Below are 54,196 nucleotides of genomic sequence, written 5' to 3'. Positions count from 1 at the left end.
GCTGGGGCACCGCCGAGCAGCTGGTCGAGATGAAAAAGCTGTCGCTGAAAGTCAACGAAGTGCTGAACAAGCTGTTCGATGACGCAGGCCTCTTGCTGGTCGACTTCAAGCTGGAGTTCGGCGTATTCCACGGCCAGATCGTCCTGGGCGACGAGTTCAGCCCGGACGGCTGCCGCCTGTGGGACAAGGAAACCCGCAAGAAGATGGACAAGGACCGCTTCCGCCAGGGTCTGGGAGACGTGATCGAAGCCTACGAAGAAGTTGCCAAGCGCCTGGGCGTGCCGCTGTAAGCGGCCTGTTCACGCAAGCGCCTGATACCACGCGGTTTTTTTTGAAATAAAGGTTTGCGTTTTCAAGATTCGCTGGTATGATGCGCGGCATTGGAGAGATGCCGGAGTGGTCGAACGGGACGGATTCGAAATCCGTTGTACTGGCAACAGTACCTAGGGTTCAAATCCCTATCTCTCCGCCATACGCGAAGTAGCCGAAGCCCCCGAAAACGTTGATGTTTTCGGGGGCTTCGTCGTTTCGGGGGTATAGGTTAGGGCAGATTTAGGGCAGATTTGCGGCCCATCAGGCCGCTTTAGGGCGGTTTAGTCCGCTGTAAATCCCATCATCTTGGAGACGATATCTGCCATGCTCTTGGTGTCCTTCGAGATCCAGCGGCCGTAGTGCTTGCGCACCATGGTCGTGTCGCTGTGGCCGAGTTGGCGGGCGACCCATTCAATCGGGACGTAGCTCGACAGTGCTTGGCTCGCGAACGTGTGGCGTGCCTGGTTGGCGCCTCGATGGCGAATGCCTGCTTTCTCAAGGTGGGCGGTGAACCAGTTGCTGACGGTCTTGCCGTTCCACAGCAGGCCGCTGGTGGAACTGCGGAATAGGAAGCGGACCCGCTCATGCTTCTTCGTGATGTTGTCTCGCTGCACTACGGTGATGTGCGTGGGCTCGGCATCCTTCGCTTCAGCCACGATGATGGCCAGCAGTTCCAGGGCCGGCGCGATTAGCTCCACCGTCCGGATGCGCGAGCGCTCCTTCGGTACCTTGAATTCCCCTGCGACCAGGGCGCGTCGAATTGTCAGAGTGCCGGCTACCAGGTCGACGTCCTCTACGCCGGCCGCGATCAACTCGGACAGAGAGAGCCCGGCCCAACAGTTGAAGACGATCATCCGGCTGTCTGTCATACGCTCAGGGTCGGCAGCGGCTATCCGCTCGATTTCACTCCGGGTGAATGGGTCGGCGAATTCGCTGTCGCTGTCGGACTGGATGTTCTCGATTCGCTCCAGGGGGTTGAGTTTGATGATCTCATCGCTGAACGCGTCCCCCCACACCCCCCGTATAATCGTGAAGACGTCATTTACGGTTTTCGGTTTGAGACCATTAGTGAGTAGCTCGGCTTGGAATAATTCAAGCTCGCTCTTGGGGATGCTTGCGATCGTTCTACCGGTGAATTTCTTCCTAACGTGCTCAGACTTGCTCTTGTAGTTGATGAATGTACTGTGGGCCTTTTTGACTTTGGCAACTTCAAGCCACTGGGCTATCCCTTCGTCTACAGTCCGTTTGGCTGGCTCATTGGGAAGTTCTTGTCGAGCTTTGAGCCAAACCGAATCGGGGAAGTGTGCCGCATAGTCGAAACGGTTTTCCTTGATCTCCGCAAGTATCGTCCTGCGTTTGTTGTCCGCATAGGCAATGGCGGCCTTGTTGATCTTGGCAACGTTGCGTAGTGGCTCGCGGCGGCGTTCGCCTTCAAACATGAAGGCGATCCGCAGAAGGTTGCCATTGATGTCGACGCCTTTCGGCAAGGCGTCGAGACCTGGTGGAAGCTTCACGCTCATGGGCGGCCGGCCATCCAGTTTTCGATTTCAACACGGTTGTAAACAATGACATTGGCTGGATCAGTCCGCCATTGTTTCTCCTCCAGCCAGATTCCACGATCGCGATACTTGCGAACGGCTTCAGTGCTGAGTCCGAAAATCGGGAACAGAAGTTCTTTCCGTATCCAGGTAGACGGTGTTATCAGAAGTTGCACCGTTTCACTTTGGTTGGCAGCTTCATGGATTGGTTTGATCTGTGGCTTGGCCATAAGTGTATTCTCCAACTTACCTAATAGGGCGCAGGCGCTTGACCTGCTGGAGTTTCTTTGCGGCCACGTTGGCCATGTAGGATTCCCATTCCACGCTTTTCTGCTGTTGCCGGAGTTGGCTGCAGCGGGCATGGTTTCGGGTTGAGCGGGCTTTGCCGCAGATGTCGCACATCGCCGGAAGGTCGAGGCTATGGGAGGCAATGCGCGGCCGCGTTCTTCTCGCATCAGTCATGGCGCAGCTCCAGCTCGGCCAGCTTGGCCTTCAATTGCTGGATGGCCTGAATTGACTCGTCAGATCCGCCTTGTTGCTGTTCGGGCGCTATGCCTAGAGCTTCGGCGATGGCGCAAAGGTCTAGCGCCATGGCGATCTGGACGCGGTTAAGATGCTCACTGTGCGCTTGCATGACGTTGTGCAACTTTCGATGACGGTCGAGCTTGTCCTTTAGATGGCCAACTACACAATCGAAGTCTGATGCGATGACAACGGTCCAGGGGGCGTCGACACTGCTGATGGCTTTAACTCCGCCCTCGACCGCTTCTATTCGGGTGGTGAAGTACCGATTCACTGGCGTCGGCAGCACATCTGTGAGCCGATCAGGTGATGCGGCTCGTTGGGGATGGATGTTGTTGTCGGGCATGACGCCCTCCGCTTTTTCGAGGCTGCGGCAGGGCGCGGCGCCGGCGCAGGGCGTGCCAGAGGATTGGATGCTGCTCTCGGGCTTGCAGCCCTCGGTGTTTATAGGGCGGTGGCGCTGGCACTCGCGTTTCTCGCCGTCCACCGTGCCTGCTTTGTAGCCAGCAAGGAACACCAGGTAGTCGCCATGCGTGCGGATGTCGGCGAAGCCGGTGCTGTCCTTCGCCAGTTCGCGCTCGTCCAGGCCGAGGGGGTTGAGGCTGACGAAAAGATCTCTTGGATCGATGCTCATGATTTGCGGCCTCGCATGATGTTGAAGCCTGCAGCCTGGCGGGACTTGGAGCACTGATCGTGATTGCCCTTTACGCGAGCTTTGCCGCAGATGTCGCAAATAAACGACATAGCGGGGCGAAGCATGGGCTGCATGCCCTTGCGGGTGCGGGTGCTCGGGGTGTAGGTCGATGTGTCGATCACAGCGAATACCTCTCGTGGACACGGCGAGCGTTTGGGCTCAATGCCAGCTGCTCAAGGTTTGTGACGCTGTTTACGGTCGTTAGCGTGCCTTTCGCGGGCTGGCTGATAGTGCTGACGCGCTCCAGCTGGGCCAGTGCAGCGATCAGCGCCACGGCGAGCGTGAGGCTGATCAGCTGCCAGGTGCGTGTTGATTTACCCACGTTGGCGACCCTCGTTGATCTGGCTGAGTACCTGCTTGCTGGCCAGCTCAAACAGCTCGTCGACGGATACCGGGGTGACGGACTGCTCGAAGTTGCGCACGGCGTCAAACCGACTGCGGTACAGCCCGGCCTGGCCGAGCCAAGCGGCGGCTGTGGGTTTCGCGTCGGGTGCCTTATGGTCGTTATGGCTCATGCTGTGCGCTCCAAGCCAAGTCCTGCCCCGTGGAGCGCGGCCATGCAGGCGGGATTGAGCCACAGGCACTCCTGGCGAATCGCTCCGCCGCGGCCCGCTGATATGCGGGCATTGACGGTGTTCACGGTCCACCCGCTGAGAAGGTCTTGATAGATATCGCTCGAGTACCCAGAGAGGGCTACCATCCCCTGTGTTCTAGCGAGACATTCGATCAGCTCAACATGATCCTCATCGCTCAGCTCATGCCGGTAGTAGCGGCCCTTGCCGGCGCCGCGAACTCTGGTGCTGTGTACATATGGAGGGTCCACGAAGTGCAGAGTCTCGGGACTGTCGTGCGCGTCAATAACCTCAATGGCCGGGCGATTTTCGATGAGTACGCCGCTCAGGCGCTCGCCGATCGATCCAACCTGTTCCGGATACTTTTGCCACAGCGCCTGGGCGGTGCCGTATTTGCGTTTTGTATCGATGCGGAAACCGGTATGTCCTTTGGTTGCGCCGGCTGATCCGAAGCCCATCTGCGCACGGATTATGGTGCGCCTGGCGCGCTCGATCGGTTCGTCGCTTTCTTCCCATGCCAACTCAAACTCGGCTCTGGCATACGGCGTCATGACAAGAAGCTCGCTTAGCGACTCTCGGGTTTTGGCTCCCTGCAAGACTCGAAATAGATTGACGATGTCGCCATCCAGATCGTTGTATACCTCGGCGTAGCTGCGGTCTTTCTGCATCATTACGCTGGCTGCGCCCCCAAATGACTCGACGTAGCATGTATGTGGTGGAAAGTGCTGGATCACCCATGGGGCAAGTCGGAACTTGCCGCCGTGGTAACGGATGATTGGACCATTAACTGCGGAAGTTTTGTGTGAGGTAGGCACGGTCATGCTGCCTCTCCTTCGCCGGTGGTCTGAGTGGCGGGTTCGCGCAGCTCATTGCGGATGCGGCCGGCCAGTTCACGCAAGCTGCGCCCCTGGTGCTCGGTGCGCGCTACCCATGCCTCGGTGCCTTTCAGCTGCTTCCAAGTCCGTCCGGCTGTTTCCAGCGTCTCGGTTGCACTGATGAGTACCTGGTAATCGGCTTTGGTCACCGCAAGGCCGGTGTACGACATGATGCGTTCTTCGAGTTCGGCGATGGTTTCGCGGCGGGCTTCCATGTGGGCAGTGAAAGCTTTTCGGGCCGTGTCCAGCTCGGCCTGCTTGTCGGCCAGATCCCGTTCGAGCTGGCGGACGCGGTGGGTGTGGGCGGCTTCCTTGACTTCCTGACCTTCCATGAAGCCCAAGGCATGCGCTCGGCGGCGGGCGGTGGCAAATAGGAAGGGCAGAACCACCAGGGTGGCCAGCCAAAGGATGCCCAGGGCGAGAACTTGTTGATGCGGTTGCATGTGCTGTGCTCCGAAGTGCCCAGCACCCGGCCGGTGATGTGGTGGTGGCCTGGTGCTGGGTGCGTTGCCCCTGGTGGCCGGGGCTGCCTCTGTTACGCCGTCTTCTTCTCTTGGGTGTCGAGGTAGTCGGCAAGGTTGTTCAGATAGATCACGTACTGCGCTCGGGCTGAGTGGTGCAGCTTGGTAAGCTTCAGCCCAATCTTTCCGGCGTTAATAAGCTCCTTGAACCGGCGGTCCGTCTTGATGTGCGGGAAGTAGCGTTCCCGTACGGCAGTCAATGTTGGGCAGGGTGTGGTCCACTCATTGCGCAGCTGGCGAAGCGTGTCGGTCATGCGTGCTCCCCATGCCCCTCGGGAATTTGGCCGAGCTTGGCGCGCACCGCGGCAACGAGTGTGTGCTTGCAGCGGCCATACGCAGTCGCGCACACCTCTCCCTGGTCGTTGGTTACGACGGTACCGAATGGGTGATCTGAGTCGGTGGTGGGGGTAATGAAGGCGCGCATGCCACCTGGGAGCGCATCGCTCACCAGGTCCAAGGCTTCCATCAAGTCGATGGCGCGTCGGGTCTGCTGGCCTGACTCTGTACGACCATTGGCCACGTCCTGCAGGAAGTCGCGCAGGGACATGTATTTGGTCGAGTCTCCGCGGCGCAGAGTGATCGAGCCGGTGTATGGGCCGAAGCGCACATGTAGGTGGTGATTGTGCTTGTCGTTCTCCACCTGGATATGGGCGTCAATGGAGGTTTCTGGACGACGCAGCGGGCAGGTGGTGTTGCCGCCGTTCTCAAGCGTACGCTCAAGCAGCATCACGCGGCGTAGGTTTATGGCGAACTCGCTCATGCCGCACCCCCATTGGGCACGGCGCGGACTTGTCCGGCGGGTGAGACGATCAATTGCAGGCCGGTCGAGCGTTGAAAAGCTTCAACGATGGCGGGGCGGGTGCAGATGGATGGGTGCAAGTAGACCTTGCAGGGTGTCCTTTCGAGATGTGCCATAGCTTTTTCCTGTGGTGAGAGGCGCTACGGGCACAGAAATTAGTCTGGCTAATATTAGCTGTCAATCTTTTTTAGATGAGTAGAGCTAATCTGCGAAAAAAAAGACCGCCGAAGCGGTCTTAATTTGACTGGGAAAGCTACTTACAAAAGGACTGAGTACCAGAACACCTGGCCGATGATTCGAATGTGTTCGCTCGCGTAGCTAGCGTCGTAATGTTCGTCGGGGTACTCGGAAGCGTTGTAGCTGCGCAGCCGGAGCCCGCCGCCTGGAAGCCTGTATAAGAGTTTGACGCGTAGTAGGCCATCGTGGTCGAGGGCATACATTTTCCCGTCGATAACGGTCTTGGCGTCGGTATTCACGCCAACAGTACTGCCATCCGGCAGCACGGGCTCCATGCTGTTCCCTTTCACTGGAACGCAGCCGGCGCTATCGGGATTCACGTTCTTGCGCTGCAGAGTTCGCTTGCCAAAGCGGAGCTTCCTGCCGTTTGTTTCCAGCATCACTGCAGATCCGGTACCGGCGGAGACTTCCACCTCTTTGTAGAACGGAATTTCGACCTCGTCGGAGTCAAGAGGGGTCTCGTCGTCCCAGGTCTCAATCGGGGCAAGCATGATCGAGACTGGGCTGTCGGGCCCTGGTCGGAGGTGATCGATGCTGTAGTGGATAGCCTCCGCTAATCGGGGGCTTACCTGGTTAGGATCAAAGCCAAGTACGCCGGCGAACTTGAGCAGGGCGGACAAATTCAGTCCGATTTTCCCATTCATGTACTGGCTCACTACGCTTTGGCCTGCCCAGCCGCACAGGTCTGCAATGCGCTCCTGGTTCAAGCTGGGGTCTGCACGCTTCCGTTCTTGATAGATCGCCTTGAGACGTGCGGCTTCTTCCTTGCGCACGTTTTCATCTGCCTCGTGAGGCGAGTGGGCGTTTCCGCCATGTGGTGTGTCGTCTCTCATGGGGGAGACTGTATAAGCGCGCCTGTTACTTTCAAAACAGTGGTACGTCTTTTTTCGTTGCTCATAAAAAGAAGTCACGCTAATATCCGTTACCAGACCTCATCGAGGATTTAGGGATGGAAGACAAGATAGGAGTACCCCTTCGCGAATTCGCGGAGGGACGAACGCAGCCTCAACTGGCTGAATTACTTGGTGTTTCGCAAAGCGCAGTCTCCCAAATGCTCAACTCCCGGCGTGATATCCGGGTTCGCTCTGACGAAAAGGGCGGGTATGAGTTCATCGAGATCCGCCTGATAGGCAAGCGGCGTAACCCCGAAGAAAGGAAGGATCGCTGAGCTGGGGCCTCTCACCACAAGAATCCCCCAGCTCAACGTTGACGGTGCATAGCACCGAGTAGCCCGCCATCCAGTGCCTCTCACCACAAGATTCGCCGGATGACTAAAACCGCGTGAAATGCCCGCACAGCACGCAAAGCACAGCACATCGGTCGTATTCACAGGATAGGACGTACTCACCCCTGTGACTACACCGTTAATCGAGGTTTAACGGTTTATGAGTCGCATCGACACTCTGCCGGACGCAGGGCCGGCACTTTCCCTCAAGCAGGCGCTCTACCGCGCCGGTCGCGATTACAAGGGCGGAATCACCCGCTTGGCGTTCGAGATGGGTATGGATCTCGACGCTCTCCAGAAAAAGCTCAAGCACGACGAAGAGCGGCGCTGGCTCACCCCTGACGAACTTGAAGAGGTTCTGCAGTGGACTGCAGACCGGCGCGTTCTCGACGCCCTGGGTCGTGCGGCCGGCGTTGTTTGGTACCGTCCGGCGCCCATCCCGGCTACCAATGAGCAGTTGAAAGCGGTTGGCCTTTTGCTGAATGAAGCTGCCGAGTTTGTGAGCAGCATGCACGAAGGCGCTGCCGACAACGTGTGGGAGCTGCACGAGGTGCAGAAGCTGGAAGCATGCGGACTGGATGTGATTCGCCAAGTGCTGGCCATCACATCAGGTGCACGCCAAGCCATGGAGGACCAGGGCAATGGCTGATGCAGTCGACTTCGCTAATGATCAAGCTGAATACTTCCTCCAACTGTCGCTGCAGCGCCTTGCGCGGCTGCCTGACAGGCCTTCTGCGCAGAGCTGTGAGGACTGCGATGAACCCATTCCTGAGGCCCGTCAGCTCTCGGTCGCTGGTTGCGTGACCTGCATCGACTGCCAGGATCTGCGGGAGCGTCGTCGATGACTGAGCGCCCAGCAGCAACCACGGCCGTATGGGCGCGCCGTTACATTGAAACTTTCGGCCTCGCCCTGGTGCCCATCGAGCCGGGCGAGAAGGGGCCGAAAGGTAAGGCTTGGAATACGCCGGGTGCGTATATCACCGACGCAGACGCGGCAGAGGCGTTCTGGCTTGAGCATCCCAATCACAATCTTGGGGTAGTGCTCGGGCCAAGCCGTGTTTGTTCGCTTGACGTCGATGACGTCGAGCTTAGCCGGATCGCTTTGCGTGAATCGTTCGGGCTAGATCTCGACTCGATCGCGGCTGCTTACCCGACCACGGTAGGCAACCCGGCACGCTTCCGTGTCATGTTCCGCGTCCCGGATGGGGTTGAACTGAGCCGGCGGTCATTGGCTTGGCCCAACCAGGCCGACCCCGATGGTTCTATTTTGAAAGCGCTCACCGCTCAAGCGGTGGCGGCGAAAAAGGCTAACGACGAGATCCGTGAATCGGCGCTCAAGGTGGCTGCAGAACCGTTCAAGAAGATCACGGTATTCGAGCTGCGCGGCGGTGCTGTTCAAGATGTGCTGCCCCCTTCTATTCATCCTGGTACTGGGCAGCCGTACACCTGGCGCATTCCGCCTTCTGCAGACGGGCTGCCAGAATTGCCTGCTGAACTGCTCAAACTCTGGCAGGAATGGGATCAGGTGAAGGCTAAGGCCCTGGCTGCTTGCCCGTGGGCGCCTAAGCCCGCGGCCGTCGCTCCCGTGGCAGCAGCTCGTCCCCGTCCGGTCGGCGTGCCGTCAGGTAATGCGCTGCCTGATGTAATCCCTGAATTCAACCGGACCTGCGACATTGCCTCTTTGATCGAGTCGCATGGCTATAAGCGCATCGGGGGCAAGTGGCTGTGCCCACACAGCAGCAGCGGTGACCCAGGGGTGACGATCACCGAGGGCAAGCTGTATTCGCACCACAGCTCTGATCCGCTGGCCAACGGTCACAAGAATGATGCCTTTGATGTTTATTGCATTCTGGTGCACGACGGTAACCAGCGCGAGGCCACCAAAGCAGCGGCGCGAATGCTTGGCCTGGACGCTAAATCTAGGCCCCCGGCACCTCCACCCATTGGTGAGCTTCCCCGTACCCCTTCGGCAAATGAGCCGGTGGATGGCCCTGATGATGGGCAGGGGAGTGAGGTTGTGCATCGCCAAATGTCGGTAGGGGAAAGCGACGCTGGCACGGCCTCCTCCTCGGCCTCCGGGGGGGAGGGGGGTGATGGTCTTGTATTGAAAAGCGCGATGCGGCGCTTCGCCTTGGTCGAGGGCTCCACCAACGTGTGGGATCTCGACAAAGGCCAGTCGATGAAGCGTGCTGGGTTCGAGGCGCTGGTAGGCAAGCCACTCGCCAAGCAGTGGATGGAGCGGACAGACAAAAAGCTGATGTCGCTCGACCAGGTGAAAGAGCTGGAGCAGATCAAAAGGCTGGCGGCCAAGAAGGGCGGCGCGCTGAAACTAGACCCCATTGAGCGGTACGTCTATATCGACGGCACCAAGGATGTTTGGGATCGGGAGAAGAAGCGCCGGATCCCAGAGGGCGCGGTCAAGATGGCCTTGGGTGACGAATATAAGTGGTGGCTGAACAGCCAGGATCGGCGTGTGGTAGACGTGGATCATATTGTGTTCGACCCGACCATGACCAAAGATCCGGCCATCTATATCAACACGTTCGAGGGTTTGCCGCTCGAGCCCGTGCGCGACGACGCGGCCTGCGAGAATCTGCGTTGGCTGATCTCATTCCTATGCAACCACGACGTAGAGGCCCTGGATTGGCTGGTCAAGTGGCTGGCTTACCCCCTGCAGCACATGGGCGCGAAGATGGACACCGCTATTCTGTTCCACTCAACCATGGAAGGCTCCGGCAAAAGCCTCATGTTTGCGGATGTCATGGGTGAGCTGTACGGCCAGTACGGCGCCACAGTGGGGCAGACCCAGTTGGAAGGCAGCTTCAACGCCTGGCAGAGCCGCAAGCTCTGGGCAGTGTTTGAAGAGGTTGTCAGCCGCGACCAGCGTTACAACCAGGTGGGCAAGATCAAGCACATGATCACCGGCAAGACGGTGCGCATGGAGTCGAAGTTCATCAACGGCTGGGAAGAGGCCAACCACATGAACTCCGCGTTCCTGAGCAACGAGATCATGCCGTGGCCTATCAGTGAAGACGATCGCCGGATGTTGGTGATGTGGCCGCTTGAGACTTTGCCGCCGGAGCGTCAGAAGGCAATCAGCCGGGAACTGGCGAACGGTGGTGTTGCTGCCTTGTACGGCTGGCTGCTCGCGGTCGACCTGGGCGAATTTAACCAGCGCACGCGCCCGCCTAAAACAGAGGCACGGCAGCGCTTGGTCGAACTGAGTCGTACTGCTTGGCAGACATTCTTCTATCTCTGGCGTGCCGGTGAGCTTGGGCACGGCCTTTGGGGCTGCGCGCTGACTAGTGATGTGTACGCCATGTTCGCCGAGTGGTGTTCGCACAACCGGGAGAGCGTGATGAGCCAGACGAAGTTCTCGCTGATGCTGAGCGCGAAGGTGGAAAAGACCCGGGCGATCCCTTGGTCCGATGGCAACAACCGTCGATTCGCTGCGTTTTTCTTCCCCGATGATGGCGATCCTTCCCTGCCCCCATCCATGAAGTCGGCCGAGCTGGGCAAGAACGTCGTCGAGTGGCGCGCCCGGGCGAAGCTGGCTGGCTGGAACGTTGATGGCTGGGACCACGTGAAGAGGGTGCTTGCGGCATGACTACCTCTACTTGTGTGTTGGGTGTGTTGGGTTTGTGTCGGGTTGATTTGGTCTACCCAACACAAGCGGAGCGCCCGAAATCATTGGTCTGCAAGGGATGTGTGTTGGGTGTGTTGGGTTTGGCTTCGCGCACGCGCGTGCGCGCGATTTTTTGCCCTGCCGTCAGGCAAAGAAAAAATCTCTATGCGAGGACAAATAAACCCAACAAACCCAACACACTCAACACATATTCACCTAATCAATTGATTTCATTGGGTTTTGTTTGTGTTGGGTTTGTGTTGGGTTGCGGAAATGTGTGTTGGGTGGTGATTTCGGGGGTGTTCCGATGAGCATGGATCATGAAATGGGGCTCCTGTTGCGGGTCGCGCAGCACCAGGTCGATATGGCAGAACTTATTGATCCTGCTGAGCGCCTGCGCCTAGTGGGAGAGCTGATGTGTCACTGGGGTGAGCAGCGGCGCTTAGTTGGGCTGAAGGCGAGCCTGGGTAGCCAGATGGGAACGATCATGGAATGGAAGGGGGCCGCGCCACGCGGCGGCGTGTCGGGTCATCGTATTCTGGTGGCTGGTGCTGGCCTCGACCACTCGGCAGCAGAAGTGGACGCTGCTGTCGCCCAGCTGGGGCGGCGGGACAAGCGGGGCGAGACATTAGCTAAGCTGGCGGAGATGCGGTACTTCCTGGGCTTTACCAGACGGGAACAGATGAGGGCTGTAGGCTTGGCGGAAGATGCGGATCGCACCTACCTCAACTGGGTTAAAGCCCTGCATTCTCAAGTGTTTGCGATCCTGGCTGCCCGTTCTGGTCGGGTTCGACAGCATACCGTTCGTCGGGTTGGTATGCGCCGAGTGTGCGCCGAAGATGCGCCGAAGTAGCGCCGAAGCGGACAACCGAAAATTCCCTCTTTTCGGTTTTTCCGATCAGGGGTACAAAGTCGTCACGATATGAAAAGTGCGCTTAGGCGCTGACCCCACAAGCACTGTGCTGTGCAACCCGCCCCGCTCTGTCGGTGCATTGAGAACCCTGCCAACTGGCGGGGTTTTCTTTTTCCGGCGCCGTGCCTTTGCCAATGAGGCCTGCATGAACAGCGAGCAACAAGCATTAGTAGAGATGCCGATCTGGATGGTGATCATTCTGTCCCTGGTCGGCGGTGTGTCCGGTGAGATGTGGCGGGCAGATAAGGCAGGTGTGCGCGGGTGGGCGCTCGTTCGTCGCATTGTGCTGCGTTCCGGTGCCTGTATCGTCTGCGGGTTGTCGACCATCATGTTGCTTTATTCGATGGGCGCATCGCTGTGGTTCTCTGCTGCGTTTGGCTGCCTTACCGCGATGGCGGGTGCGGACGTGGCGATCAGCTTGTATGAGCGGTGGGCGGCCAAACGTCTCGGCGTGTGTGATGTCCCGCCGGCCAGCCATGAAGGCTGATGACCGCCGGGGCAACAGTGCCTCGCGCGGTTATGGTCACCGCTGGCGTCAGTCGCGTGATGCTTTCTTGGCGGACAACCCATTCTGCAGCATGTGCTCGACGGATCGCCGCCCGGTGGCCGCCACTGTTGTAGACCACAAGATCGCCCCGCGCTTGGGCGAAGCCAAGGCGAGCGCTGATCCCGAGCAGATCAAGGCAGCGTGGAAGTTGTTCTGGGATCAGGGCAACTGGCAGTCGCTCTGCAAGTTGTGTCACGACTCGGTGAAGCAGCGGTTGGAGCGCAGCGGACGAATCGCCGGGTGCAACGCCTCGGGCGTGCCGCTCGACCCGAACCACCATTGGAACCGCCGATAGCCCTCGCCCGCGCGGGCGACCCTCGGGCGCCCCGCAGACCGCGAAATATCGGCATTTGTCGGGGTAGGGGGGGTGAAAAACTCTCGGCGGATCCGCTTATTGACCGCTCGCCCCTCTCTCTGTGCAAAACCGGGAAAAATGAGGGAGGGGGGGTATCAGACAGGGAGGTTTCCCATGGCGGGAAACGGTAACTCGGGGCGGCCAAGTGTGCCAGCCTCGGTGCATGTTCTCAATGGCAATCGTAGCAAACTCTCGATGGCCGGCCTGATGGCTGATGTACAGGGCCCAGCGGTGCCGGTAGCGGCTCCGCCGGTGCCGGACTTCCTCACTCCTGATGCCGTTGCCGAATGGCATCGCGCCGTCGAAGCGCTGATGGCGTTGGGCTGGATCTCCAAACTGGACACCATGGCGCTCGCCACTTACTGCCAGGCCTTCGCGGACTGGCAGCGCTTCCAGCGGATGATCGCCGAGCGAAACTCCACGTCGCTCGATGGTCTGGGCGGTGAAGTCCAGACCTTCAAAACAGGTGCGCAGCAGACCAGCGTGCTGCGGCAGCTGGCCAATGACGCCGAGAAGCGTGCCAACGCTGCTGCGGCTCAATTCGGGATGTCCCCTTTGGCGCGCCGGAACATGAAAGCCGCGCCGGCGGCACAAGGAGACCTCTTCCCAAATGTCGAACGAGACGCTGCCGCAGGTTATTTCAGCTGACTGCCGAGTAAAGGCTTTCGCTGACCAGGTGATCGCCGGATCGATCGTCGCGGGGCCGGATGTCCGCAATGCAGCCCGCCGTCATCTGCTTGATTTGGAGGGCGGTCATGAGCGAGGACTGATCTGGAAGGCAGAGGCGGCGCAGCGAGCGATCGGCTTTTTCGAAGACGTGCTGTGCTTGAATGGTGGCGACTTTGAGGGGCTTCCGTTCCGCTTGGCACCCTGGCAGGCATTTGTCGTTGGCAGTCTGTTTGGCTGGTACAGCGACGATGGTTATCGTCGGTTCCGTCAGGCCTACATCGAGACGGGTAAGGGCTCTGGCAAGTCGCCCCTTGTCGGCGGTATCGGCTTGTACGGACTGGTTGCAGATGGCGAGCAGCGTGCCGAGGTGTATGCGGCCGCGACCAAAAAGGATCAAGCACAGATCCTGTTCCGCGACGCGGTGAGCATGGTCAACATGTCGCCCCACCTGATGCAGCGATTGGTGCAGTCGGGGCGGGACGAGAAGGTCTGGAACCTGTTCTACCCGCGCACTAACAGTTTCTTTCGTCCCATCAGTTCGGACGAAGGCCAGTCCGGCCCCCGGCCCCATGTGGCGCTGATCGATGAGCTGCATGAGCACAAAACCCCCAGCGCCGTGAACATGATGCGTGCCGGTACCAAGTTCCGGCGCCGGGCGTTGATCGTGATGATCACTAACAGCGGGTCTGACAAGACCTCAGTCTGCGGTCAGTACCATGATCTGGGCGTGCGGATCTGTGAAGGCAAGGAGCATAACGACGGTTTCTTTGCCTTCATCTGCTCGCTGGATGAGGGCGATGATCCCTTTGAAAGCGAGGCCTGCTGGGCAAAGGTCAACCCATCGCTGGACTTCATTCTTGAGGGGCAGACCGATGGCATCCCAGGTCGCAAGTACCTGCGTGAGCAGGTGCTGGAAGCCAAGGGCTTGCCGGCCAAAGAGGCCGTAGTCCGGCGGCTCAACTTCTGCGAGTGGACCCAGGCGGATTCGCCCTGGTTGTCGTGGGATATCTGGCGGCAGGCGGCGGAGCGCGCACCAATGCGGCTGCTCCGCGATCGGCCCTGTGTTGGTGGCCTGGACCTGTCCAGTACAACGGACCTTACGGCCTTTGTGCTGGTGTTTAGCCCTGTTGAGCATGATCCGCACTGGCGTTGCCTGTCGTACTTTTGGATACCGGATGACGACATTGCGGGTCGCGAGAAGCGGGATCGGGTGCCTTATCTGCAATGGATCAAGGAAAAGCACCTGGAGACAACGCCGGGCCGGGCTATCAGCAAGCTGCATGTCCTGCGGCGCCTGCAAACCATTTGCGCGTACTTCGATGTGCGGCGGATCGCGTATGACCGGTGGCGCGTGGAAGACCTTCTGCAGTTGATGAACGAGCACAGCATTGAGCTGCCACCGCTGGAGAAATTCGGTCAGGGTTTCCAATCCATGGGGCCTGCAGTCGATGAGTTCGAGCGCCGCTTGTTAGGCCAGCGGCCCGAACAGCAGGAGGTGATTGATCTCGACGAAGCTGACTTTGAGGTCGTTGCCGAGGTTTTTGAGGCCGACCAGTTGGTCGAAACGTTCCTGCATGACGACAACCCGGTGTTGACCTGGTGCGCAGGCAACGCGGTGACCGTCTCCGATCCAGCAAACAACCGCAAGGTCGACAAGACCAAATCCATTGGCCGCATCGACGGCATTGTCGCGGCCGTAATGGCTGTCGGCATCAGCGGCGACATTGCGTCTGTCTCGGGCAAGTCTGTCTATGACGAAGGGGTAGGAATATGAGGTTGGACATTCTGTCCTGGGTGGCTGGGCTGCTCGGGTTCGCGCTGTTGGTAGCGGGTGTTTGGCAGATCTACCAGCCGGCAGCATTCATTGTTGCCGGTGTGGGGCTGTTGGTTTGGGCCAAGCTGGCCGATCAGGCCTCGGGAGTACTTGAGCGGGGAGGTGGCTGATCATGTTCTTTTCCAGCCTGCGTGCCTCTGGTGCTGGCACGCTGACCAATCCCGACAGCGGCTTTTGGCGGGGGCTGCTCGGTGGCGGCAGTAACTCTACGGGTGTGGCCGTAACGCCAGAATCTGCGCTCGGGCTGCCCATTCTGCAGAACTGCGTCACGCTGCTCGCTGAAACGGTGGCGCAGCTGCCGCTTGAGATGTACCACCGCAAGGGTGAAGGTCAGCGGGAAGCGGCCATTCACCACCCGCTGTACGACGTACTGCGCTACCAGCCGAACCCGTTCCAGACACCGTTTGAGTATCTGGAGCGTCACCAAGGCGCTGCTGGCCTGCGTGGCAACGCCTACAGCTTCATTGATCGCCGGGAAGACGGCAACGTTACGGCGTTGTGGTCGCTCAAAAATGACCAGGTGCAGGTGCTCAAGGGCTCCGATCTGCTGCCGTGCTACCAAGTTGCGGGTGGCGAGCCGCTGCCGATGCGGATGATTCACCATGTGCGCTGGTTCGGGACCAATCCCTACGTGGGAATGTCCCCGCTTGAGCTGCACGCTGAATCAGTTGGCCTGGCCCAGGCGGTCAGGAAGTACACCGGCAAGAGCTTCGCCAACGGTGTGGCGGTGTCCGGCGTAATCGAGCGGCCCCGTGAGGCGCCGGCGATCAAGGACCAAGGCATCATCGACCGAATCGTCGGGCAGTGGGGCGAGAAGTTCGGCGGCATGGACAACGCTAAGAAGGTCGCGCTCTTGCAAGAGGGCATGACGTTCAAGCCGGTGTCCATGACCAACGTGGATGCAGAGATCGTCGGGATCATGAAGGTGACGGGAGTTGATGTCGCCCGGATCTACAAGATCCCTTTGCCCATGGTCAACGACCTGGATAAGTCCAACTACAACACGCTTGAGCAACTGATGATTCAGTTTGTGATGTTCGCGTTGTTGCCGTGGGTCAAGCGCCATGAGCAGGCGATGATGCGGGACTTCCTGCTGCCGAAGGATCGGCGGGAGTACTTCATTGAGTTCAACCTGTCTGGCCTGTTGCGCGGCGACCAGAAGAGCCGTTACGAATCGTACGCCATTGGCCGCCAGTGGGGCTGGCTGAGTGTGAACGATATCCGGCGTCTGGAGAATATGCCGCCTGTGAAGGGGGGGGACATCTACCTCCAGCCTTTGAACATGGTCGACGCCGGAAAGAAGCCCGACCTAACCAACCCGACCGTGCGTGCGCAGCTCGAAATGCAGCAGGCCGAGATCACGAGGATGCTTGCCCAATGACGCGCCAATACATGCGGGCCACCAGCCTGCTATTTAACCAGCCGCTGCTGGTAACTCCCGAAATGCTCGATCAGGGCGTGCGCTGGGCGAACCAGGCAATGAATCTTAACATCGTGAACCTCGGGCCCGGCTCGGCCCAGATGTGGCACGACGACCCAATTGATCGGGTTGCCTTGGCTGACGAGCAGCGCCGCAGTGCCATCGCGCAAAGCGGTATCGAAGTGGTTCAGGTCAGCGGGCTGCTGGTCAGCCGCGGCAGTCACGTCAACATGTGCGAGACGATGACCAGCTACGAATCGCTGCGTACCCAGCTCCAGCGTGCTGTGGCCGACCCCATGGTCGAACGCATCGTTCTGGACATCGACAGCCCAGGCGGCGCGGCGGTGGGCGCGTTTGAGCTGGCAGAAGACATCCGTGCCATGACCGTGCAGAAGCCAATTACCGGTCTGGTCAACTTCATGGCCTACAGCGGTGGCTACCTGCTGGGCTCTGCGTGCAGCGAGCTGGTGGTGAGCCGAACCAGCGGTGTCGGCTCTATCGGGGTCATCGCCAGTCACCTGGATCGTTCTAAGGCGCAGGAAAACGCCGGTGTGAAGGTCACTACGGTGTTCGCAGGTGCGCACAAGAATGACCTTTCCCCGCATGAGCCGATCACCGAACAGTCGCTCGCCTTCCTCAATGACCTGGTGCAGGAGAGTTACCAGATGTTCGTGAATGCAGTCGCAGACTTCCGTGGTTTGCCCGTGGCCAAGGTCATTGCCACCGAGGCCGGATTGTATCGCGGGCAAGGAGCGATCGATGTGGGTTTGGCGGATCGCCTGCAGAGCCCTCAACACGCTGTAGATGAGCTGTCCCGCGCAGTTGCGCAAAACCGAGCCAATCGCCAGTCGGCGCGCGTGAGCGTGCGGGTTTCGGCTTTGGCGATGCAAGCAATGATCTAACCGCGCTAGCGGTTGCAGTTGACCCGCCTAGTGCGGGTTTTTTTATGCCCAGGAGGCAGCATGTCCCAAGTTCTTCAAATGCGTAACGAGCGCGCCGGGCTGATCACCCAGGTGCAGGCCTTGGCCAAGATCGAGGCCGATGGTGGCAGCTTAAGCGCTGAGCAGCTGGAGCAGTTCACCAGCCTCGAAGCGCAGATCACCGATCTGACCGCGAAAATCAGCCGGGCCGAAGCTGCAGAGCGGCTGGCGGCCAGCGGTGCGGTGCCTGTCACGGAGTCGGCGCAAGGCAACAACAGCCCGCCTGGCGGCACGATCTCTGGTCCGTTCACCGAAAAGCCGAAGCCTGGTACCCAGATGGCCCAGATGGCCCGTCTGTTGGGCGCTGCGCAGGGCAACCAACAGTTGGCCGCCCAGATGGCGCAGCAGGGCGGTTACTCGCCTGATGTGGCGATGGCGCTGAACGTTGTGACGCCAGGCGCTGGCGGGGTGCTGGTGCCGCAGAACTTCGCGGCTGACATCATCGAGTCGCTGCGTCCGGTGTCGATCGTCCGCAAGATGGGCGTCACCAGCCTGCCGCTGAACAATGGCAACTTGACCATGCCGCGAATCACCGGCAACACGGTGGTGAGCTACATCGGTAGCGATACCGATATCCCGATCACCGGGATGACCTTCGCGGATACCAAGCTGACCGCGAAGACTGCGGCCGCGATCGTGCCGATCTCCAACGACCTGCTGGCAATGAGTGGTGTCAACCCGCGCGTCGACAGCATCGTTGCGAACGATCTGACCGTGAGCATGGGGCTTTCCGAAGATCTGCACTTCATTCGTGCCGATGGTTCGGGCGTGCTCCCTAAAGGCCTGCGCCACTGGGCTCCAGCCTTCAACGTCCTGACAGCTCCAGTCATGACCGGCATCACTCTGGAAAAGATCGACCTGTTCCTGGGCGGCATGATGCTGCGCCTTGAAACGGCAAACGTGATGATGAAGTCGTGCGGCTGGCTGATGGCTCCGCGTGTCCTGCGCTGGCTGCAATCCCTGCGCGATGGCAATGGCAACAAGGCCTACCCCGAGATCGATCAGGGCATGCTGAAAGGCTACCCAGTCGGTCTGAGCAACCAGATCCCGGTCAACCTGGGCGCTGACGGTGATGAGACCGAAATTTACTTCGTGAACTTCGCCGACTGCATGATCGGTGAGGACATGAACCTGACCCTGGCATTCAGCAACGAGGCTTCCTATAAGGACGCCGAGGGCAACATGGTCAGCTCGTTCCAGCGCAACCAGACGCTGATCCGCGTGATAGCCAAGCACGACTTCGGCCCACGCCACGTTGAAAGCATCGTGGTGGCCATTGCTGTGAAGTGGGGCGCCGGTATGTAAACCCTGGCCCCTGCATGGGCTGGGGCCGATTTTCGAGGATGTGCTGATGGCACGAGTAATTGTGAAGTTCACCGGCTCTTGGCGTGGTTACAGCAAGGGCGAGGTTGCCGGTTTCGAAGAGGATGTAGCGCAGTCGCTGATCGATGGCGAGCGCGCTGAGCTGGTCGACGCGAAAAGGGCCAAAGCTGGCTCCAAGCCGAAGACTCCGGTCGGTAAGGGGGGCGGCGGCGAAGGGCAGCCCGGCCCGGCCGCTACAGATTCAAATGCCGGTGGTGGTGCCGGCGGTGAGCCTGATCCCGACGACGCCAATTCTGGTGGCGGCGACGATGACGACAAGCCCTGATCGTGGCGCGTCGCATCGCCTACACGGGGGCGCCCGTGCTGACGCTGGAGCAGGTCGCGTTTCAATGCCGGGCTGAGCCCGAGGATCTGCAGCCAGAACTGATCAACGACATCATCATTCCTGGCGTGACGAGCCAGGGGGAGTCAAGGACGGGGGCTGGTATCCGTGAAGCACAGTACGAAGAGGACTGGCCGGCGTCGTATCCGTCGGGCCATGCGCTGGATGTTGGCCAGGTGGTCGCAATCGAATCCGTCTTGGTCCTGGGTGAATCGGGCGTAGGGGAACCCTACGCCGGGGTCGTGGAGCTTCGCCAGGGTGGCAAGGAAAGCTATCTGGAGTTCCCGGGCGGTCGTCCAGCGGGGCGCTTGCGGATTCGCTACCGCGCTGGCGTCGATCTGGAGGCGTACCCCGGTGTGCGCAGTTGGCTGCTCATGGCTGCAGAGACCGCCTTTACGCACCGTGGAATGCTGGTGGTGGGGCAGGTGCTCTCTGAGTTGCCCAGCTCTTTCCTTGACCACCTGTTGGCGGATATCACAGTCCCGCCGAGGTTCTAGCCATGGCGATCAGGGAGCCCGCTTCGGGCGAGCTTAATCGCCGGGTATTGATCAGGCTGCGCACTGATCTCCCTGCCGGTGAGGCTGGAGTTGATTCCGCGTTCTCCGGTGAAGTTTGGCGCTGGGCGAAGATCGAGCCGGTAGGTACCGCCGTGTTTGTCGGTGGGGTACAGACCGACATTAAGGTCACCCACCGCATCACCTTTCGCATACTCGACGGTATGACGGAGGATCATGAGGTAGTGCATGGCCGCAAGGTCTACCGCGCCAAGCGTGTGGCTGACCTCAATGGTTCTGGCCGTTTCACGATGCTTGAGGCGGAGCTGCTTGGAGCGATCGTCTCGGGCGGAGGTATCTATGTCTAACAGCGCATCAATCGAAACGTACGTGCACTTCGACGGCTTCGACAGTTTCGGGCGGGATGCCTTCAACATGTCGAAGGTCCGGGCGACGATGCGTAAGGTCGGACGCCTAGTGGCCCAGCGGGCGCAGATGAACCTGGCGCTTGGAAAGGAGCAGGACGGGTATCCGGTCAATCGAACAGGTGCAACGCTTGAGTCGATCGGCTTCAAGGTGTCCCGTGCTGGTTTTTTGGTGCGTATCGCGCCACGTAAAACCAGTGTGATGAAAGAGTTTTACCCGGCTTACCTCCATTACGGGGTCAAGCAGGGGCGCCGGCTAGGGAAGCTGGCGCCGGGTGAGGGCAGGGGGAAGGCGAACCGACGACGCAAAGGCGAGCGTGCGCTTGCGCTGGCGGCTAGGCGGTCCCTCGGTTGGCGTATCACCCCGCGCGGAAACTACATGGTCGATGCCCTGGAAGACTCCAAATCGCAGGTTCAGGCCATTCTCGCAGCTGGTTTTGCCGCTGCACTGAAATAACTCCATCCGGTACCCAAGATGAAACTTTCAGTGATCGTCGCGCATATGCGCGCCTATTGTCCTGTCTTTGGTGGGCGAGTTGTCGCTGGCATTGACTGGGATGCTGTGGCCAGCAGCTCGAAGCTGCAGCATCCATCGGCCTACGTAATTGCCTCGGGTGACGATGCGGAGCCGAACCAGCAGCAGAATGCTATCCGGCAAGTGATCGCGGATGGTTTCGAGGTCGTTGTGGTTCTTGACTCAAGCGATGAGCGAGGCCAAGGCGCTTCGGACGCTCTCCACGATGTGCGTGCTGAGATCTGGCGCGCCCTGGTCGGCTGGAAGCCCGAAAGTGAGTACGACTTTGTCACCTACGACGGTGGCTCGCTGGTGCACATCAGTCGTGCCAGGGTCGTATATCGCTTTGGCTTCGTTGCGGAATTCCAGCTGGGCCGTAACCGGGGCGCAGACCCGGCTGAAACATGGCACGAACGCGAGTTGGACGGTCTGCCGCCACTTGCCGGTGTCGACTTCGACATGGACTCGATCGACCCGAAAGACCCCAACCACGCCGCGCCTGGCCCTGACGGGCGGGTCGAGGTGCGTTTTTCCACCGAACTACCACAAGGGTAACCCCCATGACTCAAATCACCGTGTATCCGGTGGAGGGCCGCGTTGTGCCCGACCCGGAACTGGGCGGCGTTCTGTCGCCCGATGGGCGCGAAGTGTCGCGCGATGCGTACTGGCTGCGCCGCCTGCGTGCGGGCGATGTGACCGAAAAGAAACCCGCTGCTGCCAAGGCTTCGGCCAAGGCTGCGGCTACTACCGGGAGCGCTGAATAATGGCCGTCAGTTTCAACAGCATCCCCAGCGACCTGCGCGTGCCACTATTTTATGCCGAGGTCGACAACAGCCAGGCCAACAGCGCGACCGGCAGCCTGCTGCGCTTGATCGTCGGCCAAGTCAACGACGATGCCGTCGCCCCGGAAATCGGCAAGCTGACACTGGTGTCGGACCTCAGCCTGGCCAAGACCATCGGCGGTGTCGGCTCGATGCTGGCCGACATGTATGAAACCTGGCGCCGCATCGACTTGGTGGGCGAGGTGTGGTGTCTGCCGCTCAAGGTCACCGGCACCAAGGCCGCCGGCAAGGTAGTCATTGCTGGCACCACCACGGCCGGTGGCCAGGTCAATCTTTACATCGGCGGCCAGCGCGTGCGGGCCACGGTGGCCAGTGGTGCTTCGGCTGCGGCGGTGGCCACCGCGCTGGCGGCGGCGGTCAACGCGGCTGGCCTTGGCGTTTCGGCAACCGCCACCACGGGTGAGGTGACCTTGACCTGCCGCTGGTCTGGTCTTAGCGGCAACGACATTCAGCTGGAGCTTAACCGCCAAGGGCGCAGCAATGGCGAGCTGACCCCGGCAGGCCTGACCGTGACGGTCACGGCGATGGCCGGCGGGGTGGGTTCGCCGGATGTGGCCGAGGCGCTGTCTGTGCTCGGTGATGAGCCGTTCGAGTTCATTTGTGCGCCATGGACCGATGCCACCTCGCTGGACGCCTGGAAGGCCTTCATGGACGACAGCAGCGGCCGCTGGAGCTGGGCGCGACAGCTGTATGGCCATGTCTATTCGGCAATGCGCGGCACGCTGGGTGAGTTGGTGGCCCTGGGCGATACCCGCAACGACCCGCACATGACCGTTTACGGCTTCGAAAAGGAATGCCCGGACCCGGTGTGGCGACAGGCTGCCGGCTACGCCGCGCGCACCGCCGTGTTCATCTCGGCGGACCCGGCCCGACCCACGCAGACCGGTGAGCTGAACGGCATCACCCCGGCGCCGTCTGGTGATCGCTTCATGCTAACCGAGCGGCAGTCGCTGCTGACTCACGGTATCGCCACGGCCTACAGCAGCGGCGGTGCGCAGCGCATCGAGCGCGGCATTACCACCTACCGGCAGAACGCCTTGGGGCAGTCTGACAACTCGTTCCTAGACAGCGAGACGCTGCATCAGTCGGCGTACGTTATCAACTTCCTCAAGGGGCGGATCACCAGCAAATACGGGCGGCACAAGCTGGCCGATGACGGCACGCGCTTTGGTGCCGGGCAGGCCATCGTGACCCCTAACGTGATTCGCGCGGAGCTGATCGCGGGTTACCGAGCCCTAGAGCTGCTGGGCATCGTTGAGAATGCCGAGATGTTCGCCAAGTACCTGGTGGTGGAGCGCTCAAGCACCGACCCGACCCGGTTGAACGTGCTGTATCCGCCGGACCTGGTGAACCAGTTGCGGGTGTTCGCCCTGCAATACCAGTTCCGCCTGCAGTACGCCGCGTCGTAACTGAACCATCCACCAAGGCCCGCCATTGTGCGGGTCTTTTTGTAGGAGTTGCCCATGGGCAAGAAAGTCGCAGGCACCGTCTACATCAAGGCAGACGGCGCCCAGTTCACGGTCACCGGCGGGGTTGAATGCCCGATCAGTGACATCAAGCGCGAATCCATCGCGCCGGGCTTCTTCAAGGAAGAGGACCGCATCCCGTATGTGCAGGCCACCGTGGTCGATGACCCCGACCTGCCGTTGGCACAGTTGACCAGCGCAACCGACGCCACCATCACCGCCGAGTTTGGCAACGGCCGCGTCTACGTGCTGTCCGGTGCGTATCTGGTCGACGAGCCGGCAGCCAAGGGTGACGACGGCACCATCGATCTTAAGTGGGAAGGCACCAAGGGGGCATGGCAATGAGTGAAGTAATCAAGCTTTCGAAACCGATTCAGGCGCATGGCGTTGAGGTGACCCAGCTGGAGCTGCGCCGCCCGACGGTGAAAGAGGCCCGCGCGATCAAGGCCCTGCCCTACAAGATGGACAAGGACGAGGCCGTGGCGCTGGATCTGGATGTATCCGCCAAGTACATCGCCGTCTGCGGCGCCATCCCTCAATCCTCGGTCGAGCAGCTGGACTTGGCTGACCTGAACAACGCCGCCTGGACCGTCGCGGGTTTTTTCTTGGCGCCGGAGTCGGCGACGTTGACGGCCTAATCGCCACGGCCTACGACCTTGCCTGGTTCTGGAAATCAGATCCGGAGCAGGTCATGGCCCGAACCCTGGACGTAATTTTGGAAGCCGCCGCGCATAGCCAGCGCATTGCAGAAACGCTGAGGGGGGAGGATGGCTGATAAGTTTCAGCTTAAGGCGTTAATCACTGGCGTCGACAAGCTTTCGCCGACCTTGGCGGGCGTTCGCAAGAACATTGCATCGTTCCGCAAGAACCTGGAGAAGACCGGCCTCGGCAAGATCGGCTGGAGCGACATCATCACCGGTGGGGCCATGGCGGCCCCGTTCATTGCCGGCGCCCGTGCGGCCATCGACTTCGAGTCGCAAATGGCCGACGTGCGCAAGGTGGTGAACTTCGACACGCCCAACCAGTTCAAGGAAATGGGTGATGACATCGGCCGGCTGTCTGAGCGCCTGCCCATGGCAGCCACCGACATCGCCAAGATCGTCGCGGCCGGTGGCCAGTCTGGCATTGCCCGGGATGAGCTGCTGAGCTTTGCCGAATCGGCGGTCAAGATGGGCATTGCCTTTGACCAGACCGCCGACGAAAGCGGCGACATGATGGCCAAGTGGCGTACCGCGTTTCGGATGAATCAGGGTGAGGTGGTGGCATTGGCCGACCGCATCAACTACCTGGGCAACACAGGTCCGGCCACCACCAAGCAGATCTCCGGGATCATCACTGAGGTCGGCGCACTAGGCGAGGTTGCCGGTTTGTCCTCGGCGCAGATCGCGGCCATCGGCGCGACCATGGCCGGGGTGGGCGTCAAGCAGGATGTGGCGGCTACCGGCATCAAGAACTTCATGTTGGCCATGACCAAGGGCACGGCCGCCACCAAGGCACAGGCGCAGGCGTACAAGTCGCTGCGCCTGGACTCCAAGACGGTGGCCGAGAACATGCAGAAGGATGCGCAGGGCACCATGCTCGACCTGCTCAAACGCATTGGCCAGGTGGATGCAGCCAAGCGCCCGGCGCTGTTGGCCGAGATGTTCGGTACCGAATCCATCGGGGCCATCACGCCGCTGCTAACCAACCTTGAGCTGCTGCGCGGCAACCTGCAGAAAGTCAGCGACGCCCAGCAGTTTGCCGGCTCCATGGAACAGGAATATGCCTCGCGGGCCGCGACCACGGCCAACAACCTGCAGCTGCTGCGCAACGGCGTCAACGCTGCTGCACGGGCTATCGGCAACGCCCTGTTGCCGGGAATCAATGCGGTACTCGACAAGCTGCGGCCGTGGCTCAGTCAGGTGGCGCAGATGATCAGCGACAACCCGCAGCTGGTACGCGGCATCGTCATCGCCGGGGCGGCCTTCACGGCGCTGCGCGCGGCGGTGTTCGCGGCCACCGTGGCCACGCGGGTGCTGGGTGTGGCCTTCGCCGCTACCCCGATTGGCCTGATAGCGGTCGGTATCGCAGCGGCGGCCGGTCTGATCGTCGCCAACTGGGAGAAGCTTGGGCCGTTCTTCAGTGCCTTGTGGGAGCTGATCAAGGCCTACACCACGCCGTTCACGGCGCTCCTGCAAGGCCTGTTCGACTGGATGCCCATGGATCAAATTCGCAGGAACTGGGAGCCAATCGTGGGCTGGTTCAAGGGACTGTGGGATCGGGTCAGTCCCTACCTTGAGCCGCTTCTCAAGCTGTTTGGCGGCAGCGATGGCGAGAGCCTGACTGTGCGGGTGCAACGTCTGGCCGATGAGCAGAAGGCGCGTAACTCGGTGGCTGGCGGTAGTGGTGCTTTGGTGCAGGCCAATGCAGTGCAGGTCGCGCAGGGCGCTCAGGCGGCGCGGGAAAAGGCATTTGGGGTTAGCCCTGGGGCGCTGTTGCAAGCCCCGGGAGCGGCCCAGGCGCCGGGCTCATTGTTGCGTGTGGCGGCGCCGTTGCCCGAACCGGGTGGCCTGTTGCGTGCGCCTGGCCAGCTACCCGAGCCGGGCGCGCTGTTGCGCCAGTCGGCGCAGGTGGGTGGCAAGCAGCAACTGGAAGGGGAGCTGCGCGTGGCGTTCGACAACCCGCCGCCGGGCATGCGCGTGCAAGAGACGAAAACCAATCAGCCCGGCCTGTCGGTGACCCCGAAGGTGGGCTACCGGACCATGGGAGGCACCAATGAGTGAATGGCGCGACCTGCGCCGCGAGGCTTCGTTTCGTGGCGTTCCGTTCTGGGTCGACAGCGACAGCGTGCCGGTTGGCCGGCGCACCCAGCTGCACGAGTATCCCAAGCGTGACCAGCCCCTGGTGGAGGACATGGGCCGGCAGACCCGAGAATACAAGTTCGACGGCTTCATCATCGGCCCGGACTTCATCAGTCAGCGTGACCGCTTGCTGGTCGCGCTGGATACCCCGGGTCCGGGGGAACTGATCCACCCATGGTTTGGCCGACTGACCGTGACAGCAGGCGACTGCGAAATCTCCCATTCGCGATACGAGCTGGGCATGGTGCGCTTCAACTTGGCGTTCATCGACGGCGCGTTGGCCTTCCCGGTGCAGCGCATCAACACCCGCCGGCAACTGGCAGCGCACGTGCCGACCCTGCTGGAGTCGATCAAGGCGCGCTTTGTGGCGGTGATGGATAAGGTCAACTGGGCCCGGCAACAGGTCAACAAGGTGCGCCGTGCCATTGCCAGCGCCTATGCCTTCGCCATCAACTTCCTCAAGCCGTTGACCTCGCTGGTAGCGGACATCGGTGCCTTGGTGCAGTCGCTGATCAATGCCCCGGGTGCCTTGGCGGCCAGCTTGTTGAGCGACCTGGCCAGCATTGAACGCTGGTTCAGCGGCTACGGCTCGACCGGTTCGTCGCTGCAGTCGTCCAAGGCGAAAGCCCAGGCGATCACCGCGCTGTCGGCCACGCGCCCGGCGACCGATGATCCCGACATTGCGTTGATTCAGTCGGCGGTGATCGGTCTGGTGCAGGACGCCGCCCTGGTCGACCTGCTGCTGGACATGGCGCAGGTGCCCGTGGCCAGCGTGCGCAGTGTCGAGCAACCGGCTGCCCTCAGCGTCCAGCTGGAGCAGCAGGGCAGCACCGTCACCTCGGGCAGCGCCATGGACACCGGGGTGCCGGTGGCCGATGACATTCTGGCCGTCAGGGACGCGATCAGTGAGGCGATGTGGACCATTGCCGAGGACAGTCCGCCGGATCACTTCGGCGTGCTCAGTGACGCACGGCAGGCCTTGGATCGGCACCTGACCGACGTGGCCCGCAGCGGGGTATGGCTGCGCCCGTATCAGCCGCGGCTGGCGGTGCCGTCCTTGGTGCTGGCCCACCGCCTGTATGGCGATGCCGTGCGCGGCAGCGAAATCGTTACGCGTAACAAACTCCGTCACCCGGGCTTTGTGCCCGCCATTGAACTGCAAGTCGCCAAGAGTTAAGCCATGGAGCCAGACAACACCGTCACCCTCAGCGTTGGCGCGCATGACTATGGGGGTTGGAAAGACGTCAGCATCAGCGCCGGGCTGGAACGGCAGGCGCGGGATTTCAGCGTTGGCGTTACTTGGAAGTGGCCGGGCAGTGGCGAGATGCCGGTGCGTATCCGCCAGGGCGAAGCCGTGGAAGTGCGCATTGGCGACGACCTGGTGTTGAGCGGGTACGTGTTCAGCACGCCGATCCGCTACGACGCCCAGTCGATCACCCTGAGCATTGCCGGGCGCTCGAAGACCGCCGACCTGGTGGACAGCGCGGCGATCAACTCGCCGGGCCAGTGGCGCGGGCAAAGCGTGCAGAAGATCGTCGAAGCCCTGGCCGGCGAGTACGGCATCAAGGTGGTCAACGAAGCGGCCGTCACCCTCGGCCTGGACGACCACACCATCGAGCCCGGCGAAACGGCGTTCGAGAGCATCGACCGGCTGTTGACCCTGTCGCGCTTGTTCAGCACGGACGATGGCCAGGGGCGGCTGGTGATTGCCACGCCCGGCACCGCCGGCCGCGCCGTCGACGCCCTGGAGCTGGGCAAGAACATTCTGACCGGCGACACCAATCTGGATTTCTCCAACGTGTTCTCCGAGTACATCAGCCGGGGGCAACGCAGCGGTACCGACACCTCGTTTGGCACAGCGGCCACCGAGGTCGAGGCCGCGTTGGCCGATGATCGGGTGGCCCGCCGCCGGGTCAAGGTGATTCACCAGTCCGGCCAGATGACCCCGGCCATGGCGACCGCGCGGGTGGAGTGGGAGCGGGCCAACGCGATCAGTCGCGCGCTGACCTTGAACTACACGGTGCAGGGCTGGCGACAGAGCAATGGCGCGCTGTGGCGGCACAACATGATCGTGCGGGTGATTGACCCGCTGATCGGTCTGGACCGCGACATGCTGATCAGTGAAATCAGTTACGAGCTGGGGGAGCCCGGCACCGTGTGCAAGGTCACTGTGGCCCCGCCCGATGGCTTCCTGCCCGAGCCCAACGACGCCTACGAGAGCCGCAAGCTCAAGAAAGGCAAGAAGACTGACAACTTTGAATACCTCATTCCTGCGGACTACAAGCCATGAGAAACCCAATGGCGGGCGTACTGGCCCGTGGCGTGGTGGTGCTGGCCAATGCCACGCGCAAGCTGCAAAGCCTGCAGCTGCGTATCACCGCCGGCGAAGTGAAAGACGACATGGAGCACCTGGAGCCCTACGGCTTCACATCGTGCCCGCACGAAGGCGCTGAGGCCGTGGCTGGCTTTATCGGCGACCGCAGCCATGGCGTGGTGTTGGTGGTGTCGGACCGGCGTTATCGCTTGCCGGGCCTGCAGGCCGGTGAAGTGGCGCTGTACACCGACGAAGGCGACCGCTTAGTGCTCAAGCGCGGCCGGGTGATCGAGCTGGAAACCCTGACGCTCAAGATCACCGCCGGCCAGGCGGTGGAGTTCGACACCCCGCTGATCAGTACCACCGGCCGCATCGAGTCGGCCGGCGATCAGGTGGCCGGCGGCATCAGCCAGATTGAGCACCTGCACGACGGCGTGATGCCGGGGCCAGGCAATACCGGCCAGCCGGTGGGCGGTGGCGGATGAGCCGCGAAGCGCTGTTGCGCCGGGCGGTGACCATCAGCCTGTTCAGCTGGCGGCGCGCGGCGGCCGACGATGCCTTGGACGATGCCGACCGGCAGGGCTGGTGGGGCGACTGCGCGCCGAGCGAGGCCGGCGACCAGATCGGTTCACGGCTGTGGTTGCTGCGTCGGCGCACGCTGACCGAGGACACCTTGCGCGATGCGCGCGACTACGCCGAAGAGGCCCTGCGCTGGATGACCGACGACGAGATTGTTACCACCGTGACGGTCACGGCGGAGCGCTTGGGCAATGACCGGCTCAACCTGGTGGTGCTGCTGACAGAGCTGAACGGGGAAACCCTGCAGCTGGCTTTTGAAGATACCTGGAGTTTGATCAATGCCGTATGAGATGCCGACGCTGCCCGCGCTAATCACGCGCACCCAATCGGATTATGAGCGCAATGCCCCGGACGCCCTGCGCCGCTCGGATGCCAAGGTGGCGTCAAGGGTGCTGAGTGGGGCGGCCTACGGCCTGTATGGCCATCAGGAGTGGATTGCCCGGCAATCGCACCCAGCGACCTGCGACGAAGAGATGCTGCTGCGGTGGGCGGAGTGGCGACTGAAAGACGGGCGCAAGGCGGCGGTGTCGGCGACCGGCCCCATTGCTGTCGTCGGGGCCAACAATGCCCTGGTCGATGCGGACATGGTGTATCAGCATCAGGACGGCCGCCGCTACGTCGTGACCGTAACGACCCGTCTGGTGGGCGGCACCGCACAGGTGCCGGTGCGCGCCGAGACGCCTGGCGCGCTGGGCAACATTGAGTCGGGAACGCTGACCGCCGTCAGCCCGGCCTTAGGCGTCAACCCCGAGGCCACCATCGGCGCCGGTGGCTTGACCGGTGGCGCTGATCAGGAAGAAATCGAGCCGCTGCGCACGCGGGTGCAGGCGGCGTTTCAGAACCCGAGCAAGGTCGGCAGCGGCTCCGACTTTGAAGAGTGGGCGCGGGAGGTGCCTGGCGTGACCCGTGCCTGGGCGCTGCCGCGCTGGATGGGGCCCGGCACGTTCGGTTTGATGTTCGTCTGCGATGGCGATGAGGACATTTTTCCCGGCGCCGAGAAGGTGGCCGAGGTGCAGGCCTATCTGGACACCAAGCGCCCCGTCACGGCCGAGGTGTACGCCTTCGCGCCAATCAATCGGGTCATCAGCTTCACCATCAAGCTAACCCCCGACAGCGCGGCCTTGCGTGAGGAGGTGCGCAAGTCGCTGGCCACCCTGATCGCGGATGAGGCGGGACCGGGGGCGAAGTTGTATCGCACGCATATTCGCTCTGCGATCAGCAATACCCCCGGCGAGACCGATCACGAACTGCCGGTGCCGGCGGCCGATGTGCTGGTGGCCACAAATGAAATGGGCACGCTGGGAGCGATCACATGGCAATGACCGAGGACGATTACCGCGACCAGCTGCAGCAGCTGTTTCCCCCGGGGCCGGCGTTTGATGCCGAGCTGCAGCCCGATGTGGCCCAGTTGATTGACGGCTCGGCGCCCGAGCTGGCTCGCGTCGACGCAGCGGGCGCGCAACTTTCCCTGGAGCAGAACCCGGCCACGGTGACCTGGCTGCTGCCGGATTGGGAGGCGTATCTCGGTTTGCCCGACGCCTGCACGGTGCCAGGGTCGCAGACGCTGGAGGAGCGCCGGCAGGCGGTCATCAACAAGCTGACCGCCACGGGCGCCCCGCAGCGTTCGTACTACCTGGGCCTGGCAGATCAGGCCGGTGTCGAGGCGCAGATTGCCGAGTTTCGCCCGCCGCGCGTGGGCCCGGCGGTGGCCGGCGACTTTCTGTATGGCGATGCCTGGCCCTGGTCCTGGCAGGTCCATGCGCCTGTCGACTACTACGGCACCGTGGAGGCTGCCGCGCTCGACTGCCGCCTGCAGCTGGAGGCCCCGGAATACACCGATGTGCGCATGGGCTTTGGCCTGGAGGTGGTGCAAGGGGTTGCCGAGAAGGTCGACCAGATGTTCAACGCCATTCACTACGTCGCCCCCGCAGCGGTGAGCGGCTTCAAGGACCTTTGACGATGCAGAAAATTTCCGCATGGACGGATCTGGCCACGCCGGCCGGGGCCTACCGTTACGGCTCGCTGGTGGGCGGTGTAGCCCCCACGCCGATCAAGGCCGAATGGCTGAACATGGTCCAGGACGAGTTGTGCAACTTCATCTTGGCCTACCTGCCGGCGCTGGATAAGGCCGACAGCACGCAAGTGTTGAAGGCGGCGCAGAAGATGGTGGCTAACTTTGCGCTCAAGGCCACCACGCTGGCGGGGTACGGCATTACCGATGCCTACACCAAGCCGCAAACCGATTCGATGCTTGCGCAGAAAGCCAACTGGGCGATCACCCTGGGCGGTTACGGCATCACCGATGCCTACACCAAGGCTGAAATCAATGCGGCGCTGAACACCAAGGCAGATAAGGCGACGACGCTGGGCGGCTACGGCATTGCCGACGCCTACACCAAGGCGGAAGTTGACGCGGGGTTGAACACCAAGGCCGACAAGGCCACGTCCTTGGAGGGCTATAACATCGCTGACCCGATTTGGACCGACCACAATGCCACGCCCAAAGCCATCGTGGCTCAGGCCTCGGCGGAGGTGGGTGCTGTCGGCACGTATGCGCTGTTGGTGGTGGGCGGCGGAGTGTCGTCGAGCAGCGATCCATTGCCGGCCGGCACGCTGATCGCGGGCGGCTATTGCACCTATTCCAACGCCGCCGCCTCTTCGCCCAGCGGCATTCCGGCCGGCACTTGGAAGCTGATGGGCGCGGTATACAACCATGACGGGCAGTCGTCCGACTCCACCACACTGTGCCTGAGGGTATCTTGATGCTTACCGTAGTTAGTGCCCGCAATCCGCAGTGGAATGATGCCAAGCACAGGTCGCTGAACCTGCTGGTGACCTTCGAGGAAAACCCGGTGGCCTTGGGTGAAATACCCTTTACCGCATCGCCCGAGGATTGCGAGGCCTATGGCCGCGAGCTGTTTGCCCGGGCCGTTGCGCTGGAGTTTGGCGCGGTGCTGGAGCCTTCGGATGGCGATCTGGTGCGCAGCGTGCTGCAGGCGCGCGCTCAACTCAACACCGCCGCCACGGTCGCCATCAATGCCTTGCAGGTGGTATTGGCGCCCCTGCAAGACGCGGTGCGCCTCGGCATGGCGACCGAGGCCGAGGCGGCGGCGCTGCCGCTCAAGCAGGTCGAGTACGACACCTGGTGCACCTACCGCGTGCTGCTCTCGCGGATCGAAGAGCAGGCGGGCTACCCGGCCAGCGTGACGTGGCCGCCGCTCCCGGGCGCTGACGACGCAAGCGGCGCCGACCCCGCCCCCGAATGAGTCTCGGCGCTGCCGAACCCTGTTGATTAGCTGATTACAGAACCCGCCCCGGCGGGTTTTTTGTTGCCTGGAGAAAAGTAAATGACTGACATTTCGGCGCTGGAAGGTTATGCCGGCATGCTCTCGGAGGCCGCCGCGCAGGCGAAAGCGGCATCCGCCAAGCAAGAGCAGTATGTGGATGGTGGGGCCTGGCAGGATGTGGAGACCGAAGGCGGCCCGGTCCCGGCGTTGGCCAAGCAGGCTCGCTTGGCGGGCGAAAAGATCGATGCGGCGTTGACCGATGTGGCGGCGCAGATGGCCGGTGCAATGGTCTTCGCGACCACGGCGGCCGGTTTGGCGGCAGTGCCGGCCAACGGCTTTTTCAGTGTGCCCTCGCCCAGCAGTGACGAATACCTGGTGCTGTACAAGAAGGTCAACGGCGCAGCGGTTGAGCAGAACCGCTACCCCAACAGCAAGGCCGTCTCCCAAGCTGAGCTGGCGGCGGCCTCATCCTTGATGACCAGCGACCTGACCTTCGTTTCGGGCTGGGCTTCCGAGGCCAACAACGGCGGGGTGATTACGCGCCGCTTCGGCCGCCCGTGCGGGATCTCCGTACCGCAGGGCTCAACCGGTACGTTGACCTACCTGACGGTGATGTTTCCGACCGCCAACGTCGATGTCACCAGTCTGGTCGGGTCTACGGTTCAGGCCGTGATCACCGGCCGCTATAGCGGATCGTTCGGCGGTGCCGTCAAGCTGCGTACGGACCGTGCATTCCGCTCGCTGTTGGCCGGCAATGTGGTCAGCAATGGCGGCCGGGTGGTGAGCGAGACCTATGCCGCTGGCCGGTACCGGCGCGTGGTGCAGTACACGGTCACCGCCGAGGACACGCAGATTGGCATTCTGCTGAGCGTGGAGGCCGGCAGCGCGGCGCCGGCCAACAGCACGTTGACCGTTGACCGAGTGTCCTTCGGTATCGTGGCCGCATCACCTAAGCTCACCCAGTACAGCACGGCGAACCTTGAGCGCACCAAGCTGTTTGAGGAGATGAACGCCAACGCGGGCTTGTCGTGGCAATGGGAGCCAACGGTGATCAGCAACGGCTGGGGTTATTTCCCGAACGGCGCCAGTGCGTTGCCGGCCGGCGCGGCATCACCGGCGATTGCCGGCCTCAAGGTGCCGGCCGCTTCGACGGGCGCTGACGCCTACTTCTTCGACCTGATGACGCTGGATGCCGAGCAGGTCAAGCTGATGGCGGGCAGTACCGTGCGCATCACCGCCAAATTCACAGCCACCCCCGGCGCCCTGGACCTGCTGGACTTCCAGTTTTTGGCCGGGATGCGCGCTGCGCGAGGCACGGGCGCCTCTGCGGTGGTGGCGGCGACCTTGGTGTCGATGGCCCAGGAGGGGGCGGTGATCACCAAGGTGGTCGACTACGTGGTCGATCCGACCGATGTGTCGTGGGCGATCAGCCTGCAGGTGCATGGCTCGGCCGTCGCGCCGGGTCAAGATATCTCGGTGCAGTTCAAGTCGCTGACCTGGGCCGTGCAGGGCGTGCCGGCCGGTAACAAGCGTGCGGCCGACGTGGCGTTCTTGGCCCGCTTCCAAGAGCAGATCAAGCCCACGGAAAAGAGCCTGTTGGTGTCGTCGTCCAACCTGCTGGACAAGGCCACGGTCACCGGCGCAGCGGACGCCAACGGCGCCGTGCTGGTACGGGAAAACGGCATTATCGTCGGTTTCGATATCCCTGCCGGCAAGAGCGGAGCCGGCGTGTACAACCGCGTGCTGCTGCCGTTCGATGCCGCGACGCGGGCGGCTATCGTCGGCAAGACCATCCGCATGACGCTGGAGGCCGAGGTCAGTGCGACCTTTGCTGCCGATAAGTTGCTGCGCAAGGACCGCGCGGTGTACGTCGACGGCGGCATTGGCAACGCCGGCACGCTGATCAGCGAGGCCTTCGCCGGTACCCGTTACACTCGCGTGGTCGAATACCTGGTGGCAGACGGCGCGGCGCTGTTTGGCCCGGTGCTCAGTTACATCGCTGGGGCGGTTTCGACCAATGCCAACAGCTTGCGCCTGAAATCGGTGCGCTGGCAGGTGTCCGAAGTCAATGCCGGGGTGAGCGTGCAAGACTTCATGATCGACCAGCGCCTGGCCGCAGTGCCCAAGGAAAGCAGCCAGGCGGAGAACTACACCGGCGCGGTAACCGTGGTGGGTACCCAGCTGGAAACCCAGGCGGTGACCGGCTTCAACCCGATGATCCAGGCCTTCACGGTCAACAAGTTGGGTGGCCTGCTCAAGACGGTGGAGCAGGTGGTGGCCATTGCCGCCCCGGATACGGAGCCGGTGGTGGATTATCCCTTCACCCTGGTTGCCGCGCCTGCCGGCGGTGCCATTCCGGGCGCGCGGCTGCCGCATCAGTACAGTTCCAATCGGGTCGTTAAGCGGGTCTCGGACGGCGCAGTGCTGACCGAGGGTGTTGATTATGCGGTGAAGCCGAACACCTGCTACCTGTATGGCCTCAAGGCCATTGCCAACGAGCCGTGCACCATCAGTTACACCGGGCATCTGCACCGCTACGACCTGGTGTCGGTCAACCTGACCAGCGGCGCCTTGGTGGTGACCAAGGGTACGGGGCGCGCTATCGACCCGGAAGAGTACAAGCCGGTGTTGCCGGCGGGGCATGTTCGACTCAATGAGGTGTATGTCTACCCGGCTGGCGTCGACGTGCTGCAGAGCTGGCGTTACCGCGACTTGCGGGATCAGCTGGCCGGCCAGGCCTATGACGACTGGCTGGCCTATTGCCGCGCCAAGCTGCCGAAGACGCTGGCCAAGCTGCGCCGTGGTCAGCTAATTCGGCTGATCGGGTACGGGTCGAGCAGCGTGGATATGGGCGGCGGGGCGCTGTATCCGCTTGAGCCCAACACCAACCGCGACCTGGCTTCGTTCTTCGACCGAATCCCCGCCGACACGCGGGCGAAGTACCCGATCTACAGCAACAGCGATTCTGACTTCACCTGGTCCACCCAGTCGTCGCACATCAAGTATGGCTTCGTCTGGCAGCTGATCGCGGCGATGCGTGAGCGCTGGGGTGCTGATGTGGAGTACCGCAACTGGGGCGTGGGTGGCACCACCTCGGCCGATACCTCGGTCAACGGTGTGCCGAACGGGGCGCACCCGGACCGGCTCAACGCCATGCTGGCTGATCAGGGCGATCTGATGGTACTGGCCTTTGCCAATGGCCTGGGGGCCGATTGGTGGTACAGCTCGCACCGCACCATCATTGAGGCCTTCAAGGCGCAGGGGGGTGAGGTCATTGTGCTGACCTCGCCTCGACTCAACCTGTTCGGCGAAGCGAGCGTGGATGACTCCATCTGGCGCAAGTCCTACGACGACAGCACCCGCGTCGCCTTGGACACTGGCTGCGCCTACGTACCGACCAACCTGATCGAGGGTCCGGGGCGTGAGGGCTGTACAGGTCTCAGCCACCGCAACATGACCAACGCCAACCTGTACAACCACGGCGGCCCCATCCAGTTGGGCAACACCGGCAAGCTGATGGCGATGATCATTCCCTAACCGCAACCTCTTTCCTTGTGCCCGCCTTGTGCGGGCTTTTTATTTGGAGTGTATTGATGTCGATTACCGAAAAGCAGTTGCAGCAAATGCTTCCAGGCGCTGGAAACAAAGCCGGCGTTTTTGTTCCTGGCCTCAACGCTGCTATGGGCAAGTACGGCATAGTCACGCGGCTGCGAATGGCTGCATTTCTTGCCCAAATCGGACACGAGTCGGGCCAGCTCCAGTACGTGCGCGAGCTTGGTAGTGATAAGTATCTGTCGAAGTACGACACCGGCCGTTTGGCCCAGCGCTTGGGCAATACGCCTGTAGCAGACGGCGATGGCCAGCTGTACCGAGGTCGTGGCCTCATCCAGGTGACAGGCCGGTTCAATTACGAAGCCTGTAGCGAAGCTCTGTTCGGTGACAGCCGGCTGCTCATAACCCCTGAACTGCTCGAGCATCCGGTCTACGCCTGCATGTCGGCCGGCTGGTTCTGGCAGAAGGAAGGCCTGAACAGCTTGGCCGACAAGGGCGACATCTTGGCCATCACCAAGCGGATCAACGGTGGTGCCAATGGCCTGGAGGATCGCAAGGCAATCTACAAGAGGGCGCTCGAGGTGCTGCAGTGAGGGCCTGGGCCACTCGCCTAGTTACGGGGGCTGCGCTGCTGATCGCGTGCGCTGTTGGTGCCCGGGCGGCCTGGTTATGGCAAGCCAATGTCTACTCGACGCAGCTCGCCGAGCAAGCCATCAGCTATAGCAAGCAGTTGGCGGCGAAGGACCGGGCGTATGGCCTTGAGCGAGAGAAGGCGGCTGCGGCAGCGTTTGATCAGCTGGCGGCGCAGCAAGAGGCGCGACGCGCCATAGAGGCCCGCCTGCAGGCACAGGCCCAAACCCACTGGAGGGAGATGCAAGATGTTCAACAAGCTCAAGCTCGTCTGCGCGACCGGCTTGCTACCTCTGATCTGCGGCTGTCAGTTCTTGTCGACGCCGGAGCCTCTACCGGCTCGAGTGGTGACGGTGGGGTGCGAGAAGCCGCCGACACCGGAGGCGTGGTACATGGCGCCGTACGTGCCCAACTTGACCGAGCGTATGCTCAACGAATTATCGCCATCACCGACGAAGGCGACCGGGGGCTGATTGCGCTTCAGGCCTGTCAATCTTATGTGCGCACTCTTCAGGTCATGGGTGCGAGCGATTAGATAAGTTTTAACCTAATCCCCATTTCGGGGATTAGGCTTTTCAGTAACTGGTTGTGGTGGCTTTTCAAGTCAATCTTCTAGGGCTGTATTTTTCTTTTTGAATTTTACACCATGCATTTTTTGTTACTTTGAATGCGCCAATTATGGCCAGCGTTACGATTCCGGATACTATGCCAAATGCAATGTGAAAGGTTGAGGCTATAGAGGTGGCCAGAATAGCGATTATGTTTTTCAGGGATATGCCTGCTTCAAGTCGCTCGTTTTTATAGGTGGTGGAATTGGTGCATAGAAAGTCATAGATTTCTGATTGAATTCCATACCATAAGCTGGATTCTCTTTTGATCACAGACGTTTGAACAGTTGTTTTGCTTGGGTTTAGTTCACCGGTCAGGACTAAGCCGGCACGATCGAAATCAAAGTTTTCGGCGTTCAAAGCATTTTCTAAATATGCATGCATATGATTAGGTACCAATGAGTGTATGGCATCTAAAATCTCTTGCTGTTCGTCTTTATTCATATGCTCCTTCCGCTTTAAGCAGCTCCACGCCGTAGCTAATGCCTGTGGCATAAGAAATGTTGCTATCCTGCGCCAGTGGTGCGGCTCCGATCCACGCGACAGGTTCTGCGCCGCTGGGGGAGTGGCGACCCGCTATGATCCCGATTACCTTTCCGGTTGTCACCTCGATTAATGGACCGCCGCTATTTCCATTATTGACAGTAGAATCCAGAACCAGCTGGCGTGTTTCGTTTTCGGTAAGAGACTTGGCTGACACTATTGTGCTAGAGACTTTCATTAGTTGTAGTCCCATAGGTGCAAATGGAAAGCCAAGATAGATTGCGCTGGCGCCGACATCTACATCCAACTCACTACAGGTCGCGTAAGAAGGTGGAGGGGAAGAAACGGTTATAGCATCAGTTGCTTTAAGAAGGGCTACATCGTTAATCGGATCGTGCTGTACTACCGTGGCGGGGGCAAAATCAAACCTTCTGTTTTGAGTTTTATGAAATTCATTGACGTTCGGCGATATCCCTACAAAAAGCTCTTTCGTTAGGTCTATGCCGTGTGCGCATGTCAATACATAGCCTTGGCTTCCACAGAAAAAGCCAGTGGCCTGAAATATCAACTTGGCATCAGCTTGGGGTTTGGAGCAGATAACTACGCAGATCGGTGATATATCTTTAACTAGTTGAGCAATCATGTCGTCTCTCCCTCGGCGACGGTATGCTGATTGGCCAGCGGTTTCCAGCTTGCAGCTGCTCTATGCTAGAGCAGCTTGGTTTTTCGGTGAAGAGGCTGCAGCTTAGCTACGTTTGTTTAACCCTCCAGCCCGGCCTGCAGAGTGTACGGTGCCGCTGCAGATTCATCAGCGAACCAATTACAGATATCAATCCCATGATTGCAGCGTAATCGGTTACCTATCTGCACCAGGCGCACGTGCAAGCCATTGGCGCGCAAGGACTCGGCGGCCACCTGAGTGTTGATCATTTGGTTGATTTCTACGAGCTTGGTGATATTTGAGCGAGCCAGTGTCAGCTGAGCCCTCAGATCGTCGTTCTCCGCCATCAGGATGTGTGATTGCTGTTCGAGCATTTCCATCTGTGTAGGCATGCCATATTCGAAGCCCATTGTGTCGATGTCCATCTTCCGGCTCTCGATGCTGTATGTGCATACAGTATTGTTGCGGATGGATGTGCCGCGCAAGCGCTCCGTGATCGGCGGCCGTTTTAGGGCAAAATTAGGGCAAAAGCGGGGCCGCATTGGGCCATCGCTGGCCATCGTGAGCGCGTATTGCCTCAATGAATGCCGGCCTGTCGCGGGCTGCTGCGCGCGACGGGCGGGTTCAAATCCCTATCTCTCCGCCATACAAGATGAGGCCCCTGGAAACGAAAGTTTCCGGGGGCTTTTTCGTTTTGGGCGATTAATTTTTCATGCCCAATTCAGCATCATCCAGCAGTGCCTTGGCCATTGCGCTCAGGTAATGGGCTGCCCAGATCAGCTTTTCATCCCTGTCCATCACACCGATCAAGGTCATGTCTCGGACATAGCCCATAAGCTCGGATGCCTGTTCACGGACGGCTTGGCAGGGGATGCCTGGCTCGATGCGCAATAGCGGTTGGATCTGGACTTCTGCTTGGTAGAAGCGGGTTTTGCCAACTGTGGCGTGATGCTGAGTGTCGTCAGTGGCCATTGATTTTTCTCCCTGAAATTTTTGTTGCCTGTGCCGGCCTCTTCGCGGGCAAGCCCGCTCCCACAGGAATAGCGTGGCCCTCAAGTGCAGCGCTGTATCTGTGGGAGCGGGCTTGCCCGCGAAGAGGCCAGCACAGGCAGCCCAATACTTGAGCTCTAGTGCAACGATCTAGGTCCCGTCGGCAACTGCACTTGGCGCTGCAGCTGCATCAGCGCCGATTCCACCAGTACATGGGCAACTTCCATTTCATGGATAACCGCTTGCATCACGATCGAGCTGGGGGAGGTGGGTTTCAGTTGCACCGATTGGCGGGCGACGGACAAGGCACAGGTGACGTATTCCGAGGTCTGGACCAGGGTGTCCTGCAACATGTACGAGGAATCGAGGGAGTAGGGCGGATCGGGGACTATCTTGCGCATGAAAGCGCCTTGAGTCAGGTGGAGCCACCCATCAACGCTGTCAAACGAATGGAGGCAGCTATACACGGGTTGACAGACCGGTGACCCAAGGAACCCGGCGCACGCGAAGGTGCCCCATGTACAGCTGCCATTACTTTCGCCCCGCGCACTATAGCCAGGCGATAACCTTCGCGAGTCTGACGTGGCGCACCTCTGTGGAGTGATCGCCGCTTGGTGGCTTGTGAGTAAAGCGCCGAGGCTAGGCCGCAATCAAAGCGGTCGCAATCATTAGGTGAGCGCGTGAGCGAGTATCGGAAACGGACTACAGGGTTCGGTATAAATTCGAATTTTACCTAAAGGCGGTCGGTACTTTTGCGGGAGACAGTGCAGCCGTTTGCCCATTTTTTGCCTTGTATTGCCAATGTAACCTTGCGTTACAATGCAGCGGCAAAACGCCACTCTCGTCCAGGCCCTCTGCCGTAATGATTACGCGCACTGGACGATGACCTTCTTCTGACATGGATTGGTTGGATGCTCCCCGTCGTATTCGCTCCACGCCCTCAGCTCGCAGGGTGGAGCCGCCCCTCACAGCCCCGACCGCTGCAGCCTGCAATTGGCTGCGGCATGCGCGTGCCTGTCGATCTTTCACAACTCAACCAGGCCTCTGCCGCGCGCAGAGTGACCCAGCGGAAATGGAGTGTTCCACTTGCGTAAGAAATTCGTCGCGTCCCTCCTGGCGGTCGCTATCGCCACCACCACCGCCTGTGCCCAGCTCGGGATCAGCAAAGAGCAGGCGGGCACCGTGATCGGTGGCCTGGCCGGCGTGGCCATCGGCTCGACCATGGGCAGTGGCAACGGCAAGATCGCCGCAGCGTTGATCGCCGGTGGTATCGGTGCCTATGTCGGCAACCGCATCGGCCACATGCTCGATGAGAAGGACCAGCAGGCGCTGGCCCTGCGTACCCAGGAAGTGCTGAGCCAGCCGACTGCCGGTGCCCAGCCGGTGACCTGGAAGTCCGACCACTCCGGTGCCACGGCGCAGATCACTCCCGGCAAGGAGTACACCCAGACCAAGAAGGTCGAGGTCAAACGCGCGCCGAAGATCCAGGCGGTGCCGTCGATGAAGCTGATCAACGAGCCGTACGTGACCATCAGCGACAACCTCAATGTGCGTGCCGCGCCCAACCCGAGCGGCGAGAAGGTCGGCAGCCTGAAGAGCCACACCGAGTTCACTGCAGTGGGCTCCACCGGTGACTGGATCCTGGTGGGCCGCAAGGGCGTGACGGTCGGCTATGTGCACAAGAATTACGTCGAGCCCAAGGCGCAAGCGATTGCCAAGCGCGCTGCTCCTGCCGTGAACCTGGACGATCTGGACGTCGCCGCGAACAAGGAAACCCAAGGTTTCGACCTCGACTCCCTGCAGTCGCTGCCGACCGAGACCGTCGCCGCCGAGGCCGCGTGCCGCCCGGTCACCGTCAGCCTGAAGTCGCAAAGCGGCCAGACCGAGCAGGAGCAGAACACCTTCTGCAAACAAGCCAACGGCACCTGGGAACTGATCTGAGGACCCCCATGAAAAAACATGCGCTCGCGCTTGCAGTCATCGGCGCTTGCGGTCTGGTACCGCAGGCGTTTGGTCACGAGCTGGCTTATTCGAAAAAAGACAACATCAAGGTCGAGGTTCCGGGCGACGCCACCAACTGGTGCAAGCCGGATGTCGAACTGACCATCACCCGCCCAGCCTGGGATAACCAGCAGTTGCTCTCGGGCCTGCTGACCAAGCTGCCGTTCGTCTTCGCCAAAGACTGCGCCACCGCCAAGGTGACCTGGAAGGCGGTCGATGCGACCGGCAACGTGTACGCCAGTGGCTCGGGCACGGCCTCGAACCTGGGCCTGGTAACGCTGGCGGCAGCACCTGCTGCTCCAGCTCCAGCTCCAGCCCCGGCGGCGCCGGCTCAAGCAGAGGCGCCTGCACCCGTAGCGGCGCCAGCACCGGAACCAGCTCCAACTCCAGCAGCCCCGGTTGCCACCGCAGAGCCGGTCAAGGTCGAGCCTGCTCCAGCTCCGGTGGCAGAAGTCGCAGCCGCCCCCGTGCAGCCACCCGCACCAGCCGCTGAAGCGCCGGCGCCGGCAGCACCACCTCCCGTAACCCTTGCACCCACTGCAGCCATTGCTGCAGCCGCTACAGGCGACTACGGCCGCTCCCTGGTCCTGCAGAACCCGCAGTTGATGCAAGTGACCGACGGCGCAGGCTGCAAGTGGGTGCTCAGCACCTCGATCATCAGCGACGGCGACACCCTGTCGTTCGGCACCACGCCAGCCATGCCGTGCCCCGCGTCCGGTTTTGGCCAGGGCAGCTTCGAGAAAATCAGCTGGAAAGCTGTCGGCACTTACCGTGGCGATAACTGGAACCGTGTCTACGTCCACCCGAGCGCGCTGGTGTTCACCAAAAACCTGGAGGAAGCGGTGAAGGACAAGGCGGTTGCCTATCTCACCCCGCAAGCCGACCAGGCGGTATTTCTGGTAGGCGAAATCCCGAACCGGAAGATGAAGGTGTACCTGGTGTTCAGCCGCTCCAGCTATGGCGTGCTGAGGCCGTTCGGCAGCGACCCGTCCTATGTGGCGGTCACGCCTGACGAGTCGTTCGCGCTGGACGCGGCCACCTACAAGGAAGCCGCCCTGGAGATCTTCGACCTGATCAAGACCACCTCGCCAAGCACCACCGATGTGAACACCCTGTTCATCGTCAAAGACCTGTCGGCGATTTCCAACAACATCTGGGGCAATGACGCGCAGAAGATTGTCCGCAACCGCATCGGCATCAACCGTCAAGGCCTGTTCTTCGATGTGCGCGATGGTGCGAACTGGGCGGTCCAGCGTGAGCAGCAGCGTGTGCGTGAAGTGCGTCAGCGCCAGCAGGAACTGGCCCGCACCCATTCCCGTGTGTTGGAGCGTTACCAGGAACTGCAAGCGGGCATGAGCGAGTTCAAGGGCCGCGAAACCGAAGCCCTGGCCCAGATGGCCGGCATCAAGGTGCGCTTCGCCTCGCCACTGGCGCTGCAGGACCCGTCGTCCTCGGCCGCTGTGTCGCCGATGATGGTGCATGTCACCGGTAAGCAAGGCGACTTCTACACCCTCGACTTCCCGAGCAAGGGCCGCCTGGTCGCGGATGAGGACTACAGCGAAGGCTGGTACGTCGCCCAGGTAGCGAACGCCACGCCGTACTACCCGCTGGAAGACGGCCAAGCCATCACCACCTACCGCGCCTACAGCGCTGGTGAGCCCGAGGCTTGCAAGCAGGACCGCTGCGCCGACCGCGTATCGTTCGGCGCCGTGTTGGCCAAGGAATTCCCCAACGCCGACATCGACTTCAGCTGGACCCCCGAGGTCTCCCAACAGTACGTGAACGACTGGAAGAACGCTTCCGCCCAGGTCCAGTGAGGCATACCCGATGATCAAACAGATGAACAAGAAGCAGCTGCTGATAGGCGGTGCCGCCGCAGCGGTGCTGGTGCTGGGCGGCGGCTACGCGATGCTGGCAAGCTCGGGCAAGAAGGCTGCGCTGAGTTACTACGAGCAGTTCAAGGAGCGGTACTTCCTTGAGGACGTGCTGTCCGAAGGCGAGGTCTCGTATTCGGCGTTTTCCGGCAACCTGACCGTAGCCGACCCCGAGATTCGCATGGCTACCGCGCAGACCAACGGGGCCATGAACTTCCTGCGCGGCATGATGGGGTCGTTCAACCTGGAACCTGGCGGCTCCAATGAATCAGGCCTGGCCAACTGGGCCAAGTACCAGCTCAGCGCCGTCTCTGGCCGAAACGTGGCGGGTGTCTACCTGAAAGCCGACGCGCTGAAGGTTGCCCAAAGCGGCGACAGCAAGGCTGGGGAGATCCACATTCAGCTGCTCGGCCTGCAGATGGGTAACCCGTACATTGCCAACAAGGGCGCTGAAGTGGTGCTGGTCTCTGACGTGAACGACGAGATTCAGCCACATAGCGAGTTGTTGGCCAATGGCCGGGCCACCTCGTCGGACTTCGCCTGGGGTAGCAACCTGGCCGTGCGCCAGCCGGTCACGGGTGCGTTTCTGGTGAACAGCACCGCAGCCTACGGCACCCAGGTAGATCTGGATTTCACCCTCACGCGCTCCAGTGATGGTGAAGGCTCGATGAAGTTCGTGGTAATCCACCGCAACGACGGCTCCAAGGTGGGTGAAATCGTCCGCACGGCTGAATTTGCCTCATTGCCTGAACTCGACGACGTCGAAGACGCGCTGAAAAACGCGTTGAGCGGCTTCATTCTCGGGTCCTATCAGTCTTACGCCGGCCAGGCGGTGCTGACGGGCGCTGTCAGCCACTTTGCGCGGGTGGCCAAGGTCGAGCGCTACTCGCTCGCTTACAACGGTTTCAAACCGTTGAAAGAGGCCTACGGCAGCTACCAGCAGACCGCCCCCAAAGCCAAGTTCGAGGCCTTCTGTGACGAGGTGGGACTGTTGACGTGGTCCAGCGACTTTGGCGCGAAAGGTAAGAACCACAGCGACTCGGAATGCGCGATCAGCCGCAAGCTGGTGGAAGAGGGCAGTTTCGAGGAGGACTACAAGTTCAAGGAGGGCAAGAGCCTGTTCGCCGCGATATTCGTGAGCAAGGCTTACGAGCTGGAAAGCAATTGATTCGCTAACCGCGCCTACTCAGTGGGAGCGGCTTTAGCCGCGAAGCAAGCGACGCGGAGGATGGCACCGGCGTCGCCGGTGTTCGCGGCTCAAGCCGCTCCTACGGGGGCCGGGTGATTGCTCCATTTAGCTGAAGCGCTTGCCCTGCTGGTAGAACGGGATCGACTTAAGCCCCTCTACAGCCTTTAGTGTTTCTGGCGAACGCTCGCGCAAGGTGGAAAACGCCAGATAGGTCCGCACGCTGAGTGCCGGCGCTCCGGCCACGGTATGCAGACGCCCGTCGGCCAGCAAGTCCTTGACCATGAACTGCGAAAAATACGCCGAGCCACCGTGCTTGAGGATGTACTCAAGCGCAATGGTTTCCTGGGTGATGGACAGTCGATGGCGACGGGTGCCGGGAAAGGCGTCATTGTGCTGCTCGCTGAACGAGCGCCCCCAGCTGATGTACACATACCCTTCGCCATGCCCGTCGAACAGCGTGCCGACTTGGGTGGACACCAGTTGCAGTGGCTCCTCGAGAAACGGTTCAAGGATCACATCGGGCCAGTGGTGCGGTTCATAGAGGATCGCCAGGTCCAGCAACCCTTCGCGCAGCTCGTTCATCAGCAGCATCGAATAATCCGATTGCACCTGCGTGGCAACCCGTGGCTGGTACTGCTTCATCCAGGCGACCCAGTCGGCGGTGATACTGCCCCAGTGATTCATCGGCAGGCCGAGGCTGACGGTACTGCGCATCTCGTTGGGCAGGGCGACGTCCTGCTGGGCGCGCTCCCAAGCGCTGATCACCGACACTGCATGGCGGTAGAACAGGTTGCCGCCGGAGGTCAACGTGACGCCGTGGCGGCTACGGCTGAACAGCGGGCGGTTGAGGCGCTCTTCGAGGGCCTTGATTCGTGCGCTGACCGAGGATTGGGTGATATGCAGGCGTTCGGCGGCCTTGTGGAAGCTGCCGCTGGCGGCCACTTCGATGAAGGCCCGCAGGTGCTCGATGTTCATGGCGTGCGACCTTCGTCAACAGGCGAGCCGGCTGGCCCGACTCGCCGATATTAACGCATTGCACTCAGGCCCAGATGTCGCCGATGGTGAAGCCTTCGGGGAACGGGTCTTCATGGTCGAGGACAAGGGTGTTCAGGCCGTAGATCCAGCTGCGCCCGGTGATGGTCGGCACCACCGCCTTGTTACCGGCGACCGTGGTTTCGTCGATCAGGCGGCCGGTGTAGACGTTACCCAGCAGGCCCTGGTGGCGGAAGTCGCGGTGCAGGGGAAGCTCACCCTTTGCGTACAGAGTGGCCATTTTCGCCGAGGTTCCGGTGCCACACGGGCAACGATCCAAAGCGCCGGTCCAGGTGGCCGGGTCGTCCCAGGAGAATTCACCGGAGGCCATGGTCACGGCGTTCTTCCAGTCGGCATTGGGGTCTTCGCTGGGGCCGGACAGCTGGGAAATGGTGATGCCAATGCCGGGGTAGTCGGGGTGGGCGACCGGCAACTGTTCGATGGCGGCCTGGCGGATCATCGACGACACCCGGGCGATCTCCCCGCCATGCTCGGGGATCAGCGCCAGCCCTTTGAACTGACGCACGTCGGCAATCACATAGAACATCCCGCCCCAGCCAACGTCCACGCGCACCTTGCCCAGGTGCGGCACATCGATCTCGGCGTCGATATGTGCGGCAAACGCCGGCACGTTCTGGAAGGTGACGGCCTTGACCTTGCCGCCTTCGCATTGCGCCTTGATGCGGATCAGCCCGGCCGGGGCCTCCAGCACCAGTTCGGTGATTGGCTCGCACATCGGCAGCATGCCCATCTCCAGCAGCACGGTGACCACCGAGATGGTGTTGCCACCGGACATCACCGGGTACTCGATCTGCTCCATGATGATGTAGCCGGCATCGGCCTCGGGGTGACTGGGAGGGACGATGATATTGCAGCAGTGCGCCGGGTAGCCGCGCGGTTCGCGCAGCAGCAGCTTGCGCAGCTGGTCATCGTTGGCTTCCAGCCACTTCATCTTGGCGTGCACGCTGTCGCCGGGGATGTGCGGGATGCCGCCGGTGATGACGCGCATGGGGGTGCCGGCGTGGGTGTCGATGGCGTGAATAGTGCGTTTGAATGACATCGTATCGGCCCTGTCTTTTTGGAATTGAGGCGGGTGTGGGCCGGAGCATAGAGACAGGCATAGAAGCTGTAAGGCGAAAAATTGCGATCAGGTGATCGGGTTTGTCGATGTCTAGTGTGGGGCCATGTGTTCGCGCGACTTGGATCCAATGCCTTGGTTGGGTATCATCCCGCCGCCATCAGAATGATGGCTGTTGATTCATTTAAAGGACTGAGTAATGAAAAAGCTGTTCAAGGCCACCGTCGCCGTTGCTGTCGTTTCGGGCGTTGCCCTGCTGTCCGGTTGCACTGGCCAAGTCTACAACCAGCAGAAAAACTGCTCGTACGACTACCTGTTCCACCCTTCGGTTTCCATCTCCAAGGTCATCGGCGGCTGCGGCCCGATCGATAAGCTGCCTCAGCCGCAGTAAGCTTGGCGATCCCCTGATCATGTCGCTTGCGACCTGATCCAAGGCCCCCGGTCATGCGAATGCCCGGGGGCTTTTGTTTGCGGCCTTACCAGCGCAGCGAAACGGTGCCCAGCACGGTCCGTTCTTCACCCCAGTAGCAACGCCCGGCGTTGTTGCAGCCTGCCACGTACTCCTTGGCGAACAGGTTGCGGGCGTTGACCTCGACCGACCAGTTGTCGTCGATCTCATACCCCACCTTGGCATCCACCAAGGTCACGTCGCCGGTATCGAGCTTTCCGTAGAGGCTCGCCGGTGTATAGGCGAACGTGCTGTCGAAATGGCGCACGCCGCCGCCGATGCTCAGCCCTTTGAGCAACCCGTCGCGCAAGCGATAGGTGCTCCACACCGATGCCTGGTTGCGCGGCACGCCAGTCATCTGGTGGTCTTCATACAGCGATCCGGCCACGTCCTTGGTAATGCGCGAGTCGGTATAGGTATAGGCCGCCGTGACGTTGAGGTTCTCGCTAAGGTCGCTGTTGAGTTCAAGTTCCACCCCCTTGGCGCGGCTGGCGCCGATCTGGCGATAGTCACCCACTGCAGCGTCGTACAGCACATCGTCTTTCTTGCGCAGGTCGTATACCGAGGCGGTAAAGGCGGTGTTCCAGCCCTTGGGCTCGTATTTGATGCCCACTTCATACTGTTCGCTGGTGGTAGGGTCCAGCGCACCGCTTTTGCTCTCGGTCTGCTGGGTTGGGGCGAAGGCGGTGGAGTAGCTGAAATACGGCGACAGGCCGTTGTCGAACTGGTACATCACGCCGGTCTGCCAGGTGAAGTCGCTGTCCCAACTGTCCATGTCGGCTTGCGCGTTGAGCGTGCCGGCCTTGTTGCGGAACTGGCTGTTGACCCGGTCCAGACGCCCGCCCAGCAACAGCACCCAGTGGTCGACCTTGGTTTGCAACTGGCTGTAGAGGCCGTACATGGTCTGTTCGAGCAAGGCGTTTTGCACGTGCAGGGGGGTGGTGGGCTTGCCGTTCCACACGGGATTGAACACGTTGATGGTGCCACCGTTGCCAGCGTCCCAGTCCTGGTTGAACGAGGTGCGGTCCAGGCTGGCGCCGAACAGTAGGGTGTGATCGAACGCACCTGCGTTGAAGTGGCCTTCGAACTGATTGTCCAGCGAATAGGCGATGGACTTGTTGTAACGGTCGTAAGCCGTGTTGCTCAAAGTGGTGCCGAAACCGCCGTTGTTGAGGTTGCCCGGCCACATCTCCTGGCGGTCAATGCGCGACTGCAGGTAGCGCGAGTTCTGGCGGAACTGCCAGGTATCGTTGAAACGGTGGCTGAACGCATAGCCCAGGCTCCAGGTTTCGCGCTCGAAGTTATCCCAGTCCGGGTTGCCGGACAGCTGGTCCTTGTCGATCTTGCCATTGGGGTTGTGCAGCAGGGTGCCGGCGGCGGGGTAGCCCAGCTCCATGAGGGTGCGGTCGCGCTGGTAGGTGGCCAGTACGGTCAGGCTGTTGAAGTCGTCGAAGTTCAGGGTCAGCGACGGGGCGAGGTAGAGGCGGTCGTCCGGCTGATGGTCGATCTGGGTATCGGACTTGCGCCCCATCATCACCAGGCGACCCAGGATGTTGCCCTCATCGCTCAGAGGTCCGGATACGTCGATACCCAGCTGGCGACGGTTGTGCGAACCGTAGCTCAATTGCACCTCGCCACGCGCCTCGGCAGTGGGCCGCTTGCTGACCAGGTTGACCACGCCACCGGGTGCGTTCTCGCCGTACAGGATCGAGGTCGGGCCGCGGAACACTTCAACGCGTTCCAGGCCGTAGGGTTCGCTGCTGGTGTCGTAGCGGTTGCCCTGCACGCGCAGCCCGTCGCGCAGCAGGCCATAGCCATAATCGGTGGCGTTGAAGCCACGGATGAAAAACAGGTCGCCGGCCTGGCCGTCACCGCCGGCGAAGGGTGGGGAGAAAATCCCCGGCACGTAGCCGAGCACTTCGGTGAGGGTCTGCGACTGCTGGTCGTCCATGCGCTGGCGGGTCACCACCGAGACCGAGCGTGGTGTATCGGCCAGGGCGCTGCTGGTCTTGCTGGCGGTACTGCTGGCCACGGCACGGTAGCCTGCGTCGCCTTGGCCGTTGCTGGCCAGCTCGGCAGCGGCGTTGATGGCCGTGGCGTCCAGTTGCAGCGCATTGCCATCGGTGGCGGGTTGCAGCACGTAGCCGGTATTACCTTGTGGTACGGCCTGCAGGCCACTGCCTTGCAACAGTCGCGCCAGGCCCTGAGCGACGCTGTAGCGTCCCTGCAGGCCCTGGCTGGACTTGCCGGCAGCCAGTTCGTTGCTACCCGCCAGATAAATGCCGGCCTGGCTGCTGAACTGGTTGAGGGCGCCGGCGAGTGAGCCAGGGGCGATATCGAACGTTGTCTCGGCGCTAACGACCTGCTCGGCATGGGCCAGCGCTGCCGGCAACATCAATGGGGTTGCGGCGCAGACAAAAAGCGGCGCGGCAAGCGCCAGGCGATACGCGGGGTGGAGAGGCGTCGGCATGCGGGTCCCTGGAATCGATACGGTGATGTGAAATGTCGTGTGAGGGGTAAACCGAACGAGATCGAAAAAAGGGAACCGGATGGGTGATTTTTTGCTTCCGTGCACTAAACCTGTGGGAGCGGGCTTGCCCGCGAACACCGGCAAAGCCGGTGCCACACACTGCGCTGCCTTATTCGCGGGCAAGCCCGCTCCCACAGAGACTGCAGAAACTCTGGATTTCGATGTAGTGACTTCAAGATCAAGCCGGCTCGACGCTGACCCACCAGGGCGTCATCCGCTGCACGCGTACCGGCAGTGCAGCCTGCAATAAATCGAGGGCGCGTTCGGTGTCGTCGAGCGGGAAAGCACCCATGACCGATAACTGGGCGACCTCGGGGTGCCAACCCAGGTGGCCATGACGGTAGCGGCCCAGTGTCCGCAGCAGTTGCGCCAGTGGCATGTCCTCGGCATTCAGGCGGCGGTGGATCCACGACTCGCCGGAACTCTGTGCTGGCCCCATGGTGCCGAGGGCCTGCGCAGTAAAGTCCAACTGCTGGCCTGCCTGGACGATCCTGCGCTCACCGCTGAGCGCCGTGCACACCGCGACTGCGCCGCCATACACGGTCAGCCGCGTGTTCTGGCCTTGCTGGCAGACGGCGAAGCGCGTACCCAACGCCTGCATGCGCCCTTGCGCGGTGTCGACGAAGAACGGGCGTTGCGCGTCAGACGCCGTTTCCAGCAACAACTCGCCGAAACGCAGGTGCAGTTCACGGGCAAGTACCGAGAAATCCAGGTCCACGGCGCTCTGTGCGCCGAGCCATAGGTGGCTGCCGTCGGCAAGACGGGTTTCCCGGGTTTCGCCGATGCCGGTGGCCAGGTCAGCAGTCCAGCCCGACAGGGCTGTCCCGCGCCAGGCGTTCCAGCCGATCAGTGAGCTGGCACCAAGCACTAGCAAAGCCTTGAGCCCGCTGCGGCGGCTGAATCGGCGCGGATCCTGCTCTCGCAATACTCGGCCAGTACCCATTGCTTCGACCTGCAAGGGTGCGAAACGCTGGCCGACCCGTTGCACGTAATGCCAGGCAGCCTGGTGGTCACCATGCTGGTCGAGCCAGTGTTGCCACTGCTGGCGCACCTGTGAGGTGACGTGTTCATCCTGCAGTTGCACGTACCAGTGCGCGGCTGCCTGCAGGCTGGCATGGCTGAGTTTCTGTGCGGCAAGGGTCATGGCGTCATTCTACCAACAGGCCGTCGAGTTCGGCTTCGAGGATGGCGCAATGCAGAAACGCCTGGGCCAGGTACTTCTTGACCATGCGCTCGCTGACACCCACGTGCGCGGCGATATCGCGATAGGCCAGGCCGTCGACCTGCGCCAGCAAAAATGCCTGGCGCACCTTGCCCGGCAGGCGCAGGAGCATGGCGTCGACCTCGTGCAGGGTTTCGACGATCAGCGCACGCTGCTCGGGGGAGGGCTGCAGGGCGACTGGCTGCAGGGCCAGATGCTCCAGCCAGGCCTGTTCCAGCTTGTGTCGGCGCCAATGGTCGATGCACAGGCCGCGGGCGATGGTCGCCAGGTAGGAGCGCTCGCCCGTCTGGCCATCGAACTGGCGCGGGCGCAGGAGCAGGCGCATGAAGGTGTCCTGTACCAGGTCGGCGGCATCTGGCCGGTTGCCCAGGCGTCGGTACAAGAACCCCAGCAGCCAGCGCGAATGGCTTTGGTACAGGGTATGAACCGAAACGTTCGGCTCAGGAGTCGAAACCATGGCGGCATCCGGCGCAAGCGCGTAGTGGTGCGAATGAGAAATGATCGCAATACTAGGGGTGCTTGATCGATACTGCAATCGCTTCGATGAGCGGTTGGCCAGCATGAGACAACCTGACGCCTTGCCTCGGACCCCGCAATTTGTTTGTGCTGGCATTTCATATACAATCCCCGAAACGATTCAGCCCTGTCGGTCAATTCGACAAAAGCCTGGGTCGTTTTCTGGTTCTTTAAGCCGCTGAACAATGATCACAACAAGCCTGCGCGGAAGAACACGAAGCACCTGGGCCAGCCACAGGCCCTATCTCCGTTCTACTGACTGGAATTGATCAATGTTCAAGAAAGCTGGCAAGACCTTGCTGGGTCTGGCTGTCGCCGCGAGCTTCATGCAAGCGCACGCCGCAGAAACCAAGAAAGTCGATGTGCTGCTGGTCGGCGGCGGCATCATGAGCTCCACCCTGGCCGTGTGGTTGCACGAGCTGGAGCCAAGCTGGTCGATGGAAATGGTCGAGCGCCTGGACGGCGTCGCCGAGGAAAGCTCCAACGGCTGGAACAACGCCGGTACCGGCCACTCCGCGCTGGCTGAGCTGAACTATACCCCCGAAGACAAAGACGGCAACGTCAACATCACCAAGGCCATCGAGATCAACGAAGCCTTCCAGATCTCCCGCCAGTTCTGGTCGTGGCAGGTCCGTCAGGGCGTGCTGAAGAACCCGCACTCGTTCATCAACACCACCCCGCACATGAGCTTCGTCTGGGGCGATGACAACATCAAGTTCCTCAAGAAGCGTTACGACGCGCTGCAAGCCAGCCCGCTGTTCCGCCCGATGCAGTACTCCGAGGACCACGCGCAGATCGCCAAGTGGGTCCCGCTGATGATGGAAGGCCGCGACCCGAACCAGAAGCTGGCGGTGACCTGGGCCCCGATCGGCACCGACGTCAACTTCGGCGAGATCACCCGCCAGTTCGTTGGCCACCTGAAGACCCAGGACAAGTTCACCCTGCAACTGTCCAGCGAAGTCCAGGACATCACCCGCAACAAGGACGGCTCCTGGCACGTCGAGTACAAGAACCTGAAGGACGGTACCGAGTCGGCCACCGACGCCAAGTTCCTGTTCATCGGTGCCGGTGGCGGCGCGCTGAAGCTGCTGCAGAAGTCGGGCATTCCTGAAGCCAAGGAATATGCAGGCTTCCCGGTAGGTGGCTCGTTCTTGGTGACCGAGAACCCGACCATCGCCATGCAGCACATGGCCAAGGCCTACGGCATCGCCTCGACCGGTGCGCCACCCATGTCGGTACCGCACCTGGACACCCGCGTGCTGGACGGCAAGCGCGTGATCCTGTTCGGGCCATTCGCCACCTTCTCGACCAAGTTCCTGAAGAACGGTTCGTACCTGGACCTGCTGGGCAGCACCACCCTGCACAACGTGTGGCCGATGACCAAGGTCGGTATCGAGCAGTACCCGCTGGTCGAGTACCTCGCTGGCCAGTTGATGCTGTCGGATGATGACCGCTTCGAAGCGCTGCGCACCTACTTCCCGGACGCCAAGAAAGAAGACTGGAAATTGTGGCAGGCTGGCCAGCGCGTGCAGATCATCAAGCGTGACGCAGAGAAGGGCGGCGTGCTCAAGCTGGGCACCGAAGTCGTGGCCTCGCAGGACCGCACAATCGCTGGCCTGCTGGGCGCCTCGCCAGGTGCCTCGACCGCCGCGCCGATCATGCTGAACGTGCTGGAAACCGTGTTCAAAGAGAAGGTCGCCACGCCTGAATGGCAAGCCAAGATCAAAGAGATCGTGCCGAGCTACGGCACCAAGCTCAATGATTCGGCGGCAGCCACCCAGCAAGAGTGGAACTACACCGCTGAAATCCTGCAGCTGGAGAAGCCGCCGGTGATCGACCAGAGCGTGGGTACCACCACTGCTGTGAGCAAGCCGGTTGAAAGCAAGCCTGAGAACGACATGGCGCTGTAATAGGCCATTGTTGTGATCGAAAGCCACGGGGATGACTCCGTGGCTTTTTTTATGCCTGTACCGGCCTCTTCGCGGGGCAAGCCCGCTCCCACAGGATGCACACCAGTCTCAAGCAATGTGCTGTCTCTGTGGGAGCGGGCTTTCCCCGCGAAAGGGCCGGCACTGTTTCACCGCTGCCGCAGGATGCACTCCAGCAGCCCAGGAAACCGCTCGTCGAGCATTTCGCTGCGCAGTGAATTCATATGGGTAGTGCCGACATTGCGCGTATGCACCAGCCCCGCATCGCGCAGCACGCGGAAGTGATGGGACATGCTCGACTTCGGCCGGCCACCGTCCAGCTCGCCGCAGCTGGCTTCGGCCACGCTCGCCAGGTGGCGTACGATCTCCAGGCGCACGGGGTCGCTCAAGGCGTACAACAGGCGCTCGAGAATCAGGTCTTCAGCGTTGGGGTGTTTATAGGCTCGCATGGCCGCCATGATAACGGGGGTTTCATTAATTGCCATAGTTCGATTATGATCGAACTATCGTATTCAGATGACCCCGGAGTCTTCCCATGTCCGCATTGTTCGAACCCTACGCGCTCAAAGACGTCAGCCTGCGCAACCGCATCGCCATCCCGCCGATGTGCCAGTACATGGCTGAGGACGGCATGATCAACGACTGGCATCAGGTGCATTACGCCAGCCTTGCCCGAGGCGGTGCCGGCCTGCTGGTGGTCGAGGCCACCGCAGTGTCACCGGAAGGGCGCATCACCCCCGGCTGCGCCGGTATCTGGAGCGACGCTCACGCCCAGGCATTCGTGCCTGTGGTGCAGGCGATCAAGGCTGCAGGTTCGGTACCTGGCATTCAGATCGCCCACGCCGGGCGCAAGGCCAGCGCCAATCGCCCGTGGGAAGGTGACGACCATATCGCTGCTGACGATGCGCGCGGCTGGAACACGATCGCCCCGTCGGCCATCGCCTTCGGCGCCCACCTGCCGAAAGTGCCCGGCGAAATGACTTTGGACGACATCGCCCGGGTCAAGCAGGACTTCGTCGATGCCGCCCGCCGTGCGCGGGATGCCGGTTTTGAGTGGATCGAACTGCACTTTGCACATGGCTACCTGGGCCAGAGCTTCTTCTCCGAGCACGCCAACCAGCGCACCGACGCCTACGGTGGCAGCTTCGAAAACCGCAGCCGCTTCCTGCTGGAAACCCTGGCGGCGGTACGTGAAGTCTGGCCGGAGCACCTGCCGCTGACGGCCCGTTTCGGCGTGCTGGAATACGACGGTCGTGACGAACAGACCCTGGATGAGTCCATCGAGCTGGCGCGCATGTTCAAGTCGGGTGGCCTGGACCTGTTGAGTGTCAGCGTCGGCTTCACCATCCC

General features: G+C 61.4%; 62 protein-coding genes and 1 tRNA gene (2 of these 63 only partly in view). 42 read left to right on the top strand and 21 right to left on the bottom strand.

Annotated features, from left to right (window positions below; translation table 11 throughout):
* Positions 1-290, top strand: the 3' end of a protein-coding gene (gene purC, locus ACZ6YA_RS16355; protein ID WP_008097517.1) for a phosphoribosylaminoimidazolesuccinocarboxamide synthase. It extends 421 nt beyond the left edge of the window; the window shows 290 of its 711 coding nt (coding positions 422-711); the start codon falls outside the window, past its left edge; it ends in the stop codon at positions 288-290.
* 92 nt (positions 291-382) lie between these two features.
* Positions 383-472: transfer RNA gene (locus tag ACZ6YA_RS16350), tRNA-Ser, on the top strand.
* A 121-nt stretch (positions 473-593) separates the two neighbouring features.
* Here ACZ6YA_RS16350 and ACZ6YA_RS16345 read toward each other — a convergent pair.
* The 10 genes from ACZ6YA_RS16345 to ACZ6YA_RS16300 all read right to left on the bottom strand — a co-directional run bounded on the left by ACZ6YA_RS16345 (position 594) and on the right by ACZ6YA_RS16300 (position 6,843).
* Entirely contained in the window at positions 594-1,832 is a 1,239-nt protein-coding gene (locus ACZ6YA_RS16345) for an Arm DNA-binding domain-containing protein (RefSeq protein WP_465898153.1), read from the bottom strand.
* A complete protein-coding gene (locus ACZ6YA_RS16340) occupies positions 1,829-2,080 on the bottom strand; it encodes a hypothetical protein (protein WP_132476057.1) in 252 nt (83 codons plus the stop codon). Before ACZ6YA_RS16340 ends, ACZ6YA_RS16345 begins: the two co-directional genes overlap by 4 nt.
* Positions 2,081-2,304: 224 nt before the next feature.
* Complete coding sequence (locus ACZ6YA_RS16335; protein ID WP_465898151.1) at positions 2,305-3,006, bottom strand: hypothetical protein; 702 nt, start codon at positions 3,004-3,006, stop codon at positions 2,305-2,307.
* A 178-nt stretch (positions 3,007-3,184) separates the two neighbouring features.
* Positions 3,185-3,388, bottom strand: a complete 204-nt coding sequence (locus tag ACZ6YA_RS16330; protein ID WP_465898150.1) for a hypothetical protein — start codon at positions 3,386-3,388, stop codon at positions 3,185-3,187.
* Positions 3,381-3,581: a hypothetical protein gene (locus tag ACZ6YA_RS16325; RefSeq protein WP_465898149.1), complete on the bottom strand. Its 201-nt coding sequence runs from the start codon at positions 3,579-3,581 to the stop codon at positions 3,381-3,383. The genes ACZ6YA_RS16330 and ACZ6YA_RS16325 overlap by 8 nt, the downstream gene beginning before the upstream one ends.
* Positions 3,578-4,459, bottom strand: a complete 882-nt coding sequence (locus ACZ6YA_RS16320; protein ID WP_465898148.1) for a DNA adenine methylase — start codon at positions 4,457-4,459, stop codon at positions 3,578-3,580. Before ACZ6YA_RS16320 ends, ACZ6YA_RS16325 begins: the two co-directional genes overlap by 4 nt.
* Positions 4,456-4,956 (bottom strand): hypothetical protein, encoded by a 501-nt coding sequence (locus ACZ6YA_RS16315; protein ID WP_465898147.1) that lies wholly within the window; start codon positions 4,954-4,956, stop codon positions 4,456-4,458. The genes ACZ6YA_RS16320 and ACZ6YA_RS16315 overlap by 4 nt, the downstream gene beginning before the upstream one ends.
* Positions 4,957-5,048: 92 nt before the next feature.
* Positions 5,049-5,288 (bottom strand): pyocin activator PrtN family protein, encoded by a 240-nt coding sequence (locus tag ACZ6YA_RS16310; RefSeq protein WP_232888456.1) that lies wholly within the window; start codon positions 5,286-5,288, stop codon positions 5,049-5,051.
* Positions 5,285-5,794, bottom strand: a complete 510-nt coding sequence (locus ACZ6YA_RS16305; protein WP_465898146.1) for a hypothetical protein — start codon at positions 5,792-5,794, stop codon at positions 5,285-5,287. The genes ACZ6YA_RS16310 and ACZ6YA_RS16305 overlap by 4 nt, the downstream gene beginning before the upstream one ends.
* A gap of 296 nt (positions 5,795-6,090) precedes the next feature.
* Positions 6,091-6,843 carry a LexA family transcriptional regulator gene (locus ACZ6YA_RS16300; RefSeq protein WP_465898145.1) on the bottom strand — a complete coding sequence of 251 codons (753 nt, stop codon included), beginning with the start codon at positions 6,841-6,843 and terminating at the stop codon, positions 6,091-6,093.
* Between the two features lie 176 nt (positions 6,844-7,019).
* Between ACZ6YA_RS16300 and ACZ6YA_RS16295 the strand changes: the two genes are divergently transcribed.
* The 34 genes from ACZ6YA_RS16295 (at position 7,020) to ACZ6YA_RS16130 (ending at position 36,821) form a co-directional block, all read left to right on the top strand.
* A complete protein-coding gene (locus ACZ6YA_RS16295) occupies positions 7,020-7,238 on the top strand; it encodes a helix-turn-helix domain-containing protein (RefSeq protein WP_465898144.1) in 219 nt (72 codons plus the stop codon).
* 217 nt (positions 7,239-7,455) lie between these two features.
* Positions 7,456-7,944 (top strand): phage regulatory CII family protein, encoded by a 489-nt coding sequence (locus ACZ6YA_RS16290; protein WP_465898142.1) that lies wholly within the window; start codon positions 7,456-7,458, stop codon positions 7,942-7,944.
* Positions 7,937-8,140: a TraR/DksA C4-type zinc finger protein gene (locus ACZ6YA_RS16285; protein WP_110159642.1), complete on the top strand. Its 204-nt coding sequence runs from the start codon at positions 7,937-7,939 to the stop codon at positions 8,138-8,140. Before ACZ6YA_RS16290 ends, ACZ6YA_RS16285 begins: the two co-directional genes overlap by 8 nt.
* Positions 8,137-10,902, top strand: a complete 2,766-nt coding sequence (locus ACZ6YA_RS16280) for a bifunctional DNA primase/polymerase (protein ID WP_465898141.1) — start codon at positions 8,137-8,139, stop codon at positions 10,900-10,902. The genes ACZ6YA_RS16285 and ACZ6YA_RS16280 overlap by 4 nt, the downstream gene beginning before the upstream one ends.
* 325 nt (positions 10,903-11,227) lie before the next feature.
* Positions 11,228-11,773 (top strand): hypothetical protein, encoded by a 546-nt coding sequence (locus ACZ6YA_RS16275; protein ID WP_465898140.1) that lies wholly within the window; start codon positions 11,228-11,230, stop codon positions 11,771-11,773.
* 205 nt (positions 11,774-11,978) lie between these two features.
* Positions 11,979-12,320, top strand: a complete 342-nt coding sequence (locus tag ACZ6YA_RS16270; RefSeq protein WP_182388677.1) for a phage holin family protein — start codon at positions 11,979-11,981, stop codon at positions 12,318-12,320.
* Entirely contained in the window at positions 12,292-12,675 is a 384-nt protein-coding gene (locus ACZ6YA_RS16265) for an HNH endonuclease signature motif containing protein (protein WP_465898139.1), read from the top strand. The genes ACZ6YA_RS16270 and ACZ6YA_RS16265 overlap by 29 nt, the downstream gene beginning before the upstream one ends.
* 174 nt (positions 12,676-12,849) lie before the next feature.
* A complete protein-coding gene (locus tag ACZ6YA_RS16260; protein ID WP_465898138.1) occupies positions 12,850-13,383 on the top strand; it encodes a phage terminase small subunit P27 family in 534 nt (177 codons plus the stop codon).
* Positions 13,346-15,178: a terminase large subunit gene (locus tag ACZ6YA_RS16255; protein ID WP_465898137.1), complete on the top strand. Its 1,833-nt coding sequence runs from the start codon at positions 13,346-13,348 to the stop codon at positions 15,176-15,178. The genes ACZ6YA_RS16260 and ACZ6YA_RS16255 overlap by 38 nt, the downstream gene beginning before the upstream one ends.
* Positions 15,175-15,348, top strand: coding sequence for a hypothetical protein (locus ACZ6YA_RS16250; protein WP_274141449.1), 174 nt, complete (start codon positions 15,175-15,177; stop codon positions 15,346-15,348). Before ACZ6YA_RS16255 ends, ACZ6YA_RS16250 begins: the two co-directional genes overlap by 4 nt.
* Before the next feature lie 2 nt (positions 15,349-15,350).
* On the top strand, positions 15,351-16,619 hold the full coding sequence (locus ACZ6YA_RS16245) for a phage portal protein (protein ID WP_465898136.1): 1,269 nt from the start codon (positions 15,351-15,353) through the stop codon (positions 16,617-16,619).
* A complete protein-coding gene (locus ACZ6YA_RS16240; protein WP_465898135.1) occupies positions 16,616-17,560 on the top strand; it encodes a S49 family peptidase in 945 nt (314 codons plus the stop codon). The genes ACZ6YA_RS16245 and ACZ6YA_RS16240 overlap by 4 nt, the downstream gene beginning before the upstream one ends.
* Before the next feature lie 60 nt (positions 17,561-17,620).
* Positions 17,621-18,943: a phage major capsid protein gene (locus ACZ6YA_RS16235; protein WP_465898134.1), complete on the top strand. Its 1,323-nt coding sequence runs from the start codon at positions 17,621-17,623 to the stop codon at positions 18,941-18,943.
* 46 nt (positions 18,944-18,989) lie between these two features.
* Positions 18,990-19,286: a hypothetical protein gene (locus ACZ6YA_RS16230; protein ID WP_465898133.1), complete on the top strand. Its 297-nt coding sequence runs from the start codon at positions 18,990-18,992 to the stop codon at positions 19,284-19,286.
* A 2-nt stretch (positions 19,287-19,288) separates the two neighbouring features.
* Positions 19,289-19,840 (top strand): hypothetical protein, encoded by a 552-nt coding sequence (locus ACZ6YA_RS16225; protein WP_306729731.1) that lies wholly within the window; start codon positions 19,289-19,291, stop codon positions 19,838-19,840.
* Between the two features lie 2 nt (positions 19,841-19,842).
* Complete coding sequence (locus ACZ6YA_RS16220) at positions 19,843-20,205, top strand: head-tail adaptor protein (RefSeq protein ID WP_465898132.1); 363 nt, start codon at positions 19,843-19,845, stop codon at positions 20,203-20,205.
* On the top strand, positions 20,198-20,719 hold the full coding sequence (locus tag ACZ6YA_RS16215) for a hypothetical protein (protein ID WP_465898131.1): 522 nt from the start codon (positions 20,198-20,200) through the stop codon (positions 20,717-20,719). Before ACZ6YA_RS16220 ends, ACZ6YA_RS16215 begins: the two co-directional genes overlap by 8 nt.
* A gap of 18 nt (positions 20,720-20,737) precedes the next feature.
* Positions 20,738-21,331: a phage tail terminator protein gene (locus tag ACZ6YA_RS16210; protein ID WP_465898130.1), complete on the top strand. Its 594-nt coding sequence runs from the start codon at positions 20,738-20,740 to the stop codon at positions 21,329-21,331.
* Between the two features lie 5 nt (positions 21,332-21,336).
* The gene (locus ACZ6YA_RS16205) at positions 21,337-21,540 is read left to right on the top strand and encodes a DUF2635 domain-containing protein (protein WP_465898129.1); all 204 of its coding nucleotides are present in this window, start codon (positions 21,337-21,339) and stop codon (positions 21,538-21,540) included.
* Positions 21,540-23,027 (top strand): phage tail sheath subtilisin-like domain-containing protein, encoded by a 1,488-nt coding sequence (locus ACZ6YA_RS16200; protein ID WP_306729726.1) that lies wholly within the window; start codon positions 21,540-21,542, stop codon positions 23,025-23,027. The genes ACZ6YA_RS16205 and ACZ6YA_RS16200 overlap by 1 nt, the downstream gene beginning before the upstream one ends.
* A 54-nt stretch (positions 23,028-23,081) precedes the next feature.
* Positions 23,082-23,429, top strand: a complete 348-nt coding sequence (locus tag ACZ6YA_RS16195) for a phage tail tube protein (protein WP_465898128.1) — start codon at positions 23,082-23,084, stop codon at positions 23,427-23,429.
* On the top strand, positions 23,426-23,722 hold the full coding sequence (locus ACZ6YA_RS16190; protein WP_306729724.1) for a phage tail assembly protein: 297 nt from the start codon (positions 23,426-23,428) through the stop codon (positions 23,720-23,722). Before ACZ6YA_RS16195 ends, ACZ6YA_RS16190 begins: the two co-directional genes overlap by 4 nt.
* 129 nt (positions 23,723-23,851) lie before the next feature.
* Entirely contained in the window at positions 23,852-25,846 is a 1,995-nt protein-coding gene (locus ACZ6YA_RS16185; protein ID WP_465898127.1) for a phage tail tape measure protein, read from the top strand.
* The gene (locus ACZ6YA_RS16180; protein WP_465898126.1) at positions 25,839-27,101 is read left to right on the top strand and encodes a DNA circularization protein; all 1,263 of its coding nucleotides are present in this window, start codon (positions 25,839-25,841) and stop codon (positions 27,099-27,101) included. Before ACZ6YA_RS16185 ends, ACZ6YA_RS16180 begins: the two co-directional genes overlap by 8 nt.
* 3 nt (positions 27,102-27,104) lie before the next feature.
* Positions 27,105-28,214, top strand: a complete 1,110-nt coding sequence (locus tag ACZ6YA_RS16175; protein WP_465898125.1) for a phage baseplate assembly protein — start codon at positions 27,105-27,107, stop codon at positions 28,212-28,214.
* 8 nt (positions 28,215-28,222) lie between these two features.
* The gene (locus tag ACZ6YA_RS16170) at positions 28,223-28,723 is read left to right on the top strand and encodes a phage baseplate assembly protein V (protein WP_465898230.1); all 501 of its coding nucleotides are present in this window, start codon (positions 28,223-28,225) and stop codon (positions 28,721-28,723) included.
* On the top strand, positions 28,720-29,106 hold the full coding sequence (locus ACZ6YA_RS16165; RefSeq protein ID WP_465898124.1) for a phage GP46 family protein: 387 nt from the start codon (positions 28,720-28,722) through the stop codon (positions 29,104-29,106). Before ACZ6YA_RS16170 ends, ACZ6YA_RS16165 begins: the two co-directional genes overlap by 4 nt.
* On the top strand, positions 29,096-30,139 hold the full coding sequence (locus tag ACZ6YA_RS16160; RefSeq protein WP_465898123.1) for a baseplate J/gp47 family protein: 1,044 nt from the start codon (positions 29,096-29,098) through the stop codon (positions 30,137-30,139). The genes ACZ6YA_RS16165 and ACZ6YA_RS16160 overlap by 11 nt, the downstream gene beginning before the upstream one ends.
* A complete protein-coding gene (locus ACZ6YA_RS16155) occupies positions 30,130-30,774 on the top strand; it encodes a YmfQ family protein (protein WP_465898121.1) in 645 nt (214 codons plus the stop codon). Before ACZ6YA_RS16160 ends, ACZ6YA_RS16155 begins: the two co-directional genes overlap by 10 nt.
* Before the next feature lie 2 nt (positions 30,775-30,776).
* Positions 30,777-31,580: a hypothetical protein gene (locus ACZ6YA_RS16150; protein WP_465898120.1), complete on the top strand. Its 804-nt coding sequence runs from the start codon at positions 30,777-30,779 to the stop codon at positions 31,578-31,580.
* Positions 31,580-32,083, top strand: coding sequence for a tail fiber assembly protein (locus ACZ6YA_RS16145; protein WP_465898119.1), 504 nt, complete (start codon positions 31,580-31,582; stop codon positions 32,081-32,083). Before ACZ6YA_RS16150 ends, ACZ6YA_RS16145 begins: the two co-directional genes overlap by 1 nt.
* Before the next feature lie 81 nt (positions 32,084-32,164).
* On the top strand, positions 32,165-35,641 hold the full coding sequence (locus ACZ6YA_RS16140; RefSeq protein ID WP_465898118.1) for a hypothetical protein: 3,477 nt from the start codon (positions 32,165-32,167) through the stop codon (positions 35,639-35,641).
* A gap of 56 nt (positions 35,642-35,697) precedes the next feature.
* Positions 35,698-36,249: a glycoside hydrolase family 19 protein gene (locus ACZ6YA_RS16135; protein WP_465898117.1), complete on the top strand. Its 552-nt coding sequence runs from the start codon at positions 35,698-35,700 to the stop codon at positions 36,247-36,249.
* Complete coding sequence (locus tag ACZ6YA_RS16130; RefSeq protein WP_465898116.1) at positions 36,246-36,821, top strand: lysis protein; 576 nt, start codon at positions 36,246-36,248, stop codon at positions 36,819-36,821. The genes ACZ6YA_RS16135 and ACZ6YA_RS16130 overlap by 4 nt, the downstream gene beginning before the upstream one ends.
* Before the next feature lie 64 nt (positions 36,822-36,885).
* On the opposite strand, the gene ACZ6YA_RS16125 is transcribed toward ACZ6YA_RS16130, so the two are convergent.
* The 5 genes from ACZ6YA_RS16125 to ACZ6YA_RS16105 form a co-directional block, all read right to left on the bottom strand.
* Positions 36,886-37,338, bottom strand: a complete 453-nt coding sequence (locus ACZ6YA_RS16125) for a hypothetical protein (protein WP_465898115.1) — start codon at positions 37,336-37,338, stop codon at positions 36,886-36,888.
* Positions 37,331-38,020 carry a S1 family peptidase gene (locus ACZ6YA_RS16120; RefSeq protein ID WP_465898114.1) on the bottom strand — a complete coding sequence of 230 codons (690 nt, stop codon included), beginning with the start codon at positions 38,018-38,020 and terminating at the stop codon, positions 37,331-37,333. The genes ACZ6YA_RS16125 and ACZ6YA_RS16120 overlap by 8 nt, the downstream gene beginning before the upstream one ends.
* A 116-nt stretch (positions 38,021-38,136) precedes the next feature.
* Entirely contained in the window at positions 38,137-38,463 is a 327-nt protein-coding gene (locus ACZ6YA_RS16115) for a hypothetical protein (RefSeq protein ID WP_465898113.1), read from the bottom strand.
* A gap of 277 nt (positions 38,464-38,740) precedes the next feature.
* Complete coding sequence (locus tag ACZ6YA_RS16110) at positions 38,741-39,010, bottom strand: DUF3077 domain-containing protein (RefSeq protein ID WP_465898112.1); 270 nt, start codon at positions 39,008-39,010, stop codon at positions 38,741-38,743.
* A 155-nt stretch (positions 39,011-39,165) separates the two neighbouring features.
* A complete protein-coding gene (locus ACZ6YA_RS16105) occupies positions 39,166-39,429 on the bottom strand; it encodes a hypothetical protein (protein WP_465898111.1) in 264 nt (87 codons plus the stop codon).
* A 685-nt stretch (positions 39,430-40,114) separates the two neighbouring features.
* On the opposite strand from ACZ6YA_RS16105, the gene ACZ6YA_RS16100 reads away from it, so the two are divergent.
* From ACZ6YA_RS16100 to ACZ6YA_RS16090, 3 genes are read left to right on the top strand one after another with little or no spacing between them, the layout of a single operon-like run.
* Positions 40,115-40,969: an SH3 domain-containing protein gene (locus tag ACZ6YA_RS16100; RefSeq protein ID WP_465898109.1), complete on the top strand. Its 855-nt coding sequence runs from the start codon at positions 40,115-40,117 to the stop codon at positions 40,967-40,969.
* Positions 40,970-40,977: 8 nt separating this feature from the next.
* A complete protein-coding gene (locus ACZ6YA_RS16095; protein ID WP_465898107.1) occupies positions 40,978-42,846 on the top strand; it encodes a hypothetical protein in 1,869 nt (622 codons plus the stop codon).
* A 10-nt stretch (positions 42,847-42,856) separates the two neighbouring features.
* On the top strand, positions 42,857-44,071 hold the full coding sequence (locus ACZ6YA_RS16090; protein WP_465898106.1) for a hypothetical protein: 1,215 nt from the start codon (positions 42,857-42,859) through the stop codon (positions 44,069-44,071).
* 126 nt (positions 44,072-44,197) lie between these two features.
* On the opposite strand, the gene ACZ6YA_RS16085 is transcribed toward ACZ6YA_RS16090, so the two are convergent.
* Positions 44,198-45,067, bottom strand: coding sequence for a LysR family transcriptional regulator (locus ACZ6YA_RS16085; protein WP_465898105.1), 870 nt, complete (start codon positions 45,065-45,067; stop codon positions 44,198-44,200).
* A gap of 64 nt (positions 45,068-45,131) precedes the next feature.
* Complete coding sequence (locus tag ACZ6YA_RS16080) at positions 45,132-46,184, bottom strand: proline racemase family protein (RefSeq protein ID WP_465898104.1); 1,053 nt, start codon at positions 46,182-46,184, stop codon at positions 45,132-45,134.
* A gap of 217 nt (positions 46,185-46,401) precedes the next feature.
* On the opposite strand from ACZ6YA_RS16080, the gene ACZ6YA_RS16075 reads away from it, so the two are divergent.
* Positions 46,402-46,593 carry a DUF4223 family protein gene (locus ACZ6YA_RS16075; RefSeq protein WP_008097338.1) on the top strand — a complete coding sequence of 64 codons (192 nt, stop codon included), beginning with the start codon at positions 46,402-46,404 and terminating at the stop codon, positions 46,591-46,593.
* A gap of 85 nt (positions 46,594-46,678) precedes the next feature.
* On the opposite strand, the gene ACZ6YA_RS16070 is transcribed toward ACZ6YA_RS16075, so the two are convergent.
* The 3 genes from ACZ6YA_RS16070 to ACZ6YA_RS16060 all read right to left on the bottom strand — a co-directional run bounded on the left by ACZ6YA_RS16070 (position 46,679) and on the right by ACZ6YA_RS16060 (position 50,859).
* Entirely contained in the window at positions 46,679-49,120 is a 2,442-nt protein-coding gene (locus tag ACZ6YA_RS16070) for a TonB-dependent siderophore receptor (protein ID WP_465898103.1), read from the bottom strand.
* A gap of 238 nt (positions 49,121-49,358) precedes the next feature.
* Complete coding sequence (locus ACZ6YA_RS16065) at positions 49,359-50,324, bottom strand: FecR domain-containing protein (RefSeq protein ID WP_465898102.1); 966 nt, start codon at positions 50,322-50,324, stop codon at positions 49,359-49,361.
* Positions 50,325-50,328: 4 nt separating this feature from the next.
* Positions 50,329-50,859, bottom strand: coding sequence for a sigma-70 family RNA polymerase sigma factor (locus ACZ6YA_RS16060; RefSeq protein WP_465898101.1), 531 nt, complete (start codon positions 50,857-50,859; stop codon positions 50,329-50,331).
* Between the two features lie 331 nt (positions 50,860-51,190).
* Here ACZ6YA_RS16060 and mqo point away from each other — a divergent pair, with 331 nt between their 5' ends.
* Positions 51,191-52,828 carry a malate dehydrogenase (quinone) gene (gene mqo / locus ACZ6YA_RS16055; protein WP_465898100.1) on the top strand — a complete coding sequence of 546 codons (1,638 nt, stop codon included), beginning with the start codon at positions 51,191-51,193 and terminating at the stop codon, positions 52,826-52,828.
* A gap of 167 nt (positions 52,829-52,995) precedes the next feature.
* Here the strand turns inward: mqo and ACZ6YA_RS16050 are convergent, their stop codons facing one another.
* Positions 52,996-53,331, bottom strand: coding sequence for an ArsR/SmtB family transcription factor (locus tag ACZ6YA_RS16050; protein ID WP_465898099.1), 336 nt, complete (start codon positions 53,329-53,331; stop codon positions 52,996-52,998).
* A gap of 50 nt (positions 53,332-53,381) precedes the next feature.
* Here ACZ6YA_RS16050 and xenA point away from each other — a divergent pair, with 50 nt between their 5' ends.
* Positions 53,382-54,196 carry the 5' portion of a xenobiotic reductase XenA gene (gene xenA, locus ACZ6YA_RS16045; RefSeq protein ID WP_465898098.1) on the top strand. Its footprint extends 277 nt past the window's final position, so only the first 815 of its 1,092 coding nucleotides appear in the window; the start codon lies at positions 53,382-53,384; its stop codon lies beyond the right edge, outside the window.

The organism is Pseudomonas sp. NPDC090752, from assembly GCF_055584805.1.
The sequence above is the reverse complement of the archived record's forward strand: the minus strand, read 5'-3'. Positions and strand labels throughout refer to the sequence as shown.

Bases quoted from the DNA above. Each gene is read 5' to 3' on its own strand.
- ACZ6YA_RS16345 (WP_465898153.1), bottom strand. From the start codon at position 1,832: ATGAGCGTGAAGCTTCCACCAGGTCTCGACGCCTTGCCGAAAGGCGTC.
- ACZ6YA_RS16340 (WP_132476057.1), bottom strand. From the start codon at position 2,080: ATGGCCAAGCCACAGATCAAACCAATCCATGAAGCTGCCAACCAAAGT.
- ACZ6YA_RS16335 (WP_465898151.1), bottom strand. From the start codon at position 3,006: ATGAGCATCGATCCAAGAGATCTTTTCGTCAGCCTCAACCCCCTCGGC.
- ACZ6YA_RS16325 (WP_465898149.1), bottom strand. From the start codon at position 3,581: ATGAGCCATAACGACCATAAGGCACCCGACGCGAAACCCACAGCCGCC.
- ACZ6YA_RS16320 (WP_465898148.1), bottom strand. From the start codon at position 4,459: ATGACCGTGCCTACCTCACACAAAACTTCCGCAGTTAATGGTCCAATC.
- ACZ6YA_RS16315 (WP_465898147.1), bottom strand. From the start codon at position 4,956: ATGCAACCGCATCAACAAGTTCTCGCCCTGGGCATCCTTTGGCTGGCC.
- ACZ6YA_RS16310 (WP_232888456.1), bottom strand. From the start codon at position 5,288: ATGACCGACACGCTTCGCCAGCTGCGCAATGAGTGGACCACACCCTGC.
- ACZ6YA_RS16305 (WP_465898146.1), bottom strand. From the start codon at position 5,794: ATGAGCGAGTTCGCCATAAACCTACGCCGCGTGATGCTGCTTGAGCGT.
- ACZ6YA_RS16295 (WP_465898144.1), top strand. From the start codon at position 7,020: ATGGAAGACAAGATAGGAGTACCCCTTCGCGAATTCGCGGAGGGACGA.
- ACZ6YA_RS16290 (WP_465898142.1), top strand. From the start codon at position 7,456: ATGAGTCGCATCGACACTCTGCCGGACGCAGGGCCGGCACTTTCCCTC.
- ACZ6YA_RS16285 (WP_110159642.1), top strand. From the start codon at position 7,937: ATGGCTGATGCAGTCGACTTCGCTAATGATCAAGCTGAATACTTCCTC.
- ACZ6YA_RS16280 (WP_465898141.1), top strand. From the start codon at position 8,137: ATGACTGAGCGCCCAGCAGCAACCACGGCCGTATGGGCGCGCCGTTAC.
- ACZ6YA_RS16275 (WP_465898140.1), top strand. From the start codon at position 11,228: ATGAGCATGGATCATGAAATGGGGCTCCTGTTGCGGGTCGCGCAGCAC.
- ACZ6YA_RS16270 (WP_182388677.1), top strand. From the start codon at position 11,979: ATGAACAGCGAGCAACAAGCATTAGTAGAGATGCCGATCTGGATGGTG.
- ACZ6YA_RS16265 (WP_465898139.1), top strand. From the start codon at position 12,292: ATGTCCCGCCGGCCAGCCATGAAGGCTGATGACCGCCGGGGCAACAGT.
- ACZ6YA_RS16260 (WP_465898138.1), top strand. From the start codon at position 12,850: ATGGCGGGAAACGGTAACTCGGGGCGGCCAAGTGTGCCAGCCTCGGTG.
- ACZ6YA_RS16255 (WP_465898137.1), top strand. From the start codon at position 13,346: ATGTCGAACGAGACGCTGCCGCAGGTTATTTCAGCTGACTGCCGAGTA.
- ACZ6YA_RS16250 (WP_274141449.1), top strand. From the start codon at position 15,175: ATGAGGTTGGACATTCTGTCCTGGGTGGCTGGGCTGCTCGGGTTCGCG.
- ACZ6YA_RS16245 (WP_465898136.1), top strand. From the start codon at position 15,351: ATGTTCTTTTCCAGCCTGCGTGCCTCTGGTGCTGGCACGCTGACCAAT.
- ACZ6YA_RS16240 (WP_465898135.1), top strand. From the start codon at position 16,616: ATGACGCGCCAATACATGCGGGCCACCAGCCTGCTATTTAACCAGCCG.
- ACZ6YA_RS16235 (WP_465898134.1), top strand. From the start codon at position 17,621: ATGTCCCAAGTTCTTCAAATGCGTAACGAGCGCGCCGGGCTGATCACC.
- ACZ6YA_RS16230 (WP_465898133.1), top strand. From the start codon at position 18,990: ATGGCACGAGTAATTGTGAAGTTCACCGGCTCTTGGCGTGGTTACAGC.
- ACZ6YA_RS16220 (WP_465898132.1), top strand. From the start codon at position 19,843: ATGGCGATCAGGGAGCCCGCTTCGGGCGAGCTTAATCGCCGGGTATTG.
- ACZ6YA_RS16215 (WP_465898131.1), top strand. From the start codon at position 20,198: ATGTCTAACAGCGCATCAATCGAAACGTACGTGCACTTCGACGGCTTC.
- ACZ6YA_RS16210 (WP_465898130.1), top strand. From the start codon at position 20,738: ATGAAACTTTCAGTGATCGTCGCGCATATGCGCGCCTATTGTCCTGTC.
- ACZ6YA_RS16205 (WP_465898129.1), top strand. From the start codon at position 21,337: ATGACTCAAATCACCGTGTATCCGGTGGAGGGCCGCGTTGTGCCCGAC.
- ACZ6YA_RS16200 (WP_306729726.1), top strand. From the start codon at position 21,540: ATGGCCGTCAGTTTCAACAGCATCCCCAGCGACCTGCGCGTGCCACTA.
- ACZ6YA_RS16195 (WP_465898128.1), top strand. From the start codon at position 23,082: ATGGGCAAGAAAGTCGCAGGCACCGTCTACATCAAGGCAGACGGCGCC.
- ACZ6YA_RS16190 (WP_306729724.1), top strand. From the start codon at position 23,426: ATGAGTGAAGTAATCAAGCTTTCGAAACCGATTCAGGCGCATGGCGTT.
- ACZ6YA_RS16185 (WP_465898127.1), top strand. From the start codon at position 23,852: ATGGCTGATAAGTTTCAGCTTAAGGCGTTAATCACTGGCGTCGACAAG.
- ACZ6YA_RS16180 (WP_465898126.1), top strand. From the start codon at position 25,839: ATGAGTGAATGGCGCGACCTGCGCCGCGAGGCTTCGTTTCGTGGCGTT.
- ACZ6YA_RS16175 (WP_465898125.1), top strand. From the start codon at position 27,105: ATGGAGCCAGACAACACCGTCACCCTCAGCGTTGGCGCGCATGACTAT.
- ACZ6YA_RS16170 (WP_465898230.1), top strand. From the start codon at position 28,223: ATGGCGGGCGTACTGGCCCGTGGCGTGGTGGTGCTGGCCAATGCCACG.
- ACZ6YA_RS16165 (WP_465898124.1), top strand. From the start codon at position 28,720: ATGAGCCGCGAAGCGCTGTTGCGCCGGGCGGTGACCATCAGCCTGTTC.
- ACZ6YA_RS16160 (WP_465898123.1), top strand. From the start codon at position 29,096: ATGCCGTATGAGATGCCGACGCTGCCCGCGCTAATCACGCGCACCCAA.
- ACZ6YA_RS16155 (WP_465898121.1), top strand. From the start codon at position 30,130: ATGGCAATGACCGAGGACGATTACCGCGACCAGCTGCAGCAGCTGTTT.
- ACZ6YA_RS16150 (WP_465898120.1), top strand. From the start codon at position 30,777: ATGCAGAAAATTTCCGCATGGACGGATCTGGCCACGCCGGCCGGGGCC.
- ACZ6YA_RS16145 (WP_465898119.1), top strand. From the start codon at position 31,580: ATGCTTACCGTAGTTAGTGCCCGCAATCCGCAGTGGAATGATGCCAAG.
- ACZ6YA_RS16140 (WP_465898118.1), top strand. From the start codon at position 32,165: ATGACTGACATTTCGGCGCTGGAAGGTTATGCCGGCATGCTCTCGGAG.
- ACZ6YA_RS16135 (WP_465898117.1), top strand. From the start codon at position 35,698: ATGTCGATTACCGAAAAGCAGTTGCAGCAAATGCTTCCAGGCGCTGGA.
- ACZ6YA_RS16125 (WP_465898115.1), bottom strand. From the start codon at position 37,338: ATGAATAAAGACGAACAGCAAGAGATTTTAGATGCCATACACTCATTG.
- ACZ6YA_RS16120 (WP_465898114.1), bottom strand. From the start codon at position 38,020: ATGATTGCTCAACTAGTTAAAGATATATCACCGATCTGCGTAGTTATC.
- ACZ6YA_RS16115 (WP_465898113.1), bottom strand. From the start codon at position 38,463: ATGGACATCGACACAATGGGCTTCGAATATGGCATGCCTACACAGATG.
- ACZ6YA_RS16110 (WP_465898112.1), bottom strand. From the start codon at position 39,010: ATGGCCACTGACGACACTCAGCATCACGCCACAGTTGGCAAAACCCGC.
- ACZ6YA_RS16105 (WP_465898111.1), bottom strand. From the start codon at position 39,429: ATGCGCAAGATAGTCCCCGATCCGCCCTACTCCCTCGATTCCTCGTAC.
- ACZ6YA_RS16095 (WP_465898107.1), top strand. From the start codon at position 40,978: ATGAAAAAACATGCGCTCGCGCTTGCAGTCATCGGCGCTTGCGGTCTG.
- ACZ6YA_RS16090 (WP_465898106.1), top strand. From the start codon at position 42,857: ATGATCAAACAGATGAACAAGAAGCAGCTGCTGATAGGCGGTGCCGCC.
- ACZ6YA_RS16085 (WP_465898105.1), bottom strand. From the start codon at position 45,067: ATGAACATCGAGCACCTGCGGGCCTTCATCGAAGTGGCCGCCAGCGGC.
- ACZ6YA_RS16080 (WP_465898104.1), bottom strand. From the start codon at position 46,184: ATGTCATTCAAACGCACTATTCACGCCATCGACACCCACGCCGGCACC.
- ACZ6YA_RS16075 (WP_008097338.1), top strand. From the start codon at position 46,402: ATGAAAAAGCTGTTCAAGGCCACCGTCGCCGTTGCTGTCGTTTCGGGC.
- ACZ6YA_RS16070 (WP_465898103.1), bottom strand. From the start codon at position 49,120: ATGCCGACGCCTCTCCACCCCGCGTATCGCCTGGCGCTTGCCGCGCCG.
- ACZ6YA_RS16065 (WP_465898102.1), bottom strand. From the start codon at position 50,324: ATGACCCTTGCCGCACAGAAACTCAGCCATGCCAGCCTGCAGGCAGCC.
- ACZ6YA_RS16060 (WP_465898101.1), bottom strand. From the start codon at position 50,859: ATGGTTTCGACTCCTGAGCCGAACGTTTCGGTTCATACCCTGTACCAA.
- mqo (WP_465898100.1), top strand. From the start codon at position 51,191: ATGTTCAAGAAAGCTGGCAAGACCTTGCTGGGTCTGGCTGTCGCCGCG.
- ACZ6YA_RS16050 (WP_465898099.1), bottom strand. From the start codon at position 53,331: ATGGCAATTAATGAAACCCCCGTTATCATGGCGGCCATGCGAGCCTAT.